Below are 45,305 nucleotides of genomic sequence, written 5' to 3' on the forward strand. Positions count from 1 at the left end.
TAACCATATCTACCAATTTGCTTGACAAAGCCAACTCATACGGCTGATAGTGAAACAAAGGATATTCAGGAACGTTTACTTCATGATAATGTACATTAGGATTCAAAAGCGCCAACCTAACAGGCTGACTATAAGTTATAAAGTGAATTTCGTGACCACGTCTTGCTAATTCAAGACCGAGCTCTGTTGCTACAACCCCGCTCCCACCAAAAGTAGGATAACAAACTATTGCTATTTTCATGTATTAATTTTAGTCTTACGAAAGTACTTAAAATTAATCTTCAATTGAAATTTTAGAATGTTAATAATATTCAACCATTAGAGTTTCTAATTTTCAGAAGCAGAAGTTTTCATTTCCAAAAGAACCTACTGTCCCGCTGTGCACTATATCTTTTTCAGTCAAAAAAAGGCTAAAAAAGGATATCGCTCCCATCGGGGCTAGATCTGAGATTTAGTTTATATAAGGTGTTATTAGACAACAATACATCACACCGCAACAACCTTTGTCAAAGTTCAAAACTTTGACAAAGGTTTCCAATATTATGAACAAAACAATAAATTCATAAAAGCTTTATTCAAAAATTCGAATACTGAAATTTGGTTTTCTTTCATCGCTATTCTCTTTCCAACTATCATAAACGAACTCTTCTAATTGTTGCAGTAATTGCTTATCAATTACAATTTCTGTTGCTTCTAAAAAAGCCAAAATACCAGTATAACCAATAATTGTCGGGTTTGTATCAGTCATTGGCTTACCTTCCACTTTATTTATAACAATTTTCCAAAAATCAGAACTAAACGAAAGAGCAAACTCCAAACCTGCAATTAATCCTTTTTTCCAAGATTCCATACCTTCGCTCCCCACATCTATTGAGTGATTACTGTAGCCCATTCCAGAATAATTCTCAATGATTTCATTTTTTATTTCACTCTTTTCAATATCTAAATTCACAATAGCAAAATATGACTTACCATTTTTATATTTCAACCAGCGATAATCATTATCAGAATTTCTCATTTCAAATATAATTTATTCAAGTTTATACAAATGTGTATACAGCACCAATTACTTACAACTACAACAAATAAAACTCATACATAAATATAGCTTTTAGACAAAAAAAAGGCATAAAATCTAAATTTTATGCCTCTTATGATTTATCTCTAATACAGATTTAAAAAAATCTACTATGCCAGCTATCTGCTGCGGGAACTTCCCAAGATTCATTAAACTCTTCTATATTATTTACTAGGTTATTAAAAACAATAGTGTTCTCAGTAACTGCTTTATCTTTAACCATTTTCTTAAAATCAATCAATGGTTTATGAGCAATATGTTCGCCTAGTTTAAACGTAACGTTCATCTTATCTAGTAAGTCTACATTATATTTTTTCTCCAAACTTTGGATAAATTCTACCGAAGAATCGATAGAACAACCCGTTGCAGCTTGTACATCTTGATTTACAGCAATAATTATAAATCTGTTATATTTAAGCAAATATGATGATTCTAAACTAGTTCCGTGTGCAGCCCAAGATTCAAGGAAATCTTGTAAAGCAGTTTCGATTTCAGAAAATTCTTCGTCCGAGAACTTTCTATTGGATTGATAAATCCAAATCCTTGATTCACCGGGTAAATTTTCAAAAGGAATATACATTTTAATTTTATTTTAAATTATTGGATTTTAGATTTGAGAAGTTTCAAGTAAAAAACTTAGAACCTTAGCATCTAAGCAACTCAGAACCTTAGTTTACAAATCCTGTGCATTAGCGATTAACTCGGCAATATCCATTACTTTAGTTTCAGCTTCTTTTTCTTTATTTTTAATACCATCCGTTAGCATCGTATTACAAAACGGACAAGCAGCAGCAATAATATCTGGTTTTACTTCCAGAGCATCTTCAGTACGCAATACGTTTACTTCTTTGTTTCCAGGCTCAGCATCTTTAAACATTTGCGCTCCACCAGCTCCACAACATAATCCGTTTGCTTTAGAGCGTTTCATTTCGACCAACTCAATATCAAGCTTCTCGATTAACTCTCTTGGTGCTTCATATATTTTATTAGCTCTTCCTAAATAACAAGGATCATGAAACGTAATACGTTTTCCTTTAAACTGCCCACCCTCAATGGTTAATCGACCATCATCAAGCAACGATTTTAAGAATTCTGTATGGTGTACAACTTCATATTTTCCGCCAAGTTCAGGATACTCGTTTTTTATCGTATTAAAACAATGCGGACAAGCTGTAACTATTTTTTTTGCTTCATAAGCATTCAGAACCTCAATGTTCATCATAGCTTGCATCTGAAACAAAAACTCATTTCCAGCACGTTTTGCAGGATCTCCTGTACAACTTTCTTCTGTACCAAGAACTGCAAAAGAGACATCTGCACGATTTAATATTCGCACAAACGCTTTTGTGATTTTCTTTGCTCTATCATCAAAACTTCCTGCACAACCTACCCAAAATAAAACTTCTGGTTGTTTTCCTTGGGCTAGCATTTCTGCCATTGTTGGCACAACTAAACTTTCTGACATCTTCTTTTGTTGTTAAATCGGTTAATCGTTTACTTGGTTAATCGTACTCTTTACTATAACCTTACTAAAAACCTTTAATATTTTATTCAATCGCTTAAATGGATAAACAAATAACCCTTTAAACTATCTTAATTTTCGTTTTTCCAGTTCAATCTATCTTGCTGATTGTATTGCCATGGCGCTCCATTATTCTCAATATTTGTCATCATCGCGTTTAATGGCATTGGCGCAGCACTTTGCTCCATAACCAAGTAACGACGCATATCCATGATAATCGATAACGGACTAATATTTACAGGACATTCCTCCACACATGCATTACATGATGTACAAGCCCATAATTCTTCTGGAGTGATATAATCATTTAATAAAGACTTATTATCTGGAACAAAAACTCCTTTATTAGCATCTATATTTTTACCTACTTCTTGTAACCTATCTCTTGTATCCATCATAATCTTACGAGGAGACAATTTTTTTCCTGTTTGATTTGCAGGACAAGACGAAGTACAACGACCACATTCTGTACAAGTGTAAGCATTTAATAACTGAACCCAGTTTAAATCCTGAACATCACTTGCACCAAATTTAGCTGGTGCAGCATTTTCATCTGCTGGAGGCGCTGCTGCAAAAGGATCAGCATTAGGATCCATCATTAATTTAACCTCTTTTGTAACCGATTCAAGATTATCAAATTGACCTTCAGGTTTCAAATTAGCAAAATACGTATTTGGGAAAGCCAATAAAATATGTAAATGCTTAGAGAAGTACAAGTAGTTCATAAAAATTAAGATACCTGTAATATGTAACCACCAAAATGCTTCTGATAGTAACATTACCAACTCATTTGACATTCCGTTGAAAATTGGCGCTATAAATTGACTTACAGGAAAACTTCCTGCTTTATGAAAATGTGAAAATCCTCCTGGAACATTTTGCAAATGAAAATCCGAAGCATTCATCAATAAAAATAAAGCCATTAATACAACCTCAAAATACAAGATGTAATTTGCATCGTTTTTAGGGAATCCATTTAGATCTGGATTAATAAAACGCTTCAATCGAATAACATTTCTTCTTATCCAGAAAACTGATACCGCAACTAGAACTAATAATGCTAATATTTCAAAAGAACCAATAAGTACGTCATATACAGGTCCTAAATATGGAGCAAATACTCTATGTGTACCAAATAAACCATCAATAATGATTTCGAGTAATTCGATATTTATAATAATAAAACCAACATAAACAACAATATGCAATACTCCTGCAATTGGTCTTTTTACCATTTTAGACTGACCAAGGGCAATCATAGCCATGTTTGTCCAACGCGCTTTAGAATTATCTTTACGGTCTACATCTACACCAAGTTTTATGTTTCGGATGATTTTTTTTACGCTAGACGCAAAAAATCCAAAACCAATGATAAGAAGAATGGCAAATAAAATATTATCTAAATAACTCATATTTTAAGCTTATTTTTTAGAAATCGAATCGTTTACTGGAGCTACGTATGGTTTGTTTTTCTTACCAAAAAGAGAAACGTTTACATAACGTGTTGGCGACAAACGCACATCTTGTAATAGCAACTCTAATTCTTTAGATGTTGCTTGTAAGTTATTATAAAGCGCTTCGTCTTTTAATAATTTACCCATTGTACCTTTACCTGAATTTAACCCATTCATTATACCATCAACTTTAGCCAATGTTTGGTTTAAATTTCTAACCGTTTTACCTAAATCTGCTTTATTTAAAGAGTCTGACATTTTAGAAAAATTCCCAGAAACTTTATTAAAGTTTGTAACAATACCGTTAATTTGGTTTTTGTTAGTATCTAAAATTGAATTTACACTAGCAGAAGCTTTATGAAATTGAGCCATAGTTTGGCTTAATTCTGCTAAACTCTTTTTTAAATCCTCTTGTCCTTTTTGATCTAGGATATTATTTAATCCAGAAACTAGTTTATCTATATTAACTAGCATCTTCTCTACTTTATCCTGAACTGGAGCTAATTTATCTGCTAAACCTTCTGTTAAACCAAGTTTAGTAGTTCCTTTTAACATTTGTCCTTCTTCTGCAGGTTGTTTATCATTAAAATCTGGTAGGATTGCAATTTGTTTTCCTCCAATAAATCCAGGCTCATATATAGATGCTACACTAGATTTAGAGATTGGGAAATCAGTTTTTAACTGTAATTCCACTAATAATTTCCCTGTAGCTTCGTTAATTTTTATACCATTAATTTTACCAATTGCTAAACCATTTAAGGTAACAGGTGCAGATGTAGCTAATCCTTCTACATTATCATATTCAACATAAAATGTCTTGTAGTTTGTAAAGAGGTCTTTGCCTTTTAGAAAGCTATACCCCCAAATAAATAATAAAATTGATGCGATGACTAAAATAGCCGTTTTAATTTCTCTTGTTAGTTTCAAAATTGTAAGTGTTTGTACAAATTTAATATAAAAATATTGAACTTGTAATTATTATTTAAGCGAGTCTTGGATACTAATTTTTTCTCCATTTTTAAATGCAATCAAAAAAGCAGAGTCAAACCCCTTATCTTTTGCTTCTTGCAAATATTTTTTTGCTTGATTATAATCCGCTGTTTGTTGGTAGGTGTATTTATAAACATTATTCTCATATACTACAGAAACCCCAGATAATCCTTTAAAGTTTGCTGGAGACAATGGTGTCTTTTTTATACTTGCCAAAAGTTGTACCTTATATATAGAACCTGTTAAATTAGGTTTTACAGTAGTTTTTTGAGCTGGCGCCGTATTTACATTTCTTACTGGTGTAGAATCTTTAACTGCATTTTCGATCATCTTAGTAGATGGTTTTTCATCGGCAGCATCAGCAGAACCTGTACCAAAATATTCTTTTTTATAACTGATAATAGCTTCGGCAATAGCCTTTGCATATTCATTTTGTCCCGCTTCAGAATTTAAAATATCTCCTTCTGTCGGATTAGAAATAAAACCTGTTTCTACCAAAACTCTTGGCATATATGCTTTATGAAGTACCATAAATGGAGCTTGTTTTACTCCACCATGACGTAATTTTTTTCCAAGAACATCAAATCCCTCTTCAATTTTACTTGCTAATGCAATACTATAATCTAAATATTCTTCTTGCATTAATGTCATTCCAATCATAGATTCTGGCGAATTAGGATCGAAACCTTCATATTTACGTTTATAATCTTTCTCTAAAGTAATAACAGAGTTCTCTTTTTTTGCCGCTTCAAGATTCGAAGCAATTTTATTCATACCCATAACATAGGTTTCTGTACCAAATGCAGCAGTATTTTTGTTTGCATTACAGTGTATAGACACAAAAATATTAGAGTTAGCTCTATTGGCAATGTTGGCTCTTTCGACCAAATCTATAAAAACATCCGTTTTTCGAGTATAAATAACATCAACATTCGGATAAGATTCTAGTAATTTACCTACTTTTAAAACAATAGCCAAAGCAATATTTTTTTCAATCCTTCCGCTATAAACGGCTCCAAAATCGTGATCTCCATGACCTGCATCCAAAGTCACTTTAAACACATTGGACTGGCTATAAGCAGAAAACGATATTATAGTTAGAAATAAACTAAATATTACCCTAATTTTGCTAAATATATTCATAAATTTAAAAGTTAATTTTAATAAAACACAACTGTTATAATTTTTTCAATTGATTATTTTTGACAAAAAATTATATGTAAGTTTGACATGTCAAAAAACAAGCCATATTTTTACAAAAATAGTATTTAAACCTTTGCATACAAACTTATTTAATATCGTTTTATTATCATTTTTCCTAACGCTAGGATGCGGTAATCTATATTCTCAAGAAACAAACAAAAAAAAGAAAGCTGCAAGCGCTAGTAAACAGCCAGATAGCATCAAAACTGCAACTGTCGACACCATAAAGGTAGATAGCATAAAACCAAAAAAAGCTTTTTTGGATGGCAAAGTAAAATACAAAGCCAAAGATTATGCAAAGATTGATCAAAAGCGTAAGCTTATCACCTTATATAATGAAGCAGAATTATATTATCAGGATGTTGAACTAAAATCTGGTATCATTGTTTTAGATTACGAAAAAAATGAAGTCTATGCAGGTCGTCTTAAAGATTCTGCAGGTGTTTATACACAATATCCAAATTTTAAACAAGGAGCAAGTGCCGTAGAACCCGATTCTATACGGTTTAACTTCAAAACTCAAAAAGCTTTAATTTGGAATTCAAGATCTGAACAAGGAGAGTTTAGAATAAAAGCTAGTATTACAAAAAAAGAAAATGACTCTGTTTATTTCTTAAGAGGAGCTCGATTTACTACTGCAAAAGATGTAGATAATCCCGAATATTATTTCCAGACGAGTAAAGTTAAATTTATTCCTGGAAAAAAAGTAATTACTGGTTTAACCAATATGGTAATTGCCGATGTACCTACTCCTATCGCTTTACCATTTGCTTATTTTCCAATGACAAACGAAAAAAGTGTCTCAGGTTTAATTTTACCTAGCTACAATGACTCTAATACCAGAGGATTCTCTTTACAAAATGGAGGTTATTATTTTGCTTTAAGCGATAATTATGACTTAACAGTTCTGGGGGATTATTATACTAACGGAAGTTACGCCATGCGATTTGAGTCTGCTTATGCAAAAAGATATAAATATAGAGGTAACATAAATGTACGTTTTGAAAACCTGATATCTAGCGAAAGAGGATATCCTGATTACTCTAAACAGAATATTTACAACATTCAATGGTCACACTCTAAAGACACAAAAGCGAGTCCTAACTCGAGTTTCTCTGCATCGGTGAATATGGGTAGTAGTAAATACTTTAAACAATCTATCAATCAGGCTAACATCGGATCGAGCTTAAACAACACATTAAGTTCATCTGTTTCTTATAGCAAAAACTTTAATACGTTACCACAAATACGTACTTCGATAACCGCTACACACTCTCAAAATACACAAACCGAAGTTATTAATATGACTTTACCAACGGTAGAAGCTAGTGTAGACAGGATATATCCTTTTGTAGGTAAAAACGGTGTTAAAAAAGGTTTTATCAAAAACATTAACTTTCAATACAACTTGAGCGGGAAAAATAGTATCGTTACAACCGATTCTCTATTTTTTAAACCTCAAATGTTTGATGATGCCAAAATTGGAGCAAAACACAACATCCCTATTAGTACCAACTTTAAAATATTCAAATATTTTAGTGCCAGTACAACCGCAAATTACCAAGAAGTATGGCAAACTAAAACCATCCAAAGATATTACGATAGCGACCAAAGTAAAGTGGTGGATAAAGTTGTAAATGGTTTTGACGCTTATAGAACGTACTCTTTTAGCTCTAGTCTTGGTACTACTATATATGGTACATTTAATTTTGGAGCCGATAAAAAAATAAAATCAATACGCCACGTAATGCGTCCATCTGTTTCTTACGGATACACGCCAAGTTTTGATAAATATTACGATACTTATGCAAGTGATGCATCTGGAACTATTATTAAAGAGTATAGCCGTTTTGAAGGAGGTATTTTTGGTGCTCCAGGTAATTCTAACTCAAACATTGTAGGATTTGATTTAAGCAATACTTTTGAAGCTAAAGTTACAGACAGAGACAGCACAAAAACAGAACCTAAAAAAGTAATGTTACTTAATAACTTAAATTTTTCTACGAGTTATAATTTTAATGCTGACGGAATTAACTCATTTGCATGGCAACCTGTTAGAGTTAGTGGAGGAACACAACTTTTACAAGACAAGATGAATGTCAATTTTGGAGCTACATTAAATCCATATGCGATTGACAACTCTGGTAGACAAATAAACAAATTCAACATTGATAACGGCGGAAGTTTATTCCGAATGACCAGCGCTAATATGACGTTGAACTATTCTATCTCGAATAAAAACAAGGATAAAAAGAAAAAAGACGAAAACAAACAAAGCGAGAGAAATGGTGGTCGTGAAGATGATTTGTTTGGAACAAATACAGACTTAAATGACCAACGTAAAAGTCAGTTTGATGGATCTGAAGAAGATGATAATGCAATAACTGAATTCTTTAATGCAAAACTTCCTTGGGATATGACACTTGCCTACTCCCTAACTTATGGAAATAATGCCAGAGAAAACAAGATTATCGGAAACTCTATAATGATTTCTGCCAATATGGATATTACTCCTAAATGGAAAGGTGGTATCTCTACAGGATATGATTTTGTACAAAAAGGGGTTACTTTTACTCAACTACGTTTTGAAAGAGATTTATTAAGCTGGAGAATGGATTTTAACTGGACTCCGTTAGGTACTAATTCTAACTGGAACTTCTTTATAGGAATAAAATCTGGAGTTCTTAGCGACATCAAATGGAACAAAAGAAGTACTATTAACAGATAGATTTATCTTGTTACAGACAAAAACACATTTAATTTAAATTGAGATAATCATGAAAAAAATCATTTTTACCGAAAATGCACCAGCTCCTATCGGACCATATAACCAAGCTGTTTTAAAAAACGATACACTTTATGCATCTGGACAAATTGCTATTAATCCTCAAACTGGAGAATTAGTTACTGATAACATTCTTGATGAAACAAAACAAGTAATGGAGAATATAGCTGCTATTTTAAAAGCTGCCGATATGACATTTGAACACATAGTAAAAGCAACAATTTTTATTATGGACATGAATAATTTTGCAGCGATAAACGGTGTTTACGGCGCTTATTTTGACGAGAAAACGGCACCTGCACGCGAAACTGTACAAGTAGCTTGCTTACCTAAAAATGTAAATGTAGAGATTTCTATAATTGCAATACGATAGCATCAAGTAGTAATTGTGCCGAGGCTACATTTGTAGCCAACGGTACATTATGAACATCACACACCCGCATTAGCATATTAATATCTACTCCATGTGCATGACTCGCTAGCGGGTCTTTCAAAAAAAGAACTATCTGAATTTTACCCTCAGCTACTCTTGCAGCAATTTGAGCATCACCTCCCATAGGACCAGGAAGCATTTTGATTACTTTAAAACCTGATTTCTCAACATTTTTCCCTAATACCCCTGTTGCTATAAGCTTCATTCTTTCTTGTTGCAAAATGATTCTGTTTTTATCTAAAAACTGAACCATGTCTGCTTTCTTGTTATCATGAGCAATAATCGCAACTACTATGTTCTTTTTCATGAATTAACACTAAATTTAGTATCAAATTTACACAAAAAGACAATACAAAGCATAAATCAATAAATATCAAGTAATTACAAACAAAACAAGTCATAAAAAAACCGTCTCAAATAACTGAAACGGTTCATATATAATTATACTATTTTGATTTCTATAATTGCAATGCGATGGCATTTAATAATAATTGTGCCGAAGCTTCATTTGTTGCCAATGGCACATTATGTACATCGCAAACTCGGATTAGCATATTAATATCGACTTCATGTGCGTGACTTGCAAGCGGATCCTTAAAAAAGAAAACCATTTGTGTTTTACCCTCAGCTACTCTTGCAGCAATTTGAGCATCACCTCCCATAGGACCAGATAACATTCTTCTGACTTTAAAACCTGCGTTCACAGCCTTACTTCCTGTAGTTCCGGTAGCGATAAGTTTAATATTTTCCTGAAGTAAGAGTGCTTTATTTTTATTCAAAAACTGAACCATGTCTGCCTTCTTTCCATCGTGAGCAATAATAGCAATCTCCATACTTTTCATGTATCTTATTTATTAGAAATATGATATGCAATAAGTCCATCAATTGGACGTCTCAAAACATTACCTAATTGCAATTCATATTTATCAAAAGTTTCTTGTAACTCATCTTTCAAGTAATAAGCGATAGAACCTACAAAGTGAACTGGCACTTCTTTACAATTATCAAATTGTTTGATGTAATTCTTAACAAATGATTTCATCCCCTTGAAGATGATTTTTCTACAAAACTCTGAATCTTTATGTTTGATTAAGAACTTTGCAAAAGTAGCCAAATAAGCATTTGGATTTGGCTCTTTATATAATTTGTTTTTAATAAAATCCGGATCCATGTTGTATTCTTTTGCAAATTCAACTGCCAAATCCTGAGGCATTTTATTAAAGTAATATTTTCTAATTAATTCTTTTCCAAAAACGTTACCACTACAATCGTCCATTGCGATATAACCTAATGATTGTACTTTTTGGTATAATTGCTTACCATCAAAATAACTACAGTTAGATCCTGTTCCTAAAATACTAACAATTGCTTTTTCTCCTCTAGGAGTTGTAGCATATACTGCTGCATAAGTATCTTCGTGAACATCTACGATTGCATTAACGAAATATTCTTGAAAAATTTGTGATAGAGAGATTTTCATTCTATCTGTTCCACAACCTGCTCCATAAAAGAACAAATGTGTGGCTGTATTTTTATTCTGTAAAATATCAAAACGATCATTTAATCGGCTTACGATTTCATCTCCATTAAGAATTTCAGGATTTAATCCTAAGGTTTGTGTTGTGAATAATATCTTACCATTATCATCAATTGCTATCCAATCTGCTTTAGTAGATCCACTATCAACTATTAATTTCATTTTATTTTATTTAGTTTTCGGTTTAGTTTTTCATCATACAATATTAAGTGTAATTATTTACATTATTGGAGAGTCAAACAAAATAATAAAAATCCCGCTATCTATTCAATAACGGGATTTTGAAATGTATATAAAATTATTTAAGACCTGCGATATGCACAGATAAATCAATTAATTTGCTAGAGTATCCGTACTCATTATCATACCAAGATACTAATTTGAAGAAAGTTGAGTTTAAACCAATTCCTGCACCAGCATCAATGATTGAAGTTCTTTTATCAGAAATGAAATCTTGAGATACAACAGCATCTTCAGTATATCCTAAAATACCTTTCATTGTAGTTTCAGAAGCTTTCTTTAAAACAGCCATAATTTCTTCATAAGAAGTTTCTTTAGCTACTTTTACAGTTAAGTCTACTACAGAAACGTCAGCAGTAGGAACACGGAAAGACATTCCAGTTAATTTTCCATTTAAAGCAGGAATTACTTTTCCAACAGCTTTAGCAGCTCCAGTAGAAGAAGGAATGATGTTGATGCTAGCAGCACGTCCACCTCTCCAGTCTTTTCTAGAAGGACCATCAGCAGTCATTTGAGTTGAAGTTGTTGCGTGAACAGTTGTCATTAAACCTTCAACAATTTCGAAATTATCGTGAATTACTTTAGCTAATGGAGCTAAACAGTTTGTAGTACAAGATGCATTAGAAACTACTAAATCAGAAGCTTTTGCAGTTTCATGATTTACTCCCATTACAAACATTGGAGCATCTGCAGACGGAGCAGAAATAATTACTTTTTTAGCACCACCTTTAATGTGCTCATTTGCAGTTTCGATAGTTGTAAAGATACCAGTACATTCAGCAACTACATCTACATCTACTTCATTCCATTTTAAGTCAGCAGGATTTCTTTCTGCAGAGATACGGATGTTTCTTCCGTTTACAAAAAGTTTTCCTTCTTTTACTTCTACAGTTCCGTCAAAACGACCGTGTACTGAATCATATTTTAATAAATAAGCTAAGTGATCAATATCTAATAAATCGTTAATTGCTACAACTTCTACATTATCTCTATTGAAAGATTCTCTGAAAACAATTCTTCCAATTCTTCCAAATCCGTTTATTCCTAATTTTACTTTTGACATTTTACTAAATTTTTATTTATTTTTTGTTATTCTACTTATTTTCAAAGTCTAATTTCCTCACAATAAACTTCAATTTTTTTTATTCTATATTTTTATGTTGACATGATCTCAGAAACGCGTAGCAATTCTCTATCTATTTCAGATTTCCCTTTAATTGCTTGTTCTAAAGGCGTTAAAGTCACTTTGTCACTTTGTAAACCAACCATATAATTTGATTTCCCTTCAAGTAAAGATTCTACAGCTTTTACACCTAATCTACTTGCGAGAACACGATCAAAACACGAAGGCGAACCTCCACGTTGCATATGCCCCAGAACAGAAACTCTTACATCATATTCTGGTAAATTTGCTTCTACGTAATCTTTTAATTCAAATACGTTTTTACCGATTTTATCTCCTTCGGCAATAACAACAATACTTGATGATTTTCCTGAAGCTTTACTTTTTTGAAGTGATTCTAACAATCGATCTAATCCTAAATCTTCTTCTGGAATAAGAATTTCTTCTGCTCCAGCTCCGATTCCTGCATTAAGAGCAATATGTCCTGCATCTCTACCCATTACCTCTACAAAGAATAAACGGTTATGAGAACTCGCAGTATCACGTATTTTATCGATACAATCTACAACAGTATTTAGTGCCGTATCATACCCTAAAGTATGACTCGTACCAAAAATATCATTATCTATAGTTCCTGGGATTCCCATTACTGGGAAATTATATTCTGAGTTAAATAATAAGCCTCCGGTAAAACTTCCGTCACCACCTATTACTACCAAAGCATCGATTCCTGCTTTTACAAGATTTTCATGTGCTTTTTTTCTTCCTTCTGGAGTTTTAAATTCCAATGAACGAGCCGATTTTAAAATCGTTCCTCCTTTATTTACAATATTATTTACACTTCGAGGTCCCATCTCTTTGAAGTCACCTTCAATCATTCCTTGATACCCTCTATAAATTCCGATACATTCGATGTTATGATAAGCACAAGTTCGAACTACTGATCGAATGGCTGCATTCATTCCTGGTGAATCTCCTCCTGATGTAAGAACACCAACTTTTTTTATTGTTTTTGGCATTATTTAAGTATTAAAGTGTAAAATTAGCAAACATTCACCACTATTCGGGCTATATTTATAATAAGTTAATAAAATATGTTAAATTCAAACGTTTTCGTTAATAAGTTTTCGTATAGAAAAAAAAATCAATAAAATAAAAAAAGACATTTATTTTAATTGATAATTTAAAAATAACAATACACGGTTGAAGTGTTACAAAATTTGAATAGAATCAAACTGAAAGATAAGGAAATTGTAAGGCTAAAAAAAATGATTAACAAAACTAAAACACAATAGTAATATTAAGCGTGTTAATCTTCTTCAGGAATTAATCCCTGATCATTTGTTTTTACCTTTTCTTTTTCCTTTTTATTGGTCTTTTTTGATTTTGAGAAATCAATATAATCTGGATTTATAGCAGAATCCGGAACATCATTATTCTGGTTCGAAGTTTTAATGGCACGTTCTAGCTTATGGTTTTTAAAGATTTTGTTTACTAACTCTCTAAAAGTATCAAAATCGACTTCATAAGAAACTCCTATACCTTGTGTATAACCAACTCCCTGACCTATATAATTAATATCGTTTTCTCTGTTAAATAAACGTAAGTTCATACTTCCGTCCTCATTAACTCTATATTGTACCTCTACGTCGCCTACAATTGCCGATTCGTTAATCCCTCCTACTGGCACACCAACTTTACCGTTTATAGTAATTCTCTCATTGATTTGAGATGAAATTGTAGCCGCAAATTGACCATCGGCTTCCTGACCAAGTCGTCTGTCGGCAGAAGTATATGTAAAACCAATATCTATTTTATCACTATCAGAATGAATTATTCCTCCTAGTAAGTTTGTTGCTGTTTCAAACAAACTACTAGAAAAATCAGACTGACTAACTCCCTCTGGACTCAAGAATCCTCCAGAAGACAGTAAATAAAGCGCTTGTGTTTGTCGAACATCTTTATCGACTAACTTATACTGAATCTCAGATTTTAATACATTACTTACTGTTGGGAACTCTATATTAAAATCAGGCTCTGGACTCGTTAAATCTCCTCGAATACCAATAACCACCTCTACAGGTACTTTTTTGCTAAAAGATGAATTCTCTAATAATACGGCTGGATTTGCAGATGTTTTATAAACTGCTTCAAGGTTTAACTGTGCTTTCATCGGGTTACCTTCCCAAGAAATCGAACCACCTTTTTTCACAACAAATTTCTTATCGATTAATCCACCATACTTAAAGTTATAGGTTCCTTCGTATGCCTGGAAATCTCCCCACATATTAAATTTACCTAGCGTATTAATTTTAAATAATAAAGATCCAAATCCTTTTCCTTTCATTCCGTGTCCAGAATTTCTATCTAAGATTACCTCGACCTCTGCATCTGGAGTAATATCAAAATCGAACTCTAATTCCAGACCATTATAGTTTCTTGTTTTTTCGACAATACCATTTGCCAGATTATACTTTTCTTTGGCTGTGATAAAATGAATAAAGTTATTATCACTCATTGTTTGCGCATCATTAATTGGAATCTTTACAGAGGTTCCTTTTTCTGATTTTGCATCTACCTTAATAAACAATGCCGATGTTGGCCCTTTGATAGTTGCTCTACCATTAATAAATGCCGTACCAAAATAAGCTGCATCCTCACTATCTTTAGTATCTAATGCTAACAGTCTTTTTGAACTGATGTCTAAATCTAGTTTCCAATCGCCAAAATTATTATGTTCAATAGTACCATTTAAAATTCCTTTAGTACCGTATTTTGTATCTGTAATGGTATTATTTCGTAATAAAAACTTCTCATCAGTTACATCGACAATAGTTTTATCACTTAGCTCATAATCTATGTTTAAATAAGGAATTGTCATTCCGGCTTTATCCAAATACAAACGCCCATTAACATCTGGTCTTTTTAAATTACCAATAATAGCGGCATTACCCGAAACATATCCTCTAATATTCGACAATACTTCTCCTCCCAAAGAACTAAGTGAGGCTAAGTTAAATGTGTCAAATTTAAGCTGTAAATCGAGTATTGTTTCTTTATTTATAACTTCAAAGTTTCCAAATAACTTAAACAACTCTGCCTTATCATTTTCGATAGAGGAGTTTATTGCAAACTTTCTAAGATTCTCATCTCCTACAATATCAAATTTCAACGCTCCTAAATCGGTCTTATTTACACTTAGTTTATCAATAAGAATAGAAGCTGTTGGCTGAAAAGCATTCTTCTTTTGCTTAAAATTAACCTCTCCATTAATATTTCCGTTTAAAACGAGCTTATCATTTGTTGGAGTAATTTTATTAAGATCAACATCTTTAAAACTTAATTTCAAGTCCTTATAATCGGCATCTTTTATTTGTCCTACCAATTCTATCTTTTGGTTTTCGTGAGATAGTATGATATTATCGATATCAAAATTCTTGAATTTTTTATCAAAAACAATTTGATTATCTGGCTCGTCATTTTCATTTAAATACCATAAATAGTCTTTAAATTTTAGTTCAGATTTATTGATTCCGACAACGTTATTCTTATTTTTATCTATAGTATGATATAAGTTGAAGTTAAAATAATCTTCTCCTTTTGAACCTCCTTTAAACTCAGATCTTACAAACAAGGTATCTTTCATAGTTACGTTTATCAAACTAAAATCACGTACCTTATAATACTTTGTTTTAATACTATCTAACTCTACATAGGCATTATACAAAGGATTTTTATTATCTACAGAAACTCTTATATTATCAAAAATATTTTGTGCAGCTTTAATTTGCGGAGAATTAAACTTAAGCTTAAACTCTTGCTTATCAGCATCAATTTTACCTTTTACAACAGTATTAGTTGCGAGTTCTATCTCTGGATAAAAGATTTCGATAATCTTATTATATATGGTAAAATTAAAATGCAAGAACTGTCCTTTACTCACTTTCAGCGGTTTATAATTGGCATATAAACTACCTACAGAATTTGTAACTAAATTTTCTAATTGATTAAATTTAAATTTACCTACGATTTCACCATCTACAACATCGGTAGAACTTATTGTTATTGTACGTATTTTATCGGCATCAAAATTAGAACTAACTTTTACCTGATCAAAAACATAAGTCGATTTTGGATTTTGATAAACTGCGTCATTAATTTCGATATCTCCCTGAAGGTTTTCGATTGTATTTCCTGATACATGAACTGCTACATCTCCTTTAAAAACAGATATAGAATCTTTTATAAACTTAAGTTTATGTAAATCGGCATTTTCTACATTAATATGGAAATCATAATTACTATCTCTTCTGCTTAAATCTATCAAACCATCAAATGTCATATTCAGGTTAGGATCATTCACAGAAAGCTGTCCTTTATAATGTGGCAATTTAAAATTACCATTTAAGACTATATTATTATAGGTATAATTATTATAATTAAATTTCTGAACATCTCCTTTTATAACTGTATTCAGATATTTCTCGGTAAACCCTTTTCCGTCTACATCCAGATTAAGAGTAGTTTTTCCGATATCCTTACGTCCAAGCAGAGTACCAACATCAAAATTTTCTAAAACAATATTCCCCGAATACGAAGCTTTATCGATAACATCGATATTATTCATATTCAGATCGATAAGACCATTTCCTAAATCGGTTGTCATAGTAAAATCTGTATCCAAAGCTGTTTTAGATACTTTTGCTTTACCTATAATCGAAAATTTACCTATACGTTTTAATTCTTTAGGCAATTTTTTCCCTAATACATTTGGCAGCAAAACAACGAGGTTATCATAACTAGACGAAAGTCTATCAAATTTCCCGTTCATAAGAAACTCTTGTCCGTTTTTGCCAAAAAGATTTTTGAAATTAATATTTCCATCGATAGTCGATTTATGCAAATCTGTTAACCTCAGATGTTTTAAATTTAAATCATTTAAAGTTCCATCTATTTTAGATTTAACACGGAAGTATTGATCTTTTCCTAGTTCTTTATAAAAATAACGAATATCATTAGATCCAATATTAGCAGAATCTAGAGCAACATCAAATTGTACTTTATCTGTAAACTTTGCAAAATCTTCTATACGATAATTTAACGTAGCCGCTCCGTAAATCTTAGAGTACTTTGTTAGGATAGACAATTTTTCAAGCTTCATCTGCTTTTTAGTATAGCTAAATCTTGAAGTTAAATTAGCTACATATAAACCTCTATGATCCAAAAATGATAATTTATGAATCTTTGTACTTACATCGGGCCCATAAAGTTTAAAATCACTTATATGTGCATTAAGTTTTGTAAAATCGACATCCTTAGGAACGACTCTATTTTCGTCTGTAAGAATAAAATGTCCGTTAGAGATATAAGCATCTTTTGCAGTAAGCAAGAAACGTTTTGCAGAAGGTTTTTTGGGTGGTCCTGTCTCAAATGCCTGAATGAATACATCTAGATTGGTTTTCTTTTCGTTTTTATAGGTTTTTAAATTAAATAACAAACCTGTCATGCGAATTTCGCCAAAAATCAAATCGCCATCAAGAACTCTCTTAACGGCTAGAATATTAGTTTTAATTAAATCAGAATAGATTAAAGTATCCTTATGATGATCCATTATTAAAACTTTCCTGAGTTTTACGCCACCAAAAACACTTACAGAAACTTTATCGACAGATATATGTGTACCAAAATCTGAGTTTAAAGTATCGGTAATATAATTAGCAATTTTTGTCTGAACGACTGGTAGAGACAATGCGATAGCCAGTACTAACAAAAGTAGAATTAGTCCGATTAAGGAACGTGATACTATTTTTTTTATTTTTCTGATACTGGTTGTTTTTTAGTTTTTCTTTAAATTTAATTTTAGAGCAAACAAAGGAAGGTTCCTTTGATAAAAATTCTTTAATTTTGGCTTCTGCTTTTAAATAAAAAAATTTAAAATTTGATTCGTCAAATATAATTCAAAATTCGTGCCTTTACATGCAAAATCCTGAGGTTTTTATTCTAGCTATCGAAAGTTCTTGTGATGATACCGCAGCGGCTGTTTTACATAACGATAAAGTTCTGTCAAATGTTGTTGCCAACCAACTGATACATACGCAATATGGTGGTGTTGTACCCGAACTTGCGTCTAGAGCTCACCAACAAAACATTGTACCCGTAATTGATGCTGCTCTTCGCAAAGCAAATATAAAAAAAGAACAATTATCTGCAATAGCCTTTACTCAAGGTCCCGGACTTATGGGATCATTGCTCGTAGGAAGTTCTTTTAGTAAATCGATGTCTTTGGCATTACAAATTCCTCTAATTGCAGTTAATCATATGCATGCGCATATTTTAGCTCATTTTATTGATGAAGATGGTTACGACAAACCAACGTTTCCATTTTTGGCATTAACAATAAGTGGAGGTCATACACAGGTTATTAAAGTAAATGGCTTTTTTGATTTGCAAATTATCGGAGAAACTACCGATGATGCCGTTGGTGAAGCGTTTGATAAAAGTGCTAAAATTCTTGGTCTTCCCTACCCTGGTGGTCCACTAATCGATAAATATGCACAATTAGGAAACCCTAAAGCATTTGTGTTTACAAAACCAAAAGTACCTGGATTAGACTTTAGTTTTTCTGGTTTAAAAACGGCTATTTTATATTTTATTCAGAAGAAAAAACAAGAGAACCCAAATTTCATCGAGGAGAATCTTAATGACATTTGCGCTTCTATACAATATACTATTATCGAAATTTTAATGGACAAATTAAAATTGGCGGTAAAAGAAACTGGAATCAATCAAATTGCGATTGGCGGTGGTGTTTCGGCTAACTCGGGCATTAGAAATAGACTAAAAGAAAGCGAAAAGAAATACGGATGGAAAACTTACATTCCTAAATTTGAATACACTACCGATAATGCTGCAATGATTGGAATTGTAGGTTACCAAAAATATTTATCAAAACAATTTGAGACAGCTGCTGTTGTCTCTAAAGCAAGAATACAATTTTAAATTATGCAATTATTTTACAACCCAAATATTGACGAAACGACTCAGGAATTTTCTTTTGATAAAGAAGAAAGCAAACACATTATAAAAGTATTACGAAAAAAAGATTCTGATATATTACATGTAACAAATGGATTGGGTTATTTATTTGAAACCGAAATTACATTGGCTTCTGATAATAAATGTACTGTAAAAATAATTTCGATTGAGAAAGCTCAAGAACCAAAATACCGTTTGCATCTTGCTGTTGCTCCTACCAAAATGAATGATCGCTACGAATGGTTTCTAGAAAAAGCTACCGAAATAGGTATTCATGAAATTACCCCGATTATTTGCGACAGATCAGAACGTAAAGTAATTAATATAGAACGTTTTGAGAAAATTATTTTATCGGCAATGAAACAATCGAACGAATTGTATCTTCCTAAGCTTAATGAAGCTATCTCGTTTAAAGAATTTGTAAAACGCAAAAACGAAGGTTTACAATTAATCGCTCATTGTGAAGAAACCGATAAAAAATCTTTAAAATCGGTTTTAAAACCTAATGAGAACGTAACATTACTTATTGGTCCTGAAGGTGACTTCTCGGAAAAAGAAATCGCTTTGGCTCTAGAAAATAATTTTCAGCCTGTATCGTTAGGTAATACAAGATTGCGTACCGAAACTGCTGCAATGGTAGCTTGCCATAGTGTTGCTTTTTTTAATGAAACACCTAATTAATTAACGCTAACTTGTCATTTCTGACGAAGGAGACTCGAGTAATAGCGAACTAATGAAATAAATCACGCTTACAGATTAAATTTACTGAGCTTTGTCAAAGTTTTGAACTTTGACAAAGCTTTAAAAGCCGAATTACTAGTGAAGTTGCTTCGCTTATCGCAATGACAAACCGATAATTTAAAATTACATGAAAAAAATATTTCTTTTGTTATTATTGATTTCAGTTTCTTCTTTTTCGCAAGAAATTGCATTACTAAAATATAGTGGCGGTGGCGATTGGTATGCAAATCCTACTTCATTACCTAATTTGATAAAGTTTTGTAATGCTAATATTGATACTCGTATAAAAGCAAAACCCGGAACTGTAGAACCTAGTAATCCCGACTTGTTATCCTATCCTTTTGTACACATGACTGGACACGGAAACGTAGTTTTTAGCGATGCTGATGTTACTAATCTTCGTAATTATTTATATGGTGGAGGATTTCTTCATATCGATGATAATTATGGAATGGATCAATACATTCGAAAAGAAATAAAAAAAATATTCCCAAATAATGATTTAATAGAACTTCCTGCCAATCATGCTATTTTTCAGAAACCGTTTCTTTTTCCTGCTGGTTTACCTAAGATTCATGAACATGATGGCAAAAGACCTCAGGCATTTGGAATTTTTATCGAAAATAAATTAGTGTTACTTTATACATTTCAATGTGACCTTGGTGATGGCTGGGAAGATGCCGAAGTACATAACGATCCTCTCGAAGTAAGACAAAAAGCCCTAAAAATGGGCGCCAACATTATCAATTATATCTTTACCAATTAATTTAAGTCAGGTGCAATTAACACACGAAGAAATACAATTCGAAAGAAAAACTTTTCCAATTACACTAGTTTGTGATCATATTTATTTTCAACAAAACATTGGTTCGCTTTTTAGAATAAGTGAAGCTTTTGGAGTTGAAAACATTATTTTTTTAGGTAAAGACATTCCGCTCACTCCAAGAAAAATCAATAAAACCTCTCGTAGTACGCATCTTCAGGTACCTTATACTGTTATCGAAGAAACACAGAATTTAGTTACACATCTGGTTGATTTAAAATGCGAAATCATTTCATTAGAGATCACAAATAGTAGTAAACCTTTAAAAGAAGTTATTCTACCTGCCGATAAAAAAATCGTCTTAATAATTGGAAGTGAAATTAATGGAATTTCAGAAGAATTATTAAAAATTTCGAGTCAAATAGTTCATATTAACATGTTTGGAAAAAACAGTAGCATGAATGTTGTGCAAGCTGCTAGTATAGCATTGTATGAATTTACTTCTTAAAAAATAAACTTCTTTTTTTGTAAGAACTAAGCTATACAAGGGTTTCTAAAATTCTAACAAACAAAATAATAATAAAATTTTGTCTGTTAAAATATTTGTTATAAAATTGTTTTAATTATTAACTAATCTAAAATTTTATAACAAAACCCCAAACTATTATGAAAAAGATTGCTTTATCCGCATTTGCAGCGCTGCTGCTATTCTCGTGTCAAAACAACGACCAAGCAGAATCTACAACTCCAGAAGCTTCAGCTACAATTACTCAACGTGGCTGTGCAACTCAAGATGTTCTTGAAGCTCAATTAAAAGCCGACCCTACTTTGGCTATTAGAATGAATGAAATCGAAGCATTTACACAAAACAAGATACTTAGTGGTAAATTGGTAAATGGAAAAGTTCAAATTCCTGTTGTAGTTAATGTATTATACAGAACTGCTGCAGAAAATATTTCTGATGCACAAATCCAAACACAAATTGATGTATTGAACAAAGATTTCAATGCTTTAAACTCTGATTACGGAAGTGTTCCTGCATTATTTGCTGGAGTAAAAGCTAACGTAGGAATTAGTTTTGTTTTAGATCAAATCATCAGAAAATCAACAACAAAAACTTCATGGGGAACTAATGATGCCATGAAAAAAACTGCCTCTGGAGGTCTTAACCCAACTTCTCCAACTACAAAGCTTAACTTATGGGCTTGTAAAATTGGTGGTGGAATATTAGGTTATGCTCAATTTCCTGGTGGAGCTTCTGCTACAGACGGAGTTGTAATTGACTCTCAATATTTCGGATTATCAGGATCTGCTGCTGCTCCTTATAACTTAGGAAGAACTGGAACTCACGAAGTGGGTCACTGGATGAACTTACGTCATATTTGGGGAGATGCTAATTGCGGAAATGACCAAGTAGCTGATACTCCAGTTCATAACGCTGCAAATTATGGTGTACCTGCATATCCTCATTATAGTACTTGTACAGGAACTCCTGTAGAAATGACTATGAACTACATGGATTATACAGATGATGCTGGAATGTACATGTTTACAGTAGGTCAAAAAAACAAAATGGCTGCCATTTTCTTAACAGGTGGTCCTAGAGCTGCTTTTGGCATCTAATATTAAAATCAAATAACTAAACTAGGTTAATAATTATTAAAAGCGAGATTATATATCTCGCTTTTTTTGTTTTATAAATGTAATCTTTCCCTCATTTTTTCTATATTTATCCTCTAAAGAAAAACAAACTATGATTACATCTAAAGTAATTTCAAACGGGATTTTAAGAGCTATCGCAACTATTTTGGGTGTATCGCTAATTTTGTATTTTTTATATCAAATACAAACAGTAATTATTTATCTATGTGTTTCTCTCATATTGTGCTTAATAGCAAACCCTTTTGTAAAATTCCTGAAGGAAAAATTAAAATTTAATAGCTCATTTGCAGCTATAACTACTATCGTATTTTTTATATTATTAATGATTGGTTTTATACTATTATTTGTACCGTTAATAATATCTCAGGCAAATAATCTATCGCTTCTTGATACTGATAGTCTTCAGAAACAATTTTTACTGATAGAACGTGATTTTGAAGCTTACTTTAATTTGCAACATATCGATTTACAAACTCTTTTAAAGAAACCCGAAATAACGTCTAAACTAGATTTTAGTTATTTTACAGCCTTTATAAACTCAATCTTAAATATGCTTGCAGGTTTTGGAATGGGATTGGTATCTGTTTTCTTTATTACTTTTTTCTTTATTAAGGATCAGAATATTTTTAAAGAAAATGCCAAAAGAATTCTTCCTGATAATAATGAAGACAAAATTATAAACTCAATTACTAAAATAAATCACTTACTAACACGCTATTTTGTAGGCTTGTTACTGCAATTAACTGTTGTGTTTATTCTTTATTTTATAGTGCTAATAATTTTTGGAAGTCAGAATGCATTTGTTATTGCTTTTTTATGTGCTGTCTTAAATATCATTCCTTATGTTGGGCCTATAATAGGAACAATCCTTGCGGCTCTATTAACTATGTTGAGTTTAATTGGTGGTGATTTTCAAACTGAAATTTTACCTAAAACTATATATATCGTAATCGGATTTTTATTGGTTCAGGCAATTGATAATAATGTTAGCCAACCAATTATTTCCTCAAAAAGCGTAAATTCGCACCCGCTGGAAATATTCTTAATTACTTTAATTAGTGGAATAACTTTTGGAATCGTCGGAATGATTATTGCAATCCCGTTTTATACTTGCCTTAAAGTTATTGCCAAAGAATTTTTTCCTAACAATAAAGTTGTTATTGTATTAACCGAAAAAATATAAAATTGAATTTAGCCCTTTTACATAATTCTGTTCAGGATTTTATAAATAAAAAAGTAAATGAATCTATTTCAAAATTAGCACTTCAAAAAAATCCTTTTCCAGAAATAGAATGGATTGCTATTTTAAACCAGATTGAGGCTAAAACAAAAGCAAAAGATAAATTGCCTACTTGGTTTGCTACTGAGAATATAATTTATCCGAGTAAAATTTCGGTTGAACAAACCTCATCAGAGAAAACAGCTTTGTATAAAGCTAATTTAGTTTCGGGAGATAGTTTAATAGACTTAACTGGAGGTTTTGGTGTAGACGATTATTATTTCTCTAAAAAAATAAAAAATGTAGCACATTGCGAGATAAACCCAGATTTATCGGCAATTGTGCAACATAATTTTAAGCAATTAAAAATCGATAATTGTACGTGTTATCCCGAAGATAGTTTTAATGTTCTAAAAAAACTAAACCAAAAATGGGATTGGATTTACATAGATCCTTCTAGACGAAATGATGCCAAAGGCAAAGTTTTTATGCTAAAGGATTGCTTGCCTAATGTACCTGATTTATTAGATTTTTATTTTGAAAACTCTGATTCTGTTTTAATAAAAACAGCTCCTTTATTAGATATTTCTGCTGGTCTTTCGGAATTAAAGAATGTAAAAAACATTCATATTATTGCTCTCGAAAATGAGGTCAAGGAATTACTATGGGAAATTCACAAAGGCTATTCTGGAAAAATAACACTCAAGACGGCTAATATCTTAAAGGATAAAACGGAGACTTTTGAATTTGCATTAAATGAAGAACCTGAATTTATAAGCTACGATTTTCCTCGTAAATACTTGTACGAGCCTAATAGTGCGATTATGAAATCGGGAGGTTTTGATGAAGTAAGTTCTTTTTATAAAATAGATAAGCTCCATAAACATTCTCATTTATATACTTCAGACGATTTAATTGCTTTTCCTGGAAGAACTTTTGAAGTTCAAGAAACCATTCCATACTCTAAAAACGAAATAAAACTTCATCTTTCAAACAAACAAGCCAATATTACTACTAGGAATTTTCCTGATAGTGTAGAAACCATTCGAAAAAAATGGAAAATAAAAGATGGTGGAAATTTATATTGTTTTTTTACAACTGATAAAAATGACAATAAAATAGTTTTAATTTGCAGAAAAATATAATAAAATGAAACAACTAATTACTTTAACTCTTTTCTTATTAACATTTAATTTATTTGCTCAAAAAGATTGTGAATACTCTATAAACGTTACTGATTCTTTAGGAACTTACAAATCGACTAAAGAAACCATGATTTCCGAAAAAAACTTTGCAGGAACTGCGAGTTATATCTTTTTCTCTTTGGCACAAACTGATGGTTTACCAACATTAAATGTACAATTGATTAAAAAAAGTAAAGAATTTACAAAGGCTAATTGCTTTGATAAAAACTCAAAATTATTTTTACAATTAAGCAACGGAAAAATTGTTACATTAATTCATATAGATCAAGAAAACTGCGGTACCTTAATTCGTGATGAAAAAGGATTTGACAATCGAGTTACTCCGGGAATTTTTATGTTCTTAAAAGATAATTTCGAAGATTTAAAAACTTCTCCTATCTCTATGATTCGTATTAAATACTTAACAGATACGGAAGATTACGTTATGAAAAAAGAATTTACATCTGAACTAAATAATAAAACATACCGTCCAGAAACTTTCTTTATAGATAATATAAAATGTGTAGAATAATCTAATTACAATTCCATTTTGTATTAGAAACTTTATCGTTTAAACCTGCTTTTAAATTATAATGCCACCACTCCGAATCGAAGGAATTAAAATTATGTTTTACCATTATTTTTTTCAGCAATAGGCGATTGGCTTTTATAGTATCAGATAAATTTATATAACTGTGGCTAGCTTCCTTTCCGAAAAAATCAAAAGGAGTTCCCATATCTAATTCTTTACCGTTACGGTCTACAAGAGTAATATCTACGGCTCCTCCTCTATTATGGATGGAGCCTTTTTTTGGATCTGCCACATATTTAGGGTTCGAAACTATTTCCCACATTCTTTTTTGGATAAATAAAGGTCTGTAGCAATCAAATAGCTTAATCTTATATCCTTTCTTCATAAAGCTTTTATTAGCCTCTACTAATGCTTTTACGGTTTTTAAACGCAAGAAACATTCCGCACAATCATACACTTTTGCTTTAAGAAAATTATCTTCTGTAGCATACTTCATATCATACACAAAATCATTACTGTAATCTTTTAAATTAACGAAAGTCGTATCTGCAATTACCTGATTACTTTCGCCTGTATATGACTCGTTCTGAGCTTTTAAAGACATTACCCCAAGAATAGAGAATAGCAAAAATAAAATTCTATTGAATTTTGGCATGGAATTGGTATTTTAAATTGTACAATTTTTCTCAAAAGTAACTATAAATAATAAATAAATCGAAACAAAAATTGAAGTCTAAAACTTCATTCGATTATACTTATGCTTTAAGAATCACTTTTAAAAACACCTTATAAACAAACAAAAACAGTGCATTATGAAAAGATTTACTTTGTTATTATCTATCCTTCCATTTTTAGGAATCTCACAACAAATAAGCTATTCTGAACCTTCTCAATTTATCGAAAAAGCTGGTTCTGTTCAGATTAATTTGGTCGAAAGTGAAAAGACCATTTTTAAATCTGGGCTTGGAGAAACGGTATCATTTTATCCAGCTGAACTAATTGATTTGAATCAAAGTCAAAACAAAATAAACGGAATAGAGGTTGAAAGTACTTTTATTACAAAAGAATATCAGAATAAAAAAGACCAATCCACTAAAGAAACCGCATGGATAGGAGTTAATGAAATCCCTGAGTTAATTAGCTGGCTTGAGAACTATATAATTCCAAATTTATCTAATCCTGCCGGAACGAAAAAATCAGTAAAATATATACATAGTACTAAAGAAGTTCTATTTAAGTTTGATGTTTATAATGGCACACAAACTTTTACGATTGCAGTAAAAAACACAAATTATAGAGATAAATACTTTTGGACAGAATCACGCACAAAAGATATCCCTAACATTTTAAAAACACTTAAATATATGCAGACGAGAACGCTCAACTAATATTAATCAACAAAAAAACATATAAGTGATGTAAGTAAATATAAGCAAGGCCAATCGGCATAAAACTTAAATGAACTTACATCACTTATAGGTTTAAACTACTTAATTTCTACTTCTTCTTTCGGATTTGGTTGTCCTTTACCTGTAGTAATTAAATTGTACAAACTATTTTGTATGTAATTTGTCCAAGCATTAAAGCATATATCGTAGCATTCATAATCTGGAACTAAACCTTGATGTGTAAAACGAACTTCGGTTTTATTGTTTTTTGTACTGATCTCAAAAATAACTTTTGTTCCTACCCATTCCTTTTTATCAGAAATAAAATTAAAATCATTTTCTAAAACATCCCAAATTACTTTTTTGTTAGGAACAACTTCTACTAATTTCATTTTGCAAATATGAATGTCTTTAAAATGATACTTAAACACATCACCTAGTTTGGCTGTACCTCCTTCAATTTCTTCCGACCACCATCCTCTTACATTCGTTATAGCATCAAATGCTTCTTTAGGGCTTTGGTCTACCAAAATACTTGTGGCAAAATCTTGATTATCCATAATTTTGATTGTTTAAAAATTAAAATTTCATTAGAACAAAACAAAGTTAACAATCTCATTTACAATTATCAGGGTGCAAAATAGACTTTTACAGGGGTAAACAAGACAGTTATTATCTGACATGATTTTAATGTCTGACTTTTCCATTTCTTTATTTGTATTATCTTACTGCAAAGTAACCCTAAAATTGACTACACCCGAAATAAAACTTTATAAATAAAAAATCATTACTTACTTCGTACAGCTTTAAAATAGGATAATATAAGCAATTCGGGTTTTATTTTTTTATAATCAATTTCCTTATCATTTTTAAAAGTACTAAAATTCATTTTCAGTTTTTGAGTAGTTCCTTTTTTTATATCTTCAAAAAATGCCATTCCATTTATGTCGTCATTTTCACTATAATCCGCATAGATATTTAAAACTTCTAAGTTGTATTTTGAATTATTTTTTATAACGATATATCCATCTTTATACGTAAAACTAACTCCTTTAACAGTTTCTTTCATATACTTATTAGATGGTTGCAAATATTTTTGAGCATAACTTGGCGTTAAACCCAACATTATAAATGTTACTATTGATAAGATGATTTTCATAAAATATATTTTAATCTTTTTTGTATTAAACTAAGTCCATAAACCAGAGCTAATTTAAGAATTAAATTACAACTAAATAATCTGATATTATCTTTACACATTAAACTTTTAAAACAAAAAACCCACTCGATTGAGTGGGTTTCTATAAATTATAGTAACAGATAAATTTATCTTTGCTCTGTAATTGCTGATTGGTTAAGTTTAATAACCCTAATTTTTTGGTTTGAATTATCCGATAAAAAAAGACGGTCGTTAAGTTGTGCAGTACTTACAATAGTTCCAAAATTATTTTGTCCCATAACATCCGAAGCATTTACTCTTGGATTATATATTTTATCTAAAAATTCTCTTCTAGGATAAATACGCAAATAATTTAAGCTCCCTACATTCTCTGATGTAACTGCCCAATCTGCACTAAAAGATAGTGCCAAAGGTTTTGCTTCTCCAAAAGGAGCTATACCCGGTGCTATAGGTGCTTCAAGCGAAGCTGCCCCATTAGCACGAATGCCAGCAATGTTGTAATACAAATACCCTTTTGCGTTTCTTCCTGCTACAACTAAGTTTCCATCGGCTACATCCATAGAATAAACCTCATCATAACCTTTTAAAGTATTTAACTTAGCAATTGGAGCTAAATCCCAAATACTTTTATCAGTTATTTGTGATGTTGCAAAAACCTTAATACTCGTTTCTTTTTCTTTTACAAATACTAATCCGTCTCTTACTACAACCCCAAAAACATGTACAAAAGTTTTCCACCATTGTCCGTTTCCTACTGTACTAATTCCTGCATTTGTAACTTCATCAATAACAAAAAGTCTAGACTCAACACTACCAATATAAATTCTTCCGTTATCTACAGATACAGATGAAAGTTGCGTTAACGGAATTGTTGTACTTCCTTTAGTATAATTTGTAATTGTTTTTATGTGCGCCAATGTTTGAGCGTTAAAAATCTCTAATACATCGCCATTACAAACATATAATTTGTCATTTGCTACAGCTATACCTTTAGGGTTAAATGTCCCTTTTCCGTCTCCAACTTGGCTTACTGTAATCGATGCTTCGTCAGTAGGGTAATAATAACTATGATTTGGAGAAGTCCCCTCGAAAGAATCTTTGCTACAGTTTGTAAAAACGCAAAGCAATAATATAAAGAAAGCTATTTTATTCATTTTGATTTTATATGTTAATTCCATTTTCCTTCTCCTTTATATTTTATTAAGAATGGATTTTTTGGATTAATATTAAAAACAGGTTTTTTGTAAGTTCCTGTTAAGTATTTTGTCTTAGTCCATCCTTTTAATACTTCTGGATCTGTAAAAGGAAGATCTTTTAGGTAAATTAGGTATTTGTAAAAATGAGTCAACATTTCTTGTTGTCCACCACCTTGACCGCTATTGGCCAAATTACTACTATGACTAAATCCTATGTGATGTGAATATTCGTGTGACCAAACCGACATTTCGCCTACCCAATGACCTGTTACATAACCTGATTCCCATTGAGAAGCTAATGGTCCGCCTCCCCAAGCTGAATCTCCACCAACCATTGCCAAATAAACAGTTCTGTTATCTAGATAGTTCAAATATATTTTCTCTATTTCGGCTTTAGAGAGATAATCATAAACTCCATCAACATCTTCGGCATTTCCATGCCAATAAGTTGCACCGTTTATTGCTGTACCTGCCTGAGCGGCTTGTTCTTGCTTGTATCTATCAAAATTAATAAAAGTATCATAGTACATTGGGTGACTTAAAGCGTATGAATAATTAATAATCATCGCGATTGCCTCTTTTGCCAAAACTGGATTCATTGGTAAATATTTACCTAGTTCATTAATATGATACCCGTCATTAAACTGAACTAAATGTGAAGACTTTATCTTTTTGAATTTTGCAAATAATGGATCACTAGATTCTACCGAAAATTCGATTGCTCCAGAAGAGAAACCTGCAATTTTATCGATTGTTACTGCATTTCCAGTTTCTAATAAATAATCATTTTTTCCTGCTACCAAAGGAATTTGGTGAAACGAACGATGAAAAGCTGGAACTTTAGTAAAATTGTAAATTAAGAATCGTTTGTCATAATTAGGCAATTTTGCATAGATTCTTACATCTGTAAGTCCAACTGGAGAATAAAGAGAAATTTGTACGGAATCTTTTCCTTTTTGGATTACTTGCATTGGCTGATTTACTCTAAACCAACGGTCTTGTTTGTCATACATTTTCGAAGAACTTTCGTCGTCTTCAAACATAGTCATAGCACGATTGCCTGGCTGTAAATTTGTAGCATCAATACTTGGTAAATAATTGGCTTCATAAGCCGTAGATTGGTCTTCTTTATCACAACTTGTTGAAATAAGAAAACCACTAATTAATAAGCTGGCATAAAGCCACCTTTTGATGTTTGTAATCATTACTTGTAGGTTAATTAAATTTGTTTTTGTTTTGGGAATATTAGATTTTCAATCCAATACGTGCAAATATCTCTTATTCTTTTTTAAATAAAAATTTGTTTTTCTTATTTATAACAACGGATAACCGTTAAATAAATTTTAACAATAAACATAATTGTTACAAAAACGTGCTTATTCTATTTAAAAGTTATAAAACATCATAAAAACAAAAAACCACTCGATTGAGTGGTTTCCAGCATAAATTTAATACTATAAAATTCAAGTCTTTTTTACTTCCCTTTAGGGAATGTATAAATTATTCTTTCTTCAATGCATACCAGCCAAAAGCCCGCAATCTTATTTTAAAAAATGAATCGGGCAATACTTCATCTAATTTTCCCCATGCTGTTTCTACAAGATCTTCTGCTGCTTGTCTGCATTCCTCAATAGCACCACAATTGTGCAATACCCTAATTACAGATTCTATTACCTCTTTTTCCTTTGGCAATGTTTGGATTGTTTTCCAGACATATTCCCGTTCTTCTAATGGTAATAAACGCATTGCTTTTGCGATAGGCATGGTTATTTTTCCTGCTGTAATATCTTCTCCTTTGTCTTTAAGATTGCCATCATATCCTTGCAAATTCAACACATCATCCATTATTTGATAAGCAACGCCAATTGCTTCAAAAAAATCACTCAACGCATTTATCTCTTCTGGGTTTCCGCCTCCAATCAATCCGCCCATTTTGGCTAATGTACAAGCTGGTGTTGCTGTTTTTAATCGGTGAGTTGTATAAATTCTTTTCTCAAGAATAGAACTATCTCCGCTACTTACCGCATCTGGCATAAGATGATGGAGTCCACTTATATCTAGCGCCTGCCCTGCATGTGCAGCTCGCATCATTTCAAAATACAGTTCATATACCTTTAAACGGATGTTTTCTGGGAGTTGAGGCTGATATGTAAACAATTCGCCGATAAAATAACAGATATTCCCTGTATTTATAGCAAGCGGCTCGCCATAAAGATGGTGTAAGGCTACACCTCCTCTGCGTGTATCTGATCTGTCTTGTACATCATCTACAATTAATGATCCTGTATGTATTAACTCTGGCATTGCTAACCAATCAATAAACGGTTGTGAATCTCCACCTACACTATCTATACAAGCAAGAAATACATAAGAACGCCATGCCTTTTTACTGCGATCAACAACTTCTCTTATTGGTTTAATAACAGAAGAAACATATTGTTCTTTATCTTCTTTATTAAAAAAATCTACTCCTACTGGACTATTAACCAACTTATAAAACTGATCATCACTAGGGTCTAAAGGCAATAAAGATTCTATCGCTTTTTGTGTGGTCTTGCCAATTGCTCTTAAGAAACTTTCAATATTTATTTTAGTATCAAATCCGTTTCTTTCGATATATCCAAGCCCAGAAGCTTCGGTTCCCATAAAACTTCCACTTGCATTTACAGATCCTTCCCAAATTGCTGGTGCAGAAAGAATAGTAATAAACTCTTGTTCGGGAAAATCTGCTTTAACAGAAAGAGAAATATTAAACTGCGGAATTTCTAATCTCCAAGAAACAGGATAGGAAATAAAAGTTCGGGCACTTGTCCAGTAATTTTCAGGAGAAAAGGAGTAATGTTCAGTACTAATTTTTTTTCCATCTGGATCAATGATAATCATGGTGCCACCAGCATGTTCGCCATCATTAGTATTATCAAAAAGATCATATCCAGATAACTCGTAGCCATTTTTTAGTTGTAGTGCTATCCAGTTCCAAGCCATATCGTGTTTAAATTCAAATGAAGCTTTTTCATCAGCTGGTCTGCTAAATTCATGATCGTACCAACCGTTTCCTTCTACTTCATAAACGGTATTATCTATCCGAATTTCTCCATTCACGGCACACTTTGGAATAAAATAATAAAACATATCCTCTTTTCTTATGCCTCTTACCAATCCATTATTTCCATGCCTTATCGGATCTATTAACGGAATAAATTCAAGTTTACACTCCACTCCGTTCAATGGGTTCTCAAGTTTTAAATGATAATTACCTTGTTCATCCTTTTTAAAAGAATTCTCATCATATTCGAGTGAAAGACTCTTCATAGCTATTCTGGCAGGCTGTTTAAGAAGTCTGTCAGGCAATGGAACATTTCCTTTTTCGAACACTTCTTTTAGCGCACGTCGAATGGATTTACTTCCTTCATTCTTTTCTTCATTTTTCTTTATCATTTTTAATGCTTCTGCCGGAAGGCTTGAATCTACAAGAGAATCCTTGTAATATTTCCCATCAGTTACATCTGATAAAGACCAGATTACAGAATGTGCGTAAGTCAAGTTTCCTGTTTGTTCATCTTTTGAGGCTACTCTAAAAAAGGAAGCAAATAAAGACAAGCGCTTACCATCTTTAGATGTGAGATGGCAATTTTGATACCACCACTCGATTACGGATGCTTCGTGTGGAAGATCATGAATTTTTAAATCAATCGGGCCATTGGCTGGCCAAGTCGAATAATGTTGATCAGAGATAATTTCAGAATTTGTTTGTTGTAGGTTAATTTCTTTTTCCATAATGTAAGGCATTTTAGTTATTACAAATAATATTTTTACCCTCCTTTCGAAATCTTTTCGATAACGAAAACTGTATTAGAATTTGATAGCATCTAAACTTCTTGAGTATTTTATCGGAGCTAATAAAATCTCATATAAGTAGTTCTATGCAAATTCAAGTAATTGTCCTCTTCAATACAATAATAAAATTACTACAATTAAACCAAACAATCATTAATGAATATATTTTATTTCACTGAATATCAGTAATTTAATAATAAATCTTTATTAAAACTAATTAAATTAAAAACTCTGTAATAACTGTTAATTGACTTTCGATAATGAATTCATACTTACCTTAAAAAAGCTATAAAACAAAAAACCCGCTAAATTAGCGGGTCTAAAATATGAACTCATAAAACGTTATTTCACGTTATCATTCTAAGATATATTATCTCTTTATTTCATCAAAAAATACTACAATTGTTATTTCCAACCGCCACCTAAAGCGCGATACAAATCGACAACTGCTTGTAATTTTTGTAAATTATCATTTATTCCGCTCAATTGTGCAGCCAAAAGATTTTGCTCAGAAGTAAGCACATCTGTATAATTGGTAGCAGAACTATATTCTAAAAGTTGTTGCGTAAAGTCAACTGATTTTATCAGTGCTTCAATTTGTTTTGTTCTCGAATCTTCTTTCTCAACTGCCATTTCATAAGCATACATCGCATTCGAAACTTCTTGACCCGCAACAAAAAGACTTTGTTGGAAATTATTTAATGCTTGCAATTGTTGTGATTGTGCCGTTGTTAATCGTGCTTTATTAATTCCCTGATTAAAAATTGGTTGTGTTAATCCTCCAATTAAAGAATAAAAAACTGATTTATCGAAAAAGTCTGTTAGTTGTAAATTCGAGAATCCACCACTTGCCGTAAGAGTCAAACTCGGATAAAAATATGTTTTTGCCAAGTTGGTATTTTCAAAAGCAACTCTGAAATCAAATTCTGCCTGACGAACATCTGGACGATTTTGCAACAATTGCGAAGGCAATCCTATTGCTAAATTTTGTGGAGTTACCTGATTTTCTATAACAGATCTATCAATTGGTCCAGAAGCTTGCCCTAATAAAATATTCAAAGCATTTTCGGTTTCACGAATACTTCTTTTTAAATCCGGGATCAAAACTTCCGCCGCATGTTGATTGGCTTCACTTTGTACTACTGCCGCACCTGTAACTACAGCTCCTTCTTTTAAAGCTTTTATAACTTCTACATTTTTAATACGACTTTCTAATGTCGCTTTTGTAATAGCTAATTGCTTATCATAGGCTAACAATAAAAAATAATTGTTTGCAATATCAGCAATCAACTGTGTTTGAATAGCTTGTTTAGCCGCATCTGTAGATAGGTATTTTGCCAAAGCTGCTCTTTTAGAACTACTCAGTTTACCCCAGATATCAGCTTCCCACGAAGTACTTAAACCTAGCTTATACGTTGTTGTTAAGGTATTAATGTTAATTCCTGCAGGAAAATTAAGCCCAGCTTCAGACTGTTTATTACGGGTTACATTAGCATCAACATTTAAAGTTGGATAATACGCTAATTTAGTCTGACGCAAAGAGGCACGTGCCTGAACTATGTTTTCTATCGCATTCTTTAAGTTAATATTTTGCTCTAATCCTTTTTGAATTAATGCACTTAATTTTTCATCCTTAAAAACACTCTGCCAAGACATATTTGCCATTGTAGTCGAATCGGCAGCTACCTGATCGCGATACAACTTATCTGTTGAGATTGCCGTTGGGCGATCGTACTTTTTGGTAACTGAGCACGCACTTAAAAGTGCGGCTGCAACTACCAGTATAATATATTTATTTGCACTATGAGTCATCTCTCTTCTTAATTAAATTACTACTCTTTGTGAGCTTCTATTACTTGTACTTCATCTTCGTCGTCATCTTCATAATCGTAACTTTCTTTGGCTGGACCACTAATATTTTCCTGTAAAGTTTGAAAAATGATAAACAATATCGGAATAACAAAAACTCCTAAAAGCGTTCCTATTAACATCCCTCCTACAGCTCCTGTACCAATTGATTTATTACCTACTGCTCCTGCTCCAGAAGAAAACATTAAAGGAGTAAGTCCTAAAATAAATGCAAATGAGGTCATTAATATTGGTCGCAAACGTGCTACAGATCCTTCGATAGCCGATTGTACAATTGGCATTCCTTTTCGTCTTCGCTCAAGCGCAAATTCAACAATCAAGATTCCGTTCTTCGCCAGTAACCCAATCAACATGATAAGGGAAATCTGCAAGTAGATATTACTATTTAGTTTAGATACTATTGCGAATAAATAAGCTCCTGCTAATCCAAACGGAATAGATAATAATACTGCAAAAGGCAAAATATAACTTTCGTATTGTGCACTCAACAAGAAGTAAACAAATACCAGACAGAGTATGAAAATAAAGACTGTTTCACTTCCTGAAGCTAATTCTTCACGTGTTAATCCTGAAAATTCATATCCATAACCTGCTGGAAGTTCTTGTGCTGCCACTTCCTGAATTGCTTTAATCGCATCTCCCGAACTATAACCCGGATTTGGTGCTCCTGTAATAGAAATCGAAGTAAAAAGGTTAAACCTAGAAATCGATTCAGGTCCAAAAACTCTGGTCATTGTTACAAACTCTGTAATTGGAGCCATTGTTCCTGCACTGTTTCGCACAAATATCTTATTCAATCCTTCTTTGTTTGTTCTGAATTCTGGAGAAGCCTGAATCATAACTCGGTATTGTTTTCCGAATTTATTGAAATTTGAAGCATACAATCCTCCGTAATATCCTTGCATCGTAGACAAAATTCCATCGACAGTAACACCTGCTTCTTCGGCTTTAGCCAAATTAATATCCATCATATATTGTGGAAATCCAGGATTAAATGGCGTAGTCGCATATTGTATTTCCGGACGTTTACTTAATTTTTCTAAAAACTCATTATTGACTTTATAGAATTCTGCCGTACTATGTCCTCCTTTATCCTGCAATTGGAATTCAAATCCTCCACTTTGTCCAAATCCAGAAATTGTTGGTGGAGAAATAAAGAAAATACTAGCCCCACGAATACCACTTGTTTTTGCAAACAACTGTCCGATTACATCATTAACAGTCAGATCACGATCTTCCCATTTTTTTAATCGTACAATTACCATACTATATGCACTACCCGCACCAGCCGTAAAGTTTTGCCCAACGATTTGTAACGTTGTCTGAACTCCAGGAATTGTATGTGCAATACTATCTACTTGTTTAGCAATAACCGCAGAACGCTCCATAGATGCCGAAGGTGGTAAACTAATATTAGCAAAAACAACTCCTTGATCTTCTGCAGGGACGAAAGCTGATGGTGTCGTTTTCATCATATAAAACAGTGCTCCACCTGCGATAAAAATGGAAGCAAGTACAATCCATTTTTTTACCGAAAGGAAACTAATCGAGCGTTTGTACTTTCCTGTAAGATTATCAAAAGCGACATTAAATGAGGTATAAAATCGTTGTATAAAACTACTATGTTTATGATCGTCTGAATGTGGTTTTAAAAGTAAAGCACATAAAGCTGGACTCAAGGTCAAAGCATTAACAGCCGATAAGATAATGGCTACCGCCAATGTAATACCAAATTGCTTATAGAATACTCCTGTAGATCCCGCAATAAATGTTACCGGAATAAATACAGCCGCCATTACAAGTGTAATTGATATAATGGCACCCGAAATTTCATTCATAGCATGAATCGTCGCTTTTCTAGGCGATTTATAACCGCTATCGAGCTTGGCGTGAACAGCCTCGACGACCACAATGGCATCATCGACCACAATACCAATGGCTAGTACCATCGCAAAAAGCGTTAATAAATTAATCGTAAATCCGAATAAATTAAGGAAGAAAAATGTTCCTACAATAGCAACCGGAACTGCAATTGCCGGAATTAATGTTGATCTAAAATCCTGAAGGAAAATAAATACTACAATAAAAACCAAGATAAAAGCTTCTATTAATGTATGAATTACTTTTTCTATCGAAGCATCAAGGTTCTCATTAACATCGACTAAAGTGGTATATTTTACTCCTTTAGGAAAACTTTTTACAGCTTCATCAATAATTAGTTTAGAGTTGTTAATTACATCTCGTGCATTAGAACCCGGCGTTTGACTAATAGCAATTGCTACCGATTGAAATCCATTGGTAATATTTGCCGAAGCATAACTTAAAGATCCTAACTCTACTTTTGCAACATCTTTTAATCGAAGTAATTGTCCGTTTCCAGCCGATTTAACTACAATGTTTTCAAATTCTTTTGCACTTGTTAAACGACCTTTATATTTTATAACATATTGAAAATCCTGTTTTCCGTTTTCTCCAAATTTCCCTGGTGCTGCTTCAATATTTTGTTGTGCCAAAGCTCTAGATATATCACTCGGGATTAATTTGTATTGTTGCATTATGTCTGGCTTCAGCCAAATTCTCATAGAATAATCCATGGAGCCAAAAACATTCACATCACCTACCCCAACTACACGCTGAATTTGAGGTACTAGATTAATCTTTGCATAGTTTTGAAGAAACGTCTGATCATAGGCTTTGTCTTCACTATACAAAGAGAATATCAATAAGTTACTACTCTGGCTTTTGGTTACCGTAACCCCAGCTTGAGTTACCTCAGCAGGTAATAAACTTGTAGCTCTCGAAACTCTATTTTGTACGTTTACAGCAGCAAGATCGGGATCTGTACCTACTTTAAAGAAGATTTTTATCGAAGTATTTCCATCATTAGTTGCAGAAGAAGTCATGTACGTCATGTTCTCTACACCATTAATTTGCTCCTCTAGCGGAACTACGATACTCTTAAGTACCACATCGGCATTGGCTCCTGTATAACTTGCCGACACATTTACTGTTGGCGGAGCAATATCAGGATATTGCGCAATAGGCAGCGAGGCTAGTCCTAGAATACCTAAGATTACGATAATAACAGATATTACCGTAGAAAGTACTGGTCGTTGTATAAATATTTTAAACATCTCTTTTTATTTTAAGTCAGCATAGACAGTTTCCGCATTCTGATTTTTAGGCTTGATTTCAGTACCATCTTTAAGCGAGGCAACTCCTTCTAGAACAATCTGATCTCCTGATTGCAAACCGCTTGTAACTACATAATAATTTCCAGCAGGATTTTCTAATACCGTAATATTGGCATTCTTTGTTTTTCCGTCTTTCCCAACTGTTACTGCAAAAATTTTATCCTGAAGTTCAAATGTCGCACTCTGTGGAACTAGCAATACATCTTTTACCTCATTAGGGATTCTTATTGTTGTACTACTTCCGCTTCGGATGATACCTTTAGTATTAGGAAAACGTGCTCTTATGTTTACCGAACCTGTTTCTGTATTAATTAATCCATTTATGGTTTCAATACGTCCTTTTTCATTATACGTTGAGCCATCTGCAAGAAGCAAAGAAACTTCAGGCATCTTTTTTATTTTTTGCTCTAATGAAGCATCAGAATTATCTGTTTTGGTAAAGTTTAAAAGTGCTTTTTCGTTTAAAGCAAAATAAGCATACACATTTCCTATGCTTGAAACTGTTGTTAATGGATCTGCAGTATTTGAACTCACTAAACTTCCTAAACGAAACGGAATAGAACCAATTACTCCATCAACAGGGCTTATTACAGTGGTATAACCCAAATTTGTTCTTGCATTTACCAAACTTGCATTAGCCTGTGCCAATGATGCCACAGCCGATTCATAAGTGTATTGTGCCGATTCAAGCTCATATTTGCTAATGATACCTCTTTCTACCAAAGGTTTAACTTTATTTACAGCCAATTTTGCTGTGCTTAAATCTGCCTGAGCACTCTTAATGCTTGCCTCTGCAGTACGAACTTGTTGCTCGTATTCGGGCGCACTAATTTTAAACAATGGCTGCCCTTTTCTAACAACAGCACCTTCATCAACAAAAATCTTATCGATATAACCTTCTACCCTTGGGCGAATCTCTATATTTTGCTGTCCCTGTATACTTGCAGGGTAATCAGTATTTAATGTTGCAGATTTAGGCTGTAAAGTCAGCGTTTTATATTCTTTAACTTGCGGTGCACCTCCGGCCTGAGCCGATTTATCGTTTTTATTACCACACGATGCGATAATAATAGACGCTGCAAGGATGCTTAAAAAGGATTGCTTATTCATTGTAAACTGTATAATTATCATTTATATTAAGGCAAATGAACTAAAACAGAACACACAAAAAATACTTAATAGACATACATCCTATAGATAATCGACAGAGACATCTTTACAACCGATAAAAGTTAATATAAGTAAAATAAGACCTTTAAAGCAATCTCATCGGCTATAAAATGGTTTTTAAAGGTTATAATTCCATTTCTGACGATTGGTTTTATATCGCGTTCAAATAAAATGTAATATTGTCATTAAAATCTCAAATCATAATGGCACTAAATTTTTTTAAACCGTATTTATTTACTGGATTACATATCCTCGTTTGGTCACTACTAGGGTTTATCTTGCTATTTTACATACCTTTAACTTGGAATATAGTACTTCCTCCATTTTTTTGGTTGTGGCAATGCACCGTATTATTTATTATGATAATTCTCTTTTATACCAATGCAAAAATTATAGTTCCAAAAACTATTATAAAAGACAAAATAGGTCCTTTTTTGTTATGGATTTTTCTAGTTATATTTTCATTACAACTTATTGCTTACCTATACACTTCGCAAACAGATATGCACAGTAAAATTGCTGCATTACTAGGTTTTCAAAAATATAGAAATCGGTTTTTCGACAATTTTGTTTTTACCATAACCTTATTAGTTTTAGGAATTAGTACCAGTTGGGCTATGTTACAGCATTGGCAAAAAGCGGCACAGCACAAACAAAAACTTGAGCAAGACAAAACCGTGGCTGAACTTGCAATGCTTAAAGCACAAATAAATCCTCACTTTTTTTTCAATTCGCTCAATAGCATTTATTCCCTTACTTATTCTAATATAGAAGATTCTCGTAGTGCACTCCACACACTAAGTCATATGATGCGCTACTTACTTTATAATACTGAGGGAGAAAGAACAACATTACTTAAAGAAGTAGATTTTTTAAAAAACTATATAGCCCTAATGAGACTGCGTGCTAACAGTAAACTAAATATTGTCACAAAAATTCCCGAAAACCTAATAGACTATCCCATAATTCCAATGTTGTTATTACCATTGGTAGAAAATGCTTTTAAACATGGTGTACACGCAACCGATAAAAGCGAAATCAATATCACAATTAAACAGGATAATAACAATCTTGAACTTGAAGTAGAGAATACTTTTTTTGAAAAAATGAATACCCCATTAGATCAGGGAGGAATTGGATTAATCAATACCAAACGTAGGCTACAACTGGTTTACCCAAACAAACACACTATGAATGCTGGTACTACCCAAGATGGTAAATACAAAGTAACCCTGCAAATAACTTTAGAGCAATGAGTATATTAAAATGTATAGCTGTAGATGATGAACCATTAGCTTTAAAACTAGTAGAAACGTTTATAGAACAGACTCCTTTTTTACAATTAATAGATAGTTGCGATAATGCAATTGAGGCTATGGCATTAATACGTGAAAAACAACCCGATCTCGTTTTCTTAGACATTAATATGCCTAACTTAACTGGTATGGAATTAGCTCGGCTCTTACAGCAACATCCTGGGCCAATTCCTAAAATTATTTTTACTACAGCCTACAATCACTACGCCATAGAAGGTTATAGAGTAAATGCTGTAGATTACCTTTTAAAACCTTTTAATTACGAAGAGTTTTTAAGAGCATCTAATAAAGTATTAGAATTGTTTGAAGAATCATCAAATCTGCCTCAGGCAAATGTTATCGATGATGAATTTATTTTTATAAAAGTAGAATATCAATGGGTCAGAACCAGCCTAAAAGATATTTTGTATATAGAAAGTTTAAAGGATTATGTAAAAATACATCTTGTAGATTCTCAAAAACCAATACTATCGTTAATATCATTAAAAGCGCTTGAAGAAAAATTATCCTCTTCAAAATTTATGAGAATACATCGTTCTTATATTGTTTCTCTCGAAAAAATAAGTGCCATTAGCAAAAACTCCATATTTATTGGTAAAACAGAAATCACTGTTGGCGAACAATACAAAGAAATGTTTAAAGTTATTGTAGATAGATGGATAAAATAAAAAATCCGTTTTCTTAAACAAACAAATTATTTTCTCCTCTTTACATAGATTTATTTTGTGAGGTTATCGGTTATGTCCTTTTTAGAAGAAGAAGCATAAGTTTAACAAATAGAAAACCTATTTGATATTGCCTTTTGGGCGAAAATACTTAACTTTATTAGATTCTTAAAATAAAAATCTAATGAAAGAAATCACATCTAAGTTCGATAAAGTTTTGAATGCCTCTACAGAAAAAGGGAAAGTAAATCATGAACCCGATTCTAGCAAAGAGCAACAACGTAATACCCCAGAAAAGTCTATGCCGTTTTCCGATCAAATTGGAAACTATCAGCGTAACATAGGAATTCCTACTAAATCCTATAAAGACAGTAAAGTCTATATTATAGGTAGCGGAATTGCTGGTATGGCAACTGCCTATTATTTTATTCGCGATGGACAAGTTCCCGCCAAAAACATTATATTTTTAGAACAATTACCTATAGACGGAGGTTCCTTGGATGGTGCTGGTAATGCTAAAGATGGTTACATCATTAGAGGTGGTCGAGAAATGGACATGACTTATGAAAATCTTTGGGATATGTTCCAGGATATTCCAGCTCTAGAAATGCCTGCTCCATATACTGTCTTAGATGAATACCGTTTAATTAACGACAATGACTCTAATTACTCCAAAGCAAGACTTATACATAACAAAGGCGAAATAAAAGATTTTAGCAAATTTGGACTGAGCAAAAAAGACCAATTAGCAATTATCAAACTTTTATTAAAGAAAAAAGAAGAACTAGACGATATAACCATTGAAGGCTATTTTAGTGAATCTTTCTTAAGCAGTAACTTCTGGACTTTCTGGCGAACTATGTTTGCTTTTGAGAACTGGCACAGCTTACTTGAGTTAAAACTTTATATGCACCGTTTTCTCCATGCTATTGATGGATTAAACGATTTGTCCTCATTAGTATTTCCAAAATACAACCAATACGACACTTTTGTAACTCCTTTGCGCAAGTTTCTACAAGAAAAAGGTGTTAGCATTCAGTTTAATACACTCATAAACGACCTGGATATTCACATCAATACCGATGGTAAAGTAGTAAAAGGAATTATCACTGAGAAAGATGGTAAAGAAGTAACAATTCCGGTCGAGAAAGATGATTATGTAATTGTGACTACAGGATCTATGACCGAAGACACTTCTTACGGTGACAACAAAAAAGCTCCTATTATAACTATAGACAACAATACCAGCGGGAAAAGTGGAGGATGGAAACTATGGAAAAACCTTGCTGCAAAATCAAACGTTTTTGGAAATCCTGAAAAATTCTGTAGTAATATCGAAAAATCATCTTGGGAGTCTGTTACGTTAACTTGTAGACCTTCAGCATTAGTAGAAAAACTAAAGGAGTATTGTGTAAATGATCCTTACTCAGGAAAAACCGCTACTGGAGGAATTATTACCATTACAGATTCTAATTGGTTAATGAGTTTTACCTGCAACAGACAACCCCATTTTCCAGAACAACCAGATGATATTCTAGTGCTTTGGGTTTATGCATTGTTTATGGACAAAGAAGGAAATTACATTAAAAAGAAAATGCCACAATGTACAGGAGACGAAATTCTTGCCGAATTATGTTATCACACAGGTATTATCGATCAATTAGATAATGTAATTGAAAACACCATCGTACGTACAGCTTTTATGCCTTACATCACTTCGATGTTTATGCCAAGAGCCAAAGGCGATCGCCCGAGAGTAGTACCTGAAGGATGCAAAAACTTGGGATTAATTGGCCAGTTTGTAGAAACCAACAATGATGTAGTTTTTACAATGGAAAGCTCCGTGAGAACAGCAAGAATTGCCGTTTATGAATTATTGAATTTAAACAAACAAGTACCCGATATTAATCCTTTGCAATACGATATCCGTCATTTACTAAAAGCAACAAAAACACTAAATGACAATAAACCTTTTTTAGGTGAAAGCATGTTACGTAAAGTCCTAAAAGGAACTTATTTTGAACACATCTTACCTGTTACAGAAGTTGAAGAAGAAGAACATGAATCTTTTATAACAGAACAAGTAAGCAAATTCAAAGATTGGCTAAAAGGTGTAAAAGGCTAATTGTCATTTCAAACTTATATAAAAACAGAAAATCCTCAAAATTTTTGATTTTGAGGATTTTTTATGTAACCACGGTAGGATTCGAACCTTAAACCCTAACGATTTTAATTAAGAAAGTCTTTTTCAGTTAAGCTTCTTGTTCTTATTAAAACAAATACTTATTATAATTTTAGTGGAGTTCCCTCTGCGTTTGCAACAACTACATCAATTTGGATTAACGCATCATTAAGTAAAGCTGACACACCAACAGTTCTTCTTGCCGGAGTACCGCCTGGGAAGAATGTTCTATAAACTTCATCTACAGCATCCATATCTTCGATATTTTTAAGGAATAGATTTACTTTAACCACATCATCCATAACATGATCGATACTTTCTAAAATTGCTTTGATATTTTTCAGACACTGCTCAGTCTGTTCTTTTACACCACCAGCAACTATTTCTCCTGTTTTTGGATTAAGAGGCAATTGAGCAGAAATATGATTATAATGAGAAAACGCTACAGTTTGTGTCGATAAAGAACACTTTGGCGCATTTTCAGTGTTTTTTGCCTTAATAACAATTCCATGTCTGTCTTCAATAGCTTGCGGAGGTGTACCATCTCCGTGTGACACTACTGCCTCAATTTGCACCAAAGCGTGCATCGGCAAAGATGAAGCGGCAACTACAGTACGTGCAGGCACATAAGCTACGGCTCTGGCGATAGCAGAATCTGGGAAAAATGTTGTGTAGACTTCGTTTACGGCTTCAATATCAGAAAGATTCTTCAGGAAGACATTAATCTTAACAATATCGTCAAAAGGAACATCGATACTTTCTAAAATTGCTTTGATATTTTTTAAACATTGTCCAGCTTGCTCTTTTACACCACCTACTACCACTCTACCCGTTTTTGGATCTATCGGTAATTGAGCAGAAAGGTTATTATAATGAGAAAATGATACCGTTTGTGTAGATAAAGCACATATTGGTGCATTTGCTGTGTTATTGGTAAGTTTAATAAGACTAACCGCCTGTGGGGCGTTAGGAATCGTCCCTTCTCCGTTTGAAACCAGCGCTTCAATTTGTACCAATGCATCCATAGGCAAAGCTGCAACAGCAACTACCGTACGTGTAGGAACATAAGTTGAGAAGAATGCTTTATAAACTTCATTTACAGCATCAATATCTTTGATGTTTTTTACAAATACCGTGATTCTAACAACATCACTCATAACATGATTGATACTCTCAACAATTGCTTTGATGTTTTTAAAACACTGTTCAGCTTGCTCTTTTATACCGCCAGCTACCAATTTTCCTGATTTTGGATCAATCGGTAATTGAGCAGAAAGATTATTGTAATGAGAGAAAGCTACAGTTTGTGAATATGGACTAATACTTTTTGGAGCATTATCAGTATTTCTTGCTAATAATGCATTTACTTTATTTGAAATCATCTTGTCTATAATATTTATCTAATTAATAATTTAGCTTTAAAATTTTAGCTAAATCAAAATTATCGTGATTACGATTTAAAATCACACACCACAAGACATAAGAATATAACCATAAGACTTTCTTACTAAAACAGAATTGTTGAAGACAGAAGGATTCGAACCTTTTGCCATACTAGTTAAAAATTGCGATGTTTTATTCAAATTGCATATAAACAAAAAAACCACTCGATTTGAGCGGTTTTTGATGTGAAGGCTAAAGAACTCTAGTGATTACAGCTAGAAATATGCTCTATAAACTTTACTAAAAAGAATTCACAATCTTAAATATTTTAAACTTAATCTTATAAGTTTGAATTTTAAAAAACTTCCTTTTCCGATTTATATGGAATATTTACTCCAAAAATCTCATCTAAAATTATCATAAA

General features: G+C 32.4%; 37 protein-coding genes (1 of these 37 only partly in view). 14 read left to right on the forward strand and 23 right to left on the reverse strand.

Going from position 1 to position 45,305, the window contains the following annotated elements; all coding sequences use genetic code 11:
- The 7 genes from bshA to IW20_RS07465 form a co-directional block, all read right to left on the reverse strand.
- On the reverse strand, positions 1-241 hold the start of the coding sequence (bshA, locus tag IW20_RS07435) for an N-acetyl-alpha-D-glucosaminyl L-malate synthase BshA (protein WP_035620475.1). It extends 911 nt beyond the left edge of the window; only the first 241 of its 1,152 coding nucleotides appear in the window; its start codon is at positions 239-241; the stop codon falls past the left edge of the window.
- 330 nt (positions 242-571) lie between these two features.
- Positions 572-1,018, reverse strand: coding sequence for a hypothetical protein (locus IW20_RS07440; RefSeq protein WP_035620478.1), 447 nt, complete (start codon positions 1,016-1,018; stop codon positions 572-574).
- Between the two features lie 157 nt (positions 1,019-1,175).
- Entirely contained in the window at positions 1,176-1,658 is a 483-nt protein-coding gene (locus IW20_RS07445) for a hypothetical protein (RefSeq protein WP_035620480.1), read from the reverse strand.
- Between the two features lie 93 nt (positions 1,659-1,751).
- Complete coding sequence (locus IW20_RS07450; protein ID WP_035620482.1) at positions 1,752-2,543, reverse strand: (Fe-S)-binding protein; 792 nt, start codon at positions 2,541-2,543, stop codon at positions 1,752-1,754.
- Positions 2,544-2,671: 128 nt separating this feature from the next.
- The gene (locus IW20_RS07455) at positions 2,672-4,012 is read right to left on the reverse strand and encodes a (Fe-S)-binding protein (protein ID WP_035620484.1); all 1,341 of its coding nucleotides are present in this window, start codon (positions 4,010-4,012) and stop codon (positions 2,672-2,674) included.
- Between the two features lie 9 nt (positions 4,013-4,021).
- Complete coding sequence (locus IW20_RS07460; protein WP_035620485.1) at positions 4,022-4,981, reverse strand: MlaD family protein; 960 nt, start codon at positions 4,979-4,981, stop codon at positions 4,022-4,024.
- 51 nt (positions 4,982-5,032) lie between these two features.
- Entirely contained in the window at positions 5,033-6,187 is a 1,155-nt protein-coding gene (locus IW20_RS07465) for an N-acetylmuramoyl-L-alanine amidase family protein (protein ID WP_035620487.1), read from the reverse strand.
- An 82-nt stretch (positions 6,188-6,269) separates the two neighbouring features.
- Here IW20_RS07465 and IW20_RS07470 point away from each other — a divergent pair, with 82 nt between their 5' ends.
- Positions 6,270-8,975, forward strand: a complete 2,706-nt coding sequence (locus tag IW20_RS07470) for a putative LPS assembly protein LptD (RefSeq protein WP_035620560.1) — start codon at positions 6,270-6,272, stop codon at positions 8,973-8,975.
- Between the two features lie 49 nt (positions 8,976-9,024).
- Positions 9,025-9,405 carry a RidA family protein gene (locus IW20_RS07475; protein WP_035620489.1) on the forward strand — a complete coding sequence of 127 codons (381 nt, stop codon included), beginning with the start codon at positions 9,025-9,027 and terminating at the stop codon, positions 9,403-9,405.
- Here IW20_RS07475 and IW20_RS07480 read toward each other — a convergent pair.
- The 6 genes from IW20_RS07480 to IW20_RS07505 form a co-directional block, all read right to left on the reverse strand.
- Positions 9,386-9,760, reverse strand: coding sequence for a methylglyoxal synthase (locus tag IW20_RS07480; protein WP_035620561.1), 375 nt, complete (start codon positions 9,758-9,760; stop codon positions 9,386-9,388). The genes IW20_RS07475 and IW20_RS07480 overlap by 20 nt on opposite strands.
- Before the next feature lie 163 nt (positions 9,761-9,923).
- Complete coding sequence (locus IW20_RS07485; RefSeq protein WP_035620562.1) at positions 9,924-10,298, reverse strand: methylglyoxal synthase; 375 nt, start codon at positions 10,296-10,298, stop codon at positions 9,924-9,926.
- A gap of 14 nt (positions 10,299-10,312) precedes the next feature.
- Complete coding sequence (locus IW20_RS07490) at positions 10,313-11,164, reverse strand: N-acetylglucosamine kinase (RefSeq protein WP_035620492.1); 852 nt, start codon at positions 11,162-11,164, stop codon at positions 10,313-10,315.
- Positions 11,165-11,300: 136 nt separating this feature from the next.
- Positions 11,301-12,305 (reverse strand): type I glyceraldehyde-3-phosphate dehydrogenase, encoded by a 1,005-nt coding sequence (gene gap, locus IW20_RS07495; protein ID WP_035620495.1) that lies wholly within the window; start codon positions 12,303-12,305, stop codon positions 11,301-11,303.
- Between the two features lie 92 nt (positions 12,306-12,397).
- The gene (gene pfkA / locus IW20_RS07500; protein WP_035620497.1) at positions 12,398-13,384 is read right to left on the reverse strand and encodes a 6-phosphofructokinase; all 987 of its coding nucleotides are present in this window, start codon (positions 13,382-13,384) and stop codon (positions 12,398-12,400) included.
- 290 nt (positions 13,385-13,674) lie between these two features.
- Entirely contained in the window at positions 13,675-18,114 is a 4,440-nt protein-coding gene (locus IW20_RS07505) for a translocation/assembly module TamB domain-containing protein (RefSeq protein WP_081912449.1), read from the reverse strand.
- A 227-nt stretch (positions 18,115-18,341) separates the two neighbouring features.
- Here IW20_RS07505 and tsaD point away from each other — a divergent pair, with 227 nt between their 5' ends.
- From tsaD to IW20_RS07545, 8 genes are all read left to right on the forward strand, one after another.
- Complete coding sequence (gene tsaD, locus IW20_RS07510) at positions 18,342-19,364, forward strand: tRNA (adenosine(37)-N6)-threonylcarbamoyltransferase complex transferase subunit TsaD (protein WP_035620500.1); 1,023 nt, start codon at positions 18,342-18,344, stop codon at positions 19,362-19,364.
- A gap of 3 nt (positions 19,365-19,367) precedes the next feature.
- Entirely contained in the window at positions 19,368-20,081 is a 714-nt protein-coding gene (locus IW20_RS07515) for a 16S rRNA (uracil(1498)-N(3))-methyltransferase (protein ID WP_035620503.1), read from the forward strand.
- Positions 20,082-20,268: 187 nt separating this feature from the next.
- Positions 20,269-20,907, forward strand: a complete 639-nt coding sequence (locus IW20_RS07520) for a DUF4159 domain-containing protein (RefSeq protein WP_035620506.1) — start codon at positions 20,269-20,271, stop codon at positions 20,905-20,907.
- Between the two features lie 10 nt (positions 20,908-20,917).
- Positions 20,918-21,412 carry a TrmH family RNA methyltransferase gene (locus IW20_RS07525; RefSeq protein WP_035620508.1) on the forward strand — a complete coding sequence of 165 codons (495 nt, stop codon included), beginning with the start codon at positions 20,918-20,920 and terminating at the stop codon, positions 21,410-21,412.
- Positions 21,413-21,570: 158 nt separating this feature from the next.
- A complete protein-coding gene (locus IW20_RS07530) occupies positions 21,571-22,527 on the forward strand; it encodes a zinc metalloprotease (RefSeq protein WP_035620510.1) in 957 nt (318 codons plus the stop codon).
- A 130-nt stretch (positions 22,528-22,657) separates the two neighbouring features.
- Positions 22,658-23,749 (forward strand): AI-2E family transporter, encoded by a 1,092-nt coding sequence (locus tag IW20_RS07535; protein WP_035620512.1) that lies wholly within the window; start codon positions 22,658-22,660, stop codon positions 23,747-23,749.
- 2 nt (positions 23,750-23,751) lie between these two features.
- Positions 23,752-24,930: a THUMP-like domain-containing protein gene (locus IW20_RS07540; protein WP_035620514.1), complete on the forward strand. Its 1,179-nt coding sequence runs from the start codon at positions 23,752-23,754 to the stop codon at positions 24,928-24,930.
- Positions 24,931-24,934: 4 nt separating this feature from the next.
- Positions 24,935-25,501: a hypothetical protein gene (locus tag IW20_RS07545; RefSeq protein ID WP_035620516.1), complete on the forward strand. Its 567-nt coding sequence runs from the start codon at positions 24,935-24,937 to the stop codon at positions 25,499-25,501.
- A 1-nt stretch (position 25,502) separates the two neighbouring features.
- Here IW20_RS07545 and IW20_RS07550 read toward each other — a convergent pair whose 3' ends face one another.
- Complete coding sequence (locus IW20_RS07550; protein WP_035620517.1) at positions 25,503-26,156, reverse strand: M15 family metallopeptidase; 654 nt, start codon at positions 26,154-26,156, stop codon at positions 25,503-25,505.
- Between the two features lie 157 nt (positions 26,157-26,313).
- Here IW20_RS07550 and IW20_RS07555 point away from each other — a divergent pair, with 157 nt between their 5' ends.
- Entirely contained in the window at positions 26,314-26,889 is a 576-nt protein-coding gene (locus tag IW20_RS07555) for a hypothetical protein (RefSeq protein ID WP_035620519.1), read from the forward strand.
- 98 nt (positions 26,890-26,987) lie between these two features.
- Here the strand turns inward: IW20_RS07555 and IW20_RS07560 are convergent, their stop codons facing one another.
- From IW20_RS07560 to IW20_RS07595, 8 genes are all read right to left on the reverse strand, one after another.
- Positions 26,988-27,449 carry an SRPBCC family protein gene (locus IW20_RS07560; protein WP_035620521.1) on the reverse strand — a complete coding sequence of 154 codons (462 nt, stop codon included), beginning with the start codon at positions 27,447-27,449 and terminating at the stop codon, positions 26,988-26,990.
- Positions 27,450-27,676: 227 nt separating this feature from the next.
- Positions 27,677-28,048, reverse strand: a complete 372-nt coding sequence (locus tag IW20_RS07565; protein WP_123869474.1) for a hypothetical protein — start codon at positions 28,046-28,048, stop codon at positions 27,677-27,679.
- Positions 28,049-28,215: 167 nt separating this feature from the next.
- Positions 28,216-29,247, reverse strand: coding sequence for an NHL repeat-containing protein (locus tag IW20_RS07570; protein WP_035620527.1), 1,032 nt, complete (start codon positions 29,245-29,247; stop codon positions 28,216-28,218).
- Positions 29,238-30,470 (reverse strand): hypothetical protein, encoded by a 1,233-nt coding sequence (locus IW20_RS07575; protein WP_035620530.1) that lies wholly within the window; start codon positions 30,468-30,470, stop codon positions 29,238-29,240. Before IW20_RS07575 ends, IW20_RS07570 begins: the two co-directional genes overlap by 10 nt.
- 295 nt (positions 30,471-30,765) lie before the next feature.
- Positions 30,766-33,042, reverse strand: coding sequence for a polyprenyl synthetase family protein (locus tag IW20_RS07580; RefSeq protein WP_035620533.1), 2,277 nt, complete (start codon positions 33,040-33,042; stop codon positions 30,766-30,768).
- Positions 33,043-33,507: 465 nt separating this feature from the next.
- Complete coding sequence (locus IW20_RS07585) at positions 33,508-34,914, reverse strand: efflux transporter outer membrane subunit (RefSeq protein ID WP_035620535.1); 1,407 nt, start codon at positions 34,912-34,914, stop codon at positions 33,508-33,510.
- A gap of 20 nt (positions 34,915-34,934) precedes the next feature.
- Positions 34,935-38,105 carry an efflux RND transporter permease subunit gene (locus tag IW20_RS07590; RefSeq protein WP_035620537.1) on the reverse strand — a complete coding sequence of 1,057 codons (3,171 nt, stop codon included), beginning with the start codon at positions 38,103-38,105 and terminating at the stop codon, positions 34,935-34,937.
- Between the two features lie 6 nt (positions 38,106-38,111).
- Positions 38,112-39,275, reverse strand: coding sequence for an efflux RND transporter periplasmic adaptor subunit (locus tag IW20_RS07595; RefSeq protein ID WP_035620539.1), 1,164 nt, complete (start codon positions 39,273-39,275; stop codon positions 38,112-38,114).
- A gap of 263 nt (positions 39,276-39,538) precedes the next feature.
- Between IW20_RS07595 and IW20_RS07600 the strand changes: the two genes are divergently transcribed.
- From IW20_RS07600 to IW20_RS07610, 3 genes are all read left to right on the forward strand, one after another.
- Positions 39,539-40,591: a sensor histidine kinase gene (locus IW20_RS07600; RefSeq protein ID WP_051885631.1), complete on the forward strand. Its 1,053-nt coding sequence runs from the start codon at positions 39,539-39,541 to the stop codon at positions 40,589-40,591.
- On the forward strand, positions 40,588-41,319 hold the full coding sequence (locus tag IW20_RS07605) for a LytR/AlgR family response regulator transcription factor (protein WP_035620541.1): 732 nt from the start codon (positions 40,588-40,590) through the stop codon (positions 41,317-41,319). The genes IW20_RS07600 and IW20_RS07605 overlap by 4 nt, the downstream gene beginning before the upstream one ends.
- Positions 41,320-41,500: 181 nt before the next feature.
- The gene (locus tag IW20_RS07610) at positions 41,501-43,441 is read left to right on the forward strand and encodes an oleate hydratase (RefSeq protein WP_035620543.1); all 1,941 of its coding nucleotides are present in this window, start codon (positions 41,501-41,503) and stop codon (positions 43,439-43,441) included.
- Positions 43,442-43,602: 161 nt separating this feature from the next.
- Here IW20_RS07610 and IW20_RS07615 read toward each other — a convergent pair whose 3' ends face one another.
- A complete protein-coding gene (locus tag IW20_RS07615; RefSeq protein WP_035620544.1) occupies positions 43,603-44,880 on the reverse strand; it encodes a RidA family protein in 1,278 nt (425 codons plus the stop codon).
- Positions 44,881-45,305 lie beyond the last annotated feature (425 nt).

This window comes from Flavobacterium hydatis, from assembly GCF_000737695.1.
Taxonomy (GTDB): domain Bacteria; phylum Bacteroidota; class Bacteroidia; order Flavobacteriales; family Flavobacteriaceae; genus Flavobacterium; species Flavobacterium hydatis.

Excerpts from the sequence above, each read along its gene's own strand:
- IW20_RS07585 (WP_035620535.1), bottom strand. The coding sequence starts at position 34,914 with ATGACTCATAGTGCAAATAAATATATTATACTGGTAGTTGCAGCCGCA.
- IW20_RS07485 (WP_035620562.1), bottom strand. The coding sequence starts at position 10,298 with ATGGAGATTGCTATTATTGCTCACGATGGAAAGAAGGCAGACATGGTT.
- IW20_RS07560 (WP_035620521.1), bottom strand. The coding sequence starts at position 27,449 with ATGGATAATCAAGATTTTGCCACAAGTATTTTGGTAGACCAAAGCCCT.
- IW20_RS07455 (WP_035620484.1), bottom strand. The coding sequence starts at position 4,012 with ATGAGTTATTTAGATAATATTTTATTTGCCATTCTTCTTATCATTGGT.
- IW20_RS07550 (WP_035620517.1), bottom strand. The coding sequence starts at position 26,156 with ATGCCAAAATTCAATAGAATTTTATTTTTGCTATTCTCTATTCTTGGG.
- IW20_RS07445 (WP_035620480.1), bottom strand. The coding sequence starts at position 1,658 with ATGTATATTCCTTTTGAAAATTTACCCGGTGAATCAAGGATTTGGATT.
- IW20_RS07450 (WP_035620482.1), bottom strand. The coding sequence starts at position 2,543 with ATGTCAGAAAGTTTAGTTGTGCCAACAATGGCAGAAATGCTAGCCCAA.
- IW20_RS07565 (WP_123869474.1), bottom strand. The coding sequence starts at position 28,048 with ATGAAAATCATCTTATCAATAGTAACATTTATAATGTTGGGTTTAACG.
- IW20_RS07575 (WP_035620530.1), bottom strand. The coding sequence starts at position 30,470 with ATGATTACAAACATCAAAAGGTGGCTTTATGCCAGCTTATTAATTAGT.
- IW20_RS07570 (WP_035620527.1), bottom strand. The coding sequence starts at position 29,247 with ATGGAATTAACATATAAAATCAAAATGAATAAAATAGCTTTCTTTATA.
- IW20_RS07465 (WP_035620487.1), bottom strand. The coding sequence starts at position 6,187 with ATGAATATATTTAGCAAAATTAGGGTAATATTTAGTTTATTTCTAACT.
- IW20_RS07615 (WP_035620544.1), bottom strand. The coding sequence starts at position 44,880 with ATGATTTCAAATAAAGTAAATGCATTATTAGCAAGAAATACTGATAAT.
- IW20_RS07580 (WP_035620533.1), bottom strand. The coding sequence starts at position 33,042 with ATGGAAAAAGAAATTAACCTACAACAAACAAATTCTGAAATTATCTCT.
- tsaD (WP_035620500.1), top strand. The coding sequence starts at position 18,342 with ATGCAAAATCCTGAGGTTTTTATTCTAGCTATCGAAAGTTCTTGTGAT.
- IW20_RS07535 (WP_035620512.1), top strand. The coding sequence starts at position 22,658 with ATGATTACATCTAAAGTAATTTCAAACGGGATTTTAAGAGCTATCGCA.
- IW20_RS07600 (WP_051885631.1), top strand. The coding sequence starts at position 39,539 with ATGGCACTAAATTTTTTTAAACCGTATTTATTTACTGGATTACATATC.
- IW20_RS07555 (WP_035620519.1), top strand. The coding sequence starts at position 26,314 with ATGAAAAGATTTACTTTGTTATTATCTATCCTTCCATTTTTAGGAATC.
- gap (WP_035620495.1), bottom strand. The coding sequence starts at position 12,305 with ATGTCAAAAGTAAAATTAGGAATAAACGGATTTGGAAGAATTGGAAGA.
- IW20_RS07590 (WP_035620537.1), bottom strand. The coding sequence starts at position 38,105 with ATGTTTAAAATATTTATACAACGACCAGTACTTTCTACGGTAATATCT.
- IW20_RS07475 (WP_035620489.1), top strand. The coding sequence starts at position 9,025 with ATGAAAAAAATCATTTTTACCGAAAATGCACCAGCTCCTATCGGACCA.
- IW20_RS07605 (WP_035620541.1), top strand. The coding sequence starts at position 40,588 with ATGAGTATATTAAAATGTATAGCTGTAGATGATGAACCATTAGCTTTA.
- IW20_RS07610 (WP_035620543.1), top strand. The coding sequence starts at position 41,501 with ATGAAAGAAATCACATCTAAGTTCGATAAAGTTTTGAATGCCTCTACA.
- IW20_RS07595 (WP_035620539.1), bottom strand. The coding sequence starts at position 39,275 with ATGAATAAGCAATCCTTTTTAAGCATCCTTGCAGCGTCTATTATTATC.
- pfkA (WP_035620497.1), bottom strand. The coding sequence starts at position 13,384 with ATGCCAAAAACAATAAAAAAAGTTGGTGTTCTTACATCAGGAGGAGAT.
- IW20_RS07440 (WP_035620478.1), bottom strand. The coding sequence starts at position 1,018 with ATGAGAAATTCTGATAATGATTATCGCTGGTTGAAATATAAAAATGGT.
- IW20_RS07530 (WP_035620510.1), top strand. The coding sequence starts at position 21,571 with ATGAAAAAGATTGCTTTATCCGCATTTGCAGCGCTGCTGCTATTCTCG.
- IW20_RS07515 (WP_035620503.1), top strand. The coding sequence starts at position 19,368 with ATGCAATTATTTTACAACCCAAATATTGACGAAACGACTCAGGAATTT.
- IW20_RS07520 (WP_035620506.1), top strand. The coding sequence starts at position 20,269 with ATGAAAAAAATATTTCTTTTGTTATTATTGATTTCAGTTTCTTCTTTT.
- IW20_RS07545 (WP_035620516.1), top strand. The coding sequence starts at position 24,935 with ATGAAACAACTAATTACTTTAACTCTTTTCTTATTAACATTTAATTTA.
- IW20_RS07490 (WP_035620492.1), bottom strand. The coding sequence starts at position 11,164 with ATGAAATTAATAGTTGATAGTGGATCTACTAAAGCAGATTGGATAGCA.